52 protein-coding genes and 1 pseudogene (1 of these 53 running past the window's edge) are annotated in these 57,671 nt (G+C 70.6%); 27 read left to right on the top strand and 26 right to left on the bottom strand.

The window, feature by feature from the left end:
* Positions 1-228, top strand: partial view of a response regulator transcription factor gene (locus LX12_RS05060; protein WP_253653434.1) — the final stretch only. The gene continues 387 nt to the left of window position 1, outside the view; only the last 228 of its 615 coding nucleotides appear in the window; the start codon falls outside the window, past its left edge; its stop codon occupies positions 226-228.
* Positions 229-238: 10 nt separating this feature from the next.
* On the opposite strand, the pseudogene LX12_RS05055 reads toward LX12_RS05060, so the two are convergent.
* Together LX12_RS05055 and LX12_RS05050 are read right to left on the bottom strand one after the other, a co-directional pair.
* Positions 239-1,593, bottom strand: a pseudogene (locus LX12_RS05055) (HNH endonuclease signature motif containing protein).
* A 319-nt stretch (positions 1,594-1,912) separates the two neighbouring features.
* Positions 1,913-2,842 (bottom strand): esterase/lipase family protein, encoded by a 930-nt coding sequence (locus LX12_RS05050; protein WP_301284190.1) that lies wholly within the window; start codon positions 2,840-2,842, stop codon positions 1,913-1,915.
* A 473-nt stretch (positions 2,843-3,315) separates the two neighbouring features.
* Between LX12_RS05050 and gltB the strand changes: the two genes are divergently transcribed.
* Positions 3,316-7,923 carry a glutamate synthase large subunit gene (gltB, locus tag LX12_RS05045; RefSeq protein ID WP_253653433.1) on the top strand — a complete coding sequence of 1,536 codons (4,608 nt, stop codon included), beginning with the start codon at positions 3,316-3,318 and terminating at the stop codon, positions 7,921-7,923.
* The gene (locus tag LX12_RS05040; RefSeq protein ID WP_253653432.1) at positions 7,916-9,382 is read left to right on the top strand and encodes a glutamate synthase subunit beta; all 1,467 of its coding nucleotides are present in this window, start codon (positions 7,916-7,918) and stop codon (positions 9,380-9,382) included. Before gltB ends, LX12_RS05040 begins: the two co-directional genes overlap by 8 nt.
* A 7-nt stretch (positions 9,383-9,389) precedes the next feature.
* On the opposite strand, the gene LX12_RS05035 is transcribed toward LX12_RS05040, so the two are convergent.
* Complete coding sequence (locus LX12_RS05035; protein ID WP_253653431.1) at positions 9,390-10,262, bottom strand: SMP-30/gluconolactonase/LRE family protein; 873 nt, start codon at positions 10,260-10,262, stop codon at positions 9,390-9,392.
* Positions 10,259-10,951, bottom strand: coding sequence for a TetR/AcrR family transcriptional regulator (locus LX12_RS05030; protein WP_253653430.1), 693 nt, complete (start codon positions 10,949-10,951; stop codon positions 10,259-10,261). Before LX12_RS05030 ends, LX12_RS05035 begins: the two co-directional genes overlap by 4 nt.
* Before the next feature lie 77 nt (positions 10,952-11,028).
* Between LX12_RS05030 and LX12_RS05025 the strand changes: the two genes are divergently transcribed.
* Positions 11,029-13,425 carry an acetyl-CoA acetyltransferase gene (locus tag LX12_RS05025; protein WP_253653429.1) on the top strand — a complete coding sequence of 799 codons (2,397 nt, stop codon included), beginning with the start codon at positions 11,029-11,031 and terminating at the stop codon, positions 13,423-13,425.
* Position 13,426: 1 nt separating this feature from the next.
* On the opposite strand, the gene LX12_RS05020 is transcribed toward LX12_RS05025, so the two are convergent.
* From LX12_RS05020 to lysX, 3 genes are all read right to left on the bottom strand, one after another.
* Positions 13,427-13,927, bottom strand: a complete 501-nt coding sequence (locus tag LX12_RS05020; protein WP_253653428.1) for an enoyl-CoA hydratase — start codon at positions 13,925-13,927, stop codon at positions 13,427-13,429.
* A 299-nt stretch (positions 13,928-14,226) separates the two neighbouring features.
* Positions 14,227-15,138: an alpha/beta fold hydrolase gene (locus LX12_RS05015; RefSeq protein ID WP_253653427.1), complete on the bottom strand. Its 912-nt coding sequence runs from the start codon at positions 15,136-15,138 to the stop codon at positions 14,227-14,229.
* On the bottom strand, positions 15,135-18,428 hold the full coding sequence (lysX, locus tag LX12_RS05010; protein ID WP_253653426.1) for a bifunctional lysylphosphatidylglycerol synthetase/lysine--tRNA ligase LysX: 3,294 nt from the start codon (positions 18,426-18,428) through the stop codon (positions 15,135-15,137). Before lysX ends, LX12_RS05015 begins: the two co-directional genes overlap by 4 nt.
* 95 nt (positions 18,429-18,523) lie before the next feature.
* Between lysX and LX12_RS05005 the strand changes: the two genes are divergently transcribed.
* The 4 genes from LX12_RS05005 (at position 18,524) to LX12_RS04990 (ending at position 21,668) form a co-directional block, all read left to right on the top strand.
* Entirely contained in the window at positions 18,524-18,751 is a 228-nt protein-coding gene (locus tag LX12_RS05005; protein ID WP_253653425.1) for an RNA-binding S4 domain-containing protein, read from the top strand.
* Between the two features lie 10 nt (positions 18,752-18,761).
* On the top strand, positions 18,762-19,247 hold the full coding sequence (rraA, locus tag LX12_RS05000) for a ribonuclease E activity regulator RraA (protein WP_253653424.1): 486 nt from the start codon (positions 18,762-18,764) through the stop codon (positions 19,245-19,247).
* A 96-nt stretch (positions 19,248-19,343) separates the two neighbouring features.
* Complete coding sequence (locus tag LX12_RS04995) at positions 19,344-20,897, top strand: succinic semialdehyde dehydrogenase (protein WP_253653423.1); 1,554 nt, start codon at positions 19,344-19,346, stop codon at positions 20,895-20,897.
* Between the two features lie 195 nt (positions 20,898-21,092).
* Entirely contained in the window at positions 21,093-21,668 is a 576-nt protein-coding gene (locus LX12_RS04990; protein ID WP_253653422.1) for a hypothetical protein, read from the top strand.
* Positions 21,669-21,749: 81 nt separating this feature from the next.
* Here the strand turns inward: LX12_RS04990 and LX12_RS04985 are convergent, their stop codons facing one another.
* From LX12_RS04985 to LX12_RS04970, 4 genes are all read right to left on the bottom strand, one after another.
* A complete protein-coding gene (locus LX12_RS04985) occupies positions 21,750-22,277 on the bottom strand; it encodes a copper resistance CopC family protein (protein WP_253653421.1) in 528 nt (175 codons plus the stop codon).
* Positions 22,274-22,903: a YcnI family copper-binding membrane protein gene (locus tag LX12_RS04980; protein ID WP_253653420.1), complete on the bottom strand. Its 630-nt coding sequence runs from the start codon at positions 22,901-22,903 to the stop codon at positions 22,274-22,276. Before LX12_RS04980 ends, LX12_RS04985 begins: the two co-directional genes overlap by 4 nt.
* Positions 22,904-22,971: 68 nt before the next feature.
* Positions 22,972-23,568 carry a hypothetical protein gene (locus tag LX12_RS04975; RefSeq protein ID WP_253653419.1) on the bottom strand — a complete coding sequence of 199 codons (597 nt, stop codon included), beginning with the start codon at positions 23,566-23,568 and terminating at the stop codon, positions 22,972-22,974.
* Between the two features lie 53 nt (positions 23,569-23,621).
* Positions 23,622-24,317: a DUF6474 family protein gene (locus LX12_RS04970; RefSeq protein ID WP_253653418.1), complete on the bottom strand. Its 696-nt coding sequence runs from the start codon at positions 24,315-24,317 to the stop codon at positions 23,622-23,624.
* 198 nt (positions 24,318-24,515) lie between these two features.
* Between LX12_RS04970 and LX12_RS04965 the strand changes: the two genes are divergently transcribed.
* The gene (locus LX12_RS04965; RefSeq protein WP_253653870.1) at positions 24,516-26,216 is read left to right on the top strand and encodes a TM0106 family RecB-like putative nuclease; all 1,701 of its coding nucleotides are present in this window, start codon (positions 24,516-24,518) and stop codon (positions 26,214-26,216) included.
* A 197-nt stretch (positions 26,217-26,413) separates the two neighbouring features.
* Complete coding sequence (locus LX12_RS04960; RefSeq protein ID WP_253653417.1) at positions 26,414-26,947, top strand: XRE family transcriptional regulator; 534 nt, start codon at positions 26,414-26,416, stop codon at positions 26,945-26,947.
* Here the strand turns inward: LX12_RS04960 and LX12_RS04955 are convergent.
* The 4 genes from LX12_RS04955 to LX12_RS04940 all read right to left on the bottom strand — a co-directional run bounded on the left by LX12_RS04955 (position 26,893) and on the right by LX12_RS04940 (position 29,431).
* Positions 26,893-27,639, bottom strand: coding sequence for a TMEM165/GDT1 family protein (locus LX12_RS04955; RefSeq protein WP_253653416.1), 747 nt, complete (start codon positions 27,637-27,639; stop codon positions 26,893-26,895). The two genes, LX12_RS04960 and LX12_RS04955, sit on opposite strands and share 55 nt — an antisense overlap.
* Before the next feature lie 115 nt (positions 27,640-27,754).
* On the bottom strand, positions 27,755-28,291 hold the full coding sequence (locus tag LX12_RS04950; RefSeq protein WP_253653415.1) for a peptidase: 537 nt from the start codon (positions 28,289-28,291) through the stop codon (positions 27,755-27,757).
* A 176-nt stretch (positions 28,292-28,467) separates the two neighbouring features.
* Positions 28,468-29,097, bottom strand: coding sequence for a superoxide dismutase (locus LX12_RS04945; RefSeq protein ID WP_253646729.1), 630 nt, complete (start codon positions 29,095-29,097; stop codon positions 28,468-28,470).
* Between the two features lie 175 nt (positions 29,098-29,272).
* Positions 29,273-29,431, bottom strand: a complete 159-nt coding sequence (locus LX12_RS04940; RefSeq protein ID WP_253653414.1) for a hypothetical protein — start codon at positions 29,429-29,431, stop codon at positions 29,273-29,275.
* A 198-nt stretch (positions 29,432-29,629) separates the two neighbouring features.
* Here LX12_RS04940 and msrA point away from each other — a divergent pair, with 198 nt between their 5' ends.
* The 5 genes from msrA to LX12_RS04915 all read left to right on the top strand — a co-directional run bounded on the left by msrA (position 29,630) and on the right by LX12_RS04915 (position 37,174).
* Positions 29,630-30,304 (top strand): peptide-methionine (S)-S-oxide reductase MsrA, encoded by a 675-nt coding sequence (gene msrA, locus LX12_RS04935; protein ID WP_253653413.1) that lies wholly within the window; start codon positions 29,630-29,632, stop codon positions 30,302-30,304.
* 97 nt (positions 30,305-30,401) lie between these two features.
* On the top strand, positions 30,402-31,919 hold the full coding sequence (locus LX12_RS04930) for a DUF3375 family protein (RefSeq protein WP_253653412.1): 1,518 nt from the start codon (positions 30,402-30,404) through the stop codon (positions 31,917-31,919).
* Positions 31,916-32,695, top strand: a complete 780-nt coding sequence (locus tag LX12_RS04925) for a DUF4194 domain-containing protein (protein ID WP_253653411.1) — start codon at positions 31,916-31,918, stop codon at positions 32,693-32,695. The genes LX12_RS04930 and LX12_RS04925 overlap by 4 nt, the downstream gene beginning before the upstream one ends.
* On the top strand, positions 32,692-36,102 hold the full coding sequence (locus tag LX12_RS04920) for an ATP-binding protein (protein ID WP_253653410.1): 3,411 nt from the start codon (positions 32,692-32,694) through the stop codon (positions 36,100-36,102). Before LX12_RS04925 ends, LX12_RS04920 begins: the two co-directional genes overlap by 4 nt.
* Positions 36,103-36,106: 4 nt before the next feature.
* Positions 36,107-37,174, top strand: a complete 1,068-nt coding sequence (locus LX12_RS04915; protein WP_253653409.1) for a winged helix DNA-binding domain-containing protein — start codon at positions 36,107-36,109, stop codon at positions 37,172-37,174.
* A 19-nt stretch (positions 37,175-37,193) separates the two neighbouring features.
* On the opposite strand, the gene LX12_RS04910 is transcribed toward LX12_RS04915, so the two are convergent.
* The 4 genes from LX12_RS04910 to LX12_RS04895 form a co-directional block, all read right to left on the bottom strand.
* Positions 37,194-38,711, bottom strand: a complete 1,518-nt coding sequence (locus LX12_RS04910) for an HNH endonuclease signature motif containing protein (RefSeq protein ID WP_253653408.1) — start codon at positions 38,709-38,711, stop codon at positions 37,194-37,196.
* 81 nt (positions 38,712-38,792) lie between these two features.
* Positions 38,793-39,542: a VOC family protein gene (locus tag LX12_RS04905; RefSeq protein WP_253653869.1), complete on the bottom strand. Its 750-nt coding sequence runs from the start codon at positions 39,540-39,542 to the stop codon at positions 38,793-38,795.
* Positions 39,543-39,553: 11 nt separating this feature from the next.
* Complete coding sequence (locus LX12_RS04900) at positions 39,554-40,369, bottom strand: maleylpyruvate isomerase family mycothiol-dependent enzyme (protein WP_253653407.1); 816 nt, start codon at positions 40,367-40,369, stop codon at positions 39,554-39,556.
* 5 nt (positions 40,370-40,374) lie between these two features.
* Positions 40,375-41,316 carry a TIGR03560 family F420-dependent LLM class oxidoreductase gene (locus tag LX12_RS04895; RefSeq protein ID WP_253653406.1) on the bottom strand — a complete coding sequence of 314 codons (942 nt, stop codon included), beginning with the start codon at positions 41,314-41,316 and terminating at the stop codon, positions 40,375-40,377.
* A 29-nt stretch (positions 41,317-41,345) separates the two neighbouring features.
* Here LX12_RS04895 and LX12_RS04890 point away from each other — a divergent pair, with 29 nt between their 5' ends.
* The 4 genes from LX12_RS04890 (at position 41,346) to LX12_RS04875 (ending at position 45,252) form a co-directional block, all read left to right on the top strand.
* Complete coding sequence (locus tag LX12_RS04890; RefSeq protein ID WP_372504929.1) at positions 41,346-42,212, top strand: S49 family peptidase; 867 nt, start codon at positions 41,346-41,348, stop codon at positions 42,210-42,212.
* A gap of 285 nt (positions 42,213-42,497) precedes the next feature.
* Positions 42,498-43,466 (top strand): DUF4328 domain-containing protein, encoded by a 969-nt coding sequence (locus tag LX12_RS22175; protein WP_253653405.1) that lies wholly within the window; start codon positions 42,498-42,500, stop codon positions 43,464-43,466.
* Positions 43,463-44,272: a glycerophosphodiester phosphodiesterase gene (locus LX12_RS04880; protein WP_253653404.1), complete on the top strand. Its 810-nt coding sequence runs from the start codon at positions 43,463-43,465 to the stop codon at positions 44,270-44,272. The genes LX12_RS22175 and LX12_RS04880 overlap by 4 nt, the downstream gene beginning before the upstream one ends.
* A gap of 56 nt (positions 44,273-44,328) precedes the next feature.
* Positions 44,329-45,252: a DUF5926 family protein gene (locus LX12_RS04875; protein ID WP_253653403.1), complete on the top strand. Its 924-nt coding sequence runs from the start codon at positions 44,329-44,331 to the stop codon at positions 45,250-45,252.
* A gap of 15 nt (positions 45,253-45,267) precedes the next feature.
* Here LX12_RS04875 and LX12_RS22170 read toward each other — a convergent pair whose 3' ends face one another.
* From LX12_RS22170 to LX12_RS04860, 3 genes are read right to left on the bottom strand one after another with little or no spacing between them, the layout of a single operon-like run.
* Entirely contained in the window at positions 45,268-46,596 is a 1,329-nt protein-coding gene (locus tag LX12_RS22170) for an LCP family protein (protein ID WP_253653402.1), read from the bottom strand.
* 52 nt (positions 46,597-46,648) lie between these two features.
* Entirely contained in the window at positions 46,649-47,461 is an 813-nt protein-coding gene (locus LX12_RS04865) for a CPBP family intramembrane glutamic endopeptidase (protein ID WP_253653867.1), read from the bottom strand.
* A gap of 33 nt (positions 47,462-47,494) precedes the next feature.
* Positions 47,495-48,241 carry a DUF2470 domain-containing protein gene (locus tag LX12_RS04860; protein ID WP_253653401.1) on the bottom strand — a complete coding sequence of 249 codons (747 nt, stop codon included), beginning with the start codon at positions 48,239-48,241 and terminating at the stop codon, positions 47,495-47,497.
* Positions 48,242-48,351: 110 nt separating this feature from the next.
* On the opposite strand from LX12_RS04860, the gene pheA reads away from it, so the two are divergent.
* Positions 48,352-49,278 carry a prephenate dehydratase gene (gene pheA / locus LX12_RS04855; protein ID WP_253653400.1) on the top strand — a complete coding sequence of 309 codons (927 nt, stop codon included), beginning with the start codon at positions 48,352-48,354 and terminating at the stop codon, positions 49,276-49,278.
* Positions 49,278-49,934 (top strand): histidine phosphatase family protein, encoded by a 657-nt coding sequence (locus LX12_RS04850; RefSeq protein ID WP_253653399.1) that lies wholly within the window; start codon positions 49,278-49,280, stop codon positions 49,932-49,934. Before pheA ends, LX12_RS04850 begins: the two co-directional genes overlap by 1 nt.
* A gap of 18 nt (positions 49,935-49,952) precedes the next feature.
* On the opposite strand, the gene LX12_RS04845 is transcribed toward LX12_RS04850, so the two are convergent.
* Both LX12_RS04845 and LX12_RS04840 read right to left on the bottom strand, forming a co-directional pair.
* Positions 49,953-50,303 carry a metallopeptidase family protein gene (locus tag LX12_RS04845; RefSeq protein WP_253653398.1) on the bottom strand — a complete coding sequence of 117 codons (351 nt, stop codon included), beginning with the start codon at positions 50,301-50,303 and terminating at the stop codon, positions 49,953-49,955.
* A gap of 13 nt (positions 50,304-50,316) precedes the next feature.
* Positions 50,317-51,723 (bottom strand): septum formation family protein, encoded by a 1,407-nt coding sequence (locus LX12_RS04840; RefSeq protein ID WP_253653397.1) that lies wholly within the window; start codon positions 51,721-51,723, stop codon positions 50,317-50,319.
* Positions 51,724-51,864: 141 nt separating this feature from the next.
* Between LX12_RS04840 and LX12_RS04835 the strand changes: the two genes are divergently transcribed.
* The 5 genes from LX12_RS04835 to LX12_RS04815 all read left to right on the top strand — a co-directional run bounded on the left by LX12_RS04835 (position 51,865) and on the right by LX12_RS04815 (position 55,520).
* A complete protein-coding gene (locus LX12_RS04835; RefSeq protein ID WP_253653396.1) occupies positions 51,865-52,068 on the top strand; it encodes a CsbD family protein in 204 nt (67 codons plus the stop codon).
* An 87-nt stretch (positions 52,069-52,155) separates the two neighbouring features.
* Entirely contained in the window at positions 52,156-52,440 is a 285-nt protein-coding gene (locus LX12_RS04830; RefSeq protein ID WP_253653395.1) for a DUF1049 domain-containing protein, read from the top strand.
* A gap of 13 nt (positions 52,441-52,453) precedes the next feature.
* Complete coding sequence (locus LX12_RS04825; RefSeq protein ID WP_253653394.1) at positions 52,454-53,254, top strand: hypothetical protein; 801 nt, start codon at positions 52,454-52,456, stop codon at positions 53,252-53,254.
* Positions 53,255-53,305: 51 nt separating this feature from the next.
* Positions 53,306-54,562, top strand: coding sequence for a serine--tRNA ligase (gene serS / locus LX12_RS04820; protein WP_253653393.1), 1,257 nt, complete (start codon positions 53,306-53,308; stop codon positions 54,560-54,562).
* A gap of 49 nt (positions 54,563-54,611) precedes the next feature.
* A complete protein-coding gene (locus LX12_RS04815; protein ID WP_253653866.1) occupies positions 54,612-55,520 on the top strand; it encodes a hypothetical protein in 909 nt (302 codons plus the stop codon).
* 18 nt (positions 55,521-55,538) lie between these two features.
* Here LX12_RS04815 and LX12_RS04810 read toward each other — a convergent pair whose 3' ends face one another.
* Complete coding sequence (locus LX12_RS04810; RefSeq protein WP_253653392.1) at positions 55,539-56,360, bottom strand: AraC family transcriptional regulator; 822 nt, start codon at positions 56,358-56,360, stop codon at positions 55,539-55,541.
* 63 nt (positions 56,361-56,423) lie between these two features.
* Between LX12_RS04810 and LX12_RS04805 the strand changes: the two genes are divergently transcribed.
* Positions 56,424-56,921, top strand: a complete 498-nt coding sequence (locus LX12_RS04805; RefSeq protein ID WP_253653391.1) for a VOC family protein — start codon at positions 56,424-56,426, stop codon at positions 56,919-56,921.
* Positions 56,922-56,923: 2 nt separating this feature from the next.
* On the opposite strand, the gene LX12_RS04800 is transcribed toward LX12_RS04805, so the two are convergent.
* A complete protein-coding gene (locus LX12_RS04800) occupies positions 56,924-57,589 on the bottom strand; it encodes a maleylpyruvate isomerase family mycothiol-dependent enzyme (RefSeq protein WP_253653390.1) in 666 nt (221 codons plus the stop codon).
* Between the last annotated feature and the right edge of the window lie 82 nt (positions 57,590-57,671).

The following is a 57,671-nucleotide window of genomic DNA, read 5'->3' as shown; positions in this document are numbered from 1 at the left end:
CCGACGCTCGCCACGGAGAGCCTCACCGACGGCACCAGCCCGTTGACCGACCGCGAGCGCGACGTGTTGCGTGCCGCCCTCGACGGCGCCACCGTCGCGACCATCGCCGGTCGCCTGCACCTGTCGCAGGGCACCGTTCGGAACTACCTGTCGAGTGCGATCGGCAAGACCGGCACATCCACCCGGGCCGAGGCCGCCGCGACCGCCGAGCGTCGCGGCTGGTTGTGAGCGCGGGCGCTCAGAAGGGCGGCGGGTCGGCGGCCTCGGCGCGTTCGACGGCGCGGAGGTGTGCGGCGCGTTTCTGTGCTCGTCGGGCGGCGAGTGTGGTTCTGGCGGGGTGGTTCTCGGGTTTCTCGGGTGGTCCGAGGGCGGGGAAGATGTCGTGGGCGTTGTAGGCGTTGCCGAGGAACATGTGGCCGGTCGGGGAGTGGAAGAACGCCTCACCGAGGGGTGATTGGTAGTCGCGCCATCGTTTGTCGAAGGTCTTGATGCGGTGGTGGAACCGGCACAGCGGTTTCAGGTTCGCCCTGGTGGTCTGTCCGCCGTGGTCGGGGTCGCGGTGGTCGAACGGGTCGGTGTGGTCGAGGTCGACTGACCAGGCGGGTGCGGAGCAGCCGGGGAAGGTGCAGCACAGTTCACCGGCGCGCACCAGGGCCTGCAGCTTCTTCGACGGGGTGTAGATGCTCGCCGCGCGGGCGGCGGTGGCGGGGTCGTCGCGGCGGAGGAATTCGCGCTCGGCGTCGGCGAGGAGGGCGCGCATGGTGTCGGCGTCGATGATCCCGCGGCCGTCGAGGTAGCCGGGTTGGTCGTCGAGGCCGAGCAGCGTCGACAGGTTGACCACGATGTGGAACACCGGCCGCGCCGGACCCACCGGCGGAGCGATCGGCTGCGGTGCAGGCTGCTCGACGGCGGGCGCAGGGTCGACCGTCGCGTCGACGTCGACATGCGTGTCGGTGTCGGGCTCGAGTTCGACAGGCTGGGTGCAGGTGTCGCAGCCGCAGGTGAGGTGATCGGTCCCGGCAGCGAGCGCGATGAGGGCGTCGGCGCGGCGCTGCGCCCTCGTGCGGGGATCCGCGGTGTGGACGGAGGCGGCCATGGCGGTGAGGCGGGCGTCGATGGCGGCGGCGTCGGTGATCGGTAGGGAGCCGACACCCGGGAGGCGCCGGGCTGGAACCGATCGGGGCGGATGGTGACGTCCCGGTCGGCGGCAGCACGCTCTTTCCGGCGCAGCAGGGCATCGGGGTCGACCATCGCCACGATCGCATCGACCATCGCGACCAGCCGGGCCCGTGACAGGGGTGGTCGGTCGAACAGGGCTTGGGCGATGTGGGTGTCGAGGATCTTCACCAGTTCCGGGTCGACGACCAGCTTGGTGCGGGTGCAGATGAGCAGGAACCCGGCCAGGTCGATGCGACCCACAGCCAGTGCCTGTCCGGTGAACACCAGCCGGTACCGGGCGGTGTCGCCGGCGGTGATGATCTCCCGCGCGCGAGCGGCCGGCACGTTCAGGACGGCACCGACCTCGGCGGTCGCCCGCTCCAACCCGTCGGGCCCGAACTCGGCCCGCGGATCGCGGCCTGCCAAATGGTCCATCCCCGCGGCCATCAGCTCGTCGACCGAGGCGCGTTCACCGGAATCCCGCTCGGCGACCTCGACCAGATAGTCCTCGCAGCGTTCGTCGTGGATCAGGCTGGCCGCGCACAGCATCCGGTAGTCCGCCGAGGCGGTGATCGACCGGCAATGCGACAACACCTCGACAAGCTCAGCGGCAGAGTGCTTCTCGTCGGCGGCCAGCGACGCGACGACACCCGTGGTGTCGACGCCGACAGCCTGTTCGCTCATGTGTTCGATCGTACAGTGGGCCACCGACAGGAACCAGAGGTCACACCTGGGGTGTGCACAACCCGTGCGGCTACACCCCTGACGCCGGTGACGAGAAGACGCAGGGAGCGATCGGGTACGACGGATCGAGCGCGTGCAGCACATGACTGAGGGCCAGTCGGTCGTAGGTGATCGCGAGGTGGTCGGTGTAGTCCTGCGCGCACCGGTCCTGCAGCGTGATGTTCGTGACCCCAGGTCCCGACAGGAACGCCGAGGTGTACGGCGTCACGACCTCGTCGTAGCGGGTCTCGACGACGGTGTAACGGACGCCGGGGACGGTGTCGCCGCCGGCGTTCAGTCGCCGGAGGAAGTCCGACCCGACGATCTGCTGGCGGATGGCCGTGCCGAGGCCCAGCCGCAGCGCGTCGGGGACACCGGGTATCGCGGACAGGCCCAGCACGGTGGTCCCGTGGTTCGACGGCGCCAGTCCGATCAACTGGTCCACCGATGCCGCGCCGCCCAGGTACTTCAGGTAGTACCGCGGCATCATCCCGCCCTGCGAGTGCCCGACGATGTCGACCTTGTCGGCGTCGGTGGACGCCTTCACCCGCTCGACGAACGCCGCGAGCTGTGCTGCCGACTGCTCGATGGGGCCCGTGCCACCGGTCTTCCGGGCTCCCGGGAAACCGAGGTACGTCGACGACGGCTGCCGGCCGAAGTTGAACGCATAAACGCAGTAGCCCTGGTTCTTCAGCAGAGGCGACAGGGCCTGCCAGTCGATCGTCATGTTGTAGAGCGTCCCGTGGGTGAGCACCACCGGACGGGGGTGGGCCGCGGTCGGACGACAGGAGAAGTCGTTGGCGCCCGGCGGCGACGAGTCGGGGGCGGCCACCGCCGTCGCGGTCGCCGCGCCGAGGGAGTAGACGACGGGCAGGGGCCGCGCTGCGGCGGTACCGCCGAGGAGACCGGTCGCGACGGTGGCGACCGCCGCCACCACGGTCCAGCGTGCGAATCGACCCATGACATCCTCCGCATCCGCGCGGGTCGTCACCGTCGACGGCCTCGGTGGTGACGGTACGACCGACCGTTCATGTCTGTTCGCGGATCGAACGACCTCGTGCATCGGGTCGCGTCCGGGGCGCCGGTGGTGGATGCTCGACGTGTACGCCAGAACGGTTCCGTGACCTGTTCGTCACCCTGGATCACTGTTTGTTTCGTTGATTTCTGTCCGGACCGTCCGGCGTGAGAAAATGGCCCGAATGACCAGGTGACGGTGATCCCGTCGGACGAGGTCATCGCACACCGCCGCTCCCCCGGGGCGCGGTCAGCGTCGGTCAGCAATGGGGCTGGCCGCTCGCAGCCCATCGGTCGGGCCCGCATCGTCGCAGGTCAGGACCGATCTTAGGTTGGACTCATCACGACTGGACCAGCACGCCGTCGTACCCTCGGTCGAGATGAGGAGTTGTCGCGAGAGCGACGTTAGGGCGGATACGAATGAAGCACGCTCCCGGCCCGGCAGGGCACCGGTACCCGAGCCCGCAGGGCCTGTACCACCCGATGAACGAGCACGACTCGTGCGGCGTCGCCTTCGTGGTGGACATGCACGGGCGTCGCAGTCGCGACATCGTCGACAAGGCGATCACCGCGCTGGTGAACCTCGAACACCGCGGGGCGGCCGGCGCCGAACCGAACACCGGGGACGGCGCGGGCATCATGCTCAACGTCCCCGACCGCTTCTTCCGTGAGGTCGTCGACTTCGAGTTGCCCGAGGAGGGCTCCTACTCGACCGGCATCGCCTTCCTGCCGCAGGGTTTCCACGACGCCGTCCAGGCGTGCGAGGCGGTCGAGAAGTTGGCCGAGGCCGAGGGCCTCACGGTCCTCGGATGGCGTGAGGTCCCCGTGGACGACGCGTCGCTGGGTGCGCTCGCCCGCGACGCCATGCCCACCTTCCGCCAGATCTTCCTCGGCGGTGCCTCGGGCGACGATCTCGAGCGACGCAGCTTCGTCGTGCGCAAGCGTGTCGAGCACGAGCTCGGGCAGAAGGGCGCGGGCCAGGACGGTCCGGGCCGGGAGACGGTGTACTTCCCGAGCCTCTCGGGCAAGACCTTCGTCTACAAGGGCATGCTGACGACCCCGCAGCTCAAGGCCTTCTACCTGGACCTGCAGGACAACCGTGTCGAGAGCGCGCTCGGCCTGGTCCACTCGCGCTTCTCCACCAACACGTTCCCGTCGTGGCCGCTGGCGCACCCGTTCCGACGCGTCGCCCACAACGGCGAGATCAACACCGTCACCGGCAACGAGAACTGGATGCGCGCCCGCGAGGCGCTCATCGACACCTCGGTGTTCGGCGAGGGCACCGGCGAGAAGATCTTCCCGATCTGCACCGACGGCGCCTCCGACACCGCGCGGTTCGACGAGTGCCTGGAGCTGCTCCACCTCGGCGGCCGGTCGCTGCCGCACGCCGTGCTGATGATGATCCCGGAGGCGTGGGAGCGCCACGAGACCATGAAGCCCGAGCATCGGGCGTTCTACCAGTACCACTCGACGCTGATGGAGGCGTGGGACGGACCGGCGTCGGTCTGCTTCACCGACGGCACCGTCATCGGCGCCGTGCTCGACCGGAACGGCCTGCGCCCCAGCCGCATCTGGGTGACCGAGGACGGGCTCGTCGTGATGGCGTCGGAGGTCGGCGTCCTCGACATCGACCCCGCCACGGTGGTCCGTCGCCTGCGCCTGCAGCCGGGTCGCATGTTCCTCGTCGACACCGCGCAGGGCCGCATCGTCGACGACGAGGAGATCAAGGACACCCTCGCCGCCGAGCAGCCGTACCAGCAGTGGCTCGACGAGGGCTTCACCGTCCTCTCGGACCTGCCGAGCCGCCCGCACATCCACATGGCGCACGAGCGGGTCCGCCTGCGCCAGCAGGTCTTCGGGTACACCACCGAGGAGCTCAACCTCCTCGTCACCCCGATGGCGAAGACCGGCGCCGAGGCCATCGGTTCGATGGGCACCGACACCCCGATCGCCGTGCTGTCGATGCGTCCGCGGATGTTGTTCGACTACTTCCAGCAGCGCTTCGCACAGGTGACCAACCCGCCGCTCGACGCGATCCGCGAGGAGGTCGTCACCAGCATCGGTGTCACCATCGGCAAGGAGTCGGACCTCCTGAACCCCGGTCCGGAGTCCTGCCGGCAGATAGCGCTGCCGCAGCCGATCCTCGACAACGACGACCTCGCCAAGCTCGTCCGCATCGACGACGACGGCAACTGGCCGGACTTCCGGTCGGTGCAGATCCACGGTCTGTACCCCGTCGCCGAGGGCGGCGAGGGTCTGCGTCGGGCGATCGAGGACATCCGCCGCAAGGTCTCCGAGGCCGTCGCCGACGGTGCGCGCCTGATCGTCCTGTCCGACCGCGAGTCGGACGAGAAGTTGGCGCCGATCCCCTCGCTGCTGCTCACCTCGGCGGTGCACCACCACCTCGTCCGCGAGCGCACCCGCACCCAGGTCGGTCTGCTCGTCGAGGCCGGTGACGCCCGCGAGGTGCACCACATGGCGTGCCTCGTCGGGTTCGGTGCCGCGGCGATCAACCCGTACATGGCCTTCGAGTCGATCGAGGACATGATCGAGCGGGGCGTGCTGGGGGACATCGACTTCCAGACCGCCTGCAAGAACTACATCAAGGCCGCCGGCAAGGGCGTGCTGAAGGTCATGAGCAAGATGGGCATCTCGACGCTGGCGTCGTACACCGGTGCCCAGCTGTTCCAGGTCATCGGCATCGGCCAGGAGACCGTCGACGAGTACTTCTCGGGGATGCTCAGCCACCTCGACGGCATCGGTCTCGACGAGATCGCCGCCGACGTCGCCGCGCGTCACGCGCTCGCGTTCGAGGCCCGGCCGGAGGAGCGCGCCCACCGCGAGCTCGAGGTCGGTGGCGAATACCAGTGGCGCCGTGAGGGCGAGTACCACCTGTTCAACCCGGACACGGTGTTCAAGCTCCAGCACGCCACCCGCACCGGTCAGTACTCGGTGTTCAAGGAGTACACGAAGCTCGTCGACGACCAGTCGCGCAAGATCGCCTCGTTGCGCGGACTGTTCGACTTCAACTTCGGTGACCGCGACCCGATCCCGATCGACAAGGTCGAGTCGGCGCGCGACATCGTCAAGCGCTTCTCGACCGGCGCGATGAGCTACGGCTCGATCTCCGGTGAGGCGCACGAGACGCTGGCCATCGCCATGAACCGCCTCGGCGGGCGGTCCAACTCGGGTGAGGGCGGCGAGAGCGTCGACCGCTTCGAGCCGGACGAGAACGGCGACTGGCGTCGCAGTGCGATCAAGCAGGTCGCGTCGGGTCGCTTCGGCGTCACGTCGCACTACCTGACGAACTGCACCGACATCCAGATCAAGATGGCCCAGGGCGCGAAGCCCGGTGAGGGCGGTCAGCTCCCGCCGCACAAGGTGTACCCGTGGGTCGCCGAGGTGCGCGGGTCGACGCCGGGCGTCGGTCTGATCTCGCCGCCGCCGCACCACGACATCTACTCGATCGAGGACCTGGCGCAGCTGATCCACGACCTGAAGAACGCCAACCCGGCGGCTCGCATCCACGTGAAGCTGGTCTCCGAGGTCGGTGTCGGCACGGTCGCCGCGGGTGTGTCGAAGGCCCACGCCGACGTGGTGCTCATCTCCGGGCACGACGGCGGTACCGGCGCCACGCCGCTGACGTCGGAGAAGCACGCGGGCGCCCCGTGGGAGCTCGGCCTGGCCGAGACCCAGCAGACGTTGCTGCTCAACGGACTTCGCGATCGCATCGTCGTCCAGGTCGACGGCCAGCTGAAGACCGGTCGTGACGTGGTGGTCGCCGCGCTGCTCGGTGCCGAGGAGTTCGGCTTCGCCACAGCACCTCTCGTGGTCTCGGGCTGCATCATGATGCGTGTCTGCCACCTCGACACCTGCCCCGTGGGTGTCGCGACGCAGAACCCCGAGCTGCGCAAGCGGTTCACCGGCAAGCCGGAGTTCGTGGAGAACTTCTTCCTGTACATCGCCGAGGAGGTGCGGGAACTGTTGGCGCGCCTCGGGTTCCGCACGCTGCAGGAGGCGGTCGGTCACGTCGAGGCGCTCGACACCACCAAGGCGCTCGCGCACTGGCGCGGTGCCAAGGCCGGCAAGCTCGACCTGTCGCCGATCCTCGCGGTGGCCGACTCGCCGTTCATGAACCAGGACCTCTACAACTCGGGTCGGCAGGACCACGCGCTGGACAAGGCGCTGGACCAGCAGCTCATCGCGCAGAGCCGCGCGGCGATCGACGCCGGTGAACGGGTCTCCTTCACGTCGGCGATCTCGAATGTCAACCGCACGGTCGGCACGATGCTCGGCCACGAGGTGACCAAGGCCTACGGTGCCAACGGCCTGCCCGACGGGACGATCATCATCGACTTCGCCGGGTCGGCGGGCAACAGCTTCGGCGCGTTCGTGCCCAGGGGCATCACGCTGCGGCTCGAGGGCGACGCCAACGACTACGTCGGCAAGGGCCTCTCGGGCGGCCGGATCGTGATCCGTCCGCCGCGCGTGGCCCCCGAGGGCTTCGTCGCCGAGAAGAACATCATCGCGGGCAACGTGATCGGGTTCGGTGCCACCGCCGGCGAGATCCTCCTGCGCGGTGTCGTCGGCGAGCGGTTCTGCGTCCGCAACTCGGGCGTGACCGCCGTCGTCGAGGGCGTCGGTGACCACGGCTGCGAGTACATGACCGGTGGGCGTGTCGTGGTCCTCGGTGACACCGGCCGCAACTTCGCGGCGGGCATGTCCGGTGGTGTCGCCTACGTCTACGACCCGTTCGGCAAGCTGCCGGACAATTTGAACACCGAGCTGGTGGAGCCCGAGGGCCTCGACGACGAGGACCTCGAGTTCCTGCGCGGGATCGTCGAGAAGCACGGCAACGAGACCGAGTCCCCGGTCGCCGCAGCGATCCTGGACGACTGGGAGAACACACAGCGCGCGTTCATCAAGGTGATGCCGCGCGACTACAAGCGAGTCCTCATCGCGATCGCCGACGCCGAGAAGGCCGGCCGGGATGTGGACGAGGCGATCATGGAGGCCGCTCGTGGGTGATCAGCGCGGATTTCTGAAGTACACCGAGCGGGAGCTGCCGAAGCGGCGTCCGGTGGACCTGCGTCTGCAGGACTGGAAAGAGGTGTACGAGAAGCACGAGCACGAGGTGCTGCAGCGCCAGGCCAGCAGGTGCATGGACTGCGGTATCCCGTTCTGCCACAACGGGTGCCCCCTGGGGAACCTGATCCCGGACTGGAACGACCTGGTCTACAAGGACCGCTGGGCGGACGCCATCGAGCGTCTGCACGCGACGAACAACTTCCCGGAGTTCACGGGTCGTCTGTGCCCCGCCCCGTGTGAGGCGTCGTGCGTGCTCGGGATCAACCAGCCTGCGGTGACCATCAAGCAGGTCGAGGTCGAGATCATCGACAACGCCTTCGACAAGGGCTGGGTCCACCCGGTCATGCCGAGCACCAAGACCGGTAAGCACGTCGCCGTCGTCGGCTCCGGTCCCGCGGGACTCGCCGCCGCACAGCAGCTCACCCGGGCCGGGCACGACGTGACGGTCTACGAGCGCGCCGACCGCATCGGTGGTCTCCTCCGCTACGGGATCCCCGAGTTCAAGATGGAGAAGCGCCACATCGACCGGCGCATCGCGCAGATGGAGGCCGAGGGCACCGTCTTCAAGACCGGTGTCACCGTCGGACAGGACATCTCGCCCGAGGACCTGCGCGCTCAGCACGACGCCGTCGTGCTCGCCAACGGTGCGACCTCATGGCGTGACCTGCCCATCGAGGGCCGTGATCTCGAGGGCATCTACCAGGCGATGGAGTTCCTGCCCTGGGCCAACAAGGTGCAGCTCGGCGACGACGTCGCCGGTGAGGACGGCGAGCCGCCCATCACCGCGAAGGGCAAGAAGGTCGTCATCATCGGTGGTGGCGACACCGGCGCCGACTGCCTCGGCACCTCGCTGCGCCAGGGCGCCGAGATCGTCCACCAGTTCGAGATCATGCCGCGGCCGCCGGACGAGCGTGCCGAGAGCACCCCGTGGCCGACGTATCCGCTGATGTTCCGTGTCTCGTCCGCCCACGAGGAGGGCGGCGAGCGCGTGTTCTCGGTCAACACCGAGAAGTTCATCGGCGAGAACGGCAAGGTCACCAAGCTGGCCGCGCACGAGGTCGTCATGAAGGACGGCAAGTTCGAGAAGGTGGAGGGCTCGGAGTTCGAGCTCGAGGCCGACCTCGTCCTGCTCGCCATGGGCTTCGTCGGTCCCGAGCGGACCGGCCTGCTCGACGGCCTCGGCGTCGACTACAACGAGCGCGGGAACGTCAAGCGCGACGACGACTTCCAGACCAACGTCCCCGGCGTGTTCGTCGCCGGTGACGCCGGTCGCGGACAGTCGCTCATCGTGTGGGCGATCGCCGAGGGCCGCTCCGCGGCAGCGGGTGTGGACCAGTACCTGACGCAGGAGACCTACCTGCCGGCACCGATCCACCCCACGCAGGCACCGCAGCGGTAACAGTTCGTCAGCGAAGGGCCACCGACAGCAACCTGCCGTCGGTGGCCTCTTTGCGTGCGTGCTCGTCGAAGTCCGGTGCGGCGCAGACGAACAGCGTGTGGCCGTCGTCCCCGCCGAACCCGCACGCGAACACGCCGCTGTCGAAGGTGATCTGGTCGACGACACCCTCGCCCTCGACGACCTTCGCCACGCGCCCGCCGAGCGCGTCGGCGACCCACAGTGCGTCGTCGGCGTCGATCGCGCAGCCGTCGGGGGCGAGGACGATCTGCCCCATCGCCGTCGCGGTGTCGGCCATGTCCGGCAGGTCGCCGAACACCGCCCAGTCGCGGCGTTCGCCGAGTGATCCGTCGTCGTCGATGTCGAAGACACTGGCGCGGTTGGCGATGGTCTCGTCGACGACGAGGCGTCCGTCGGAGGTCAGCGCCATGCCGTTGGGGAACCACAGGTCGTCGGCGACGACGCGCGCCGAGCCGTCCGGCTCGACGAGGATCAGCGACGTCGCCGCCGGGTCGCCGCCGTTCATCAGGTCGAAGCCGAAATTGCCGACGTAGGCGCGGCCCCGGTCGTCGACGAGCATGTCGTTCAGGTGGTGCGTGACGAGCGAGGAGAGGTCGGCGTGCACGGACAGCGACCCGTCCTCCTCGCGGCGCAGGATGGTGTGGTCACGCATCGACACCACGAGCAGGCGCCCGTCGGGCAGCCAGCCGAGACCCGACGGCTGCTGCGGGATCTCCGCCTCCACCCGCACGTCGGAGCCGTCGGCGTTCGCCGAGATGACCCTGTACGAGTAGAAGTCCGAGACCCAGATCCGACCGTCGTGCCAGCGCGGGCACTCGAAGTAGGTGTAGTTCTCCAGGACGGTGGTCACCTCGGGGGTCATGAGTCCGATGCAACCACGCGGCTCGCCGTCTCGGGGACGTATCCGATGACGGGTGCGATGGTGCTGCGGGCGAAGGCGCGGACAGCGTCGGGATCGGCCAGGTCGATGGCGAGGCCGGGGGCCACGAGGTAGGCCAGGCCCAGGTGGACCAGCGCGTCGGCCTGCTGGTCGGGATCGCCGACGGTGATGGCGCCGTCGCGGTGCGCACGGCGGAGGTTGGCCGCCACCGCGTGGAACGCCAGCGACAGCGGCGACGGGTCGCCGTCGCACAGTGCGGCGAGCAGATCTGCGCGGCGGCGTCGGCTGCCCGCGAGCAGCGGATCGGCGTCGAGGGCCATGCAGATCGCGAACCCCTCGACCACCTGCTCGACGGGGTCGCGCACCACGGCGAAGCGGTCGACCATCGCGCCGATGACGCCGCCGACGACCCGGGTCAGCGCCGCCTCGAAGAGCGTGTCCTTGGACGCGAAGCGGCGGAAGACGGTCGCGCGCCCGACCCCGGCCTCCTGGGCGACCTCGTCGACGGTCGCCTCGGTGGTGCCCCGTCGCCCGAGGACGGCGACCGCGGCGTCGAGGATGCGGTCGACGGTCGGGTCTGCACCGGCGTCACCGGCAGCGGCGGTCCCACCGATGCTCTGGCGGACCGCGCGGGCGAACAGGTCACCCAGTGGGGCCCCGGGTCGTGTCACGCGGAGATGGTCTCACGACGGCCCGCACGGCTGTGAGACTATTCGTGGGGTAATCGTCTCAGACCTCAGGAGCTGCCGTGAGTGGTGTGGATGCGCTGGACCCGTCGACGCCGGTCGTCGTCGGCGTCGGGCAGGCGAGTGAGCGACTCGACGACCACGGGTATCGCGGACTGTCGGAGGCGGACCTCGCGGCCGAAGCAGTGCGAACGGCCCTGACCGACTGCGGGATCGATGGTGGCCGGGCGGCCGCCACGATCGACACCGTCGGGTCGATCCGGTCCTTCGAGCAGTCCAGTCCCCTCTCGTCCTCGCCGTTCGGTCGACCCGATGTGATGCCCGCCGCCGTCGCGCGCCGCGTCGGGATCATGGCGCGACGGCTCGTCGCCGAGGCGGTCGGTGGGCAGAGCCCACAGCACCTGCTGACCGAGCTGGCCGGCGAGATCGCTGCGGGGCGGTCGGAGGCGTTCGTGATCTCCGGCGCGGAGGTCATTTCGACCAAGCGACACATCGCCGACAGTGGGCAGGCAACACCCGACTGGTCCGAACACGACGACGCCGGCGTCGAGGACCGCGGGTTCGGGATCGCCGGGATCGTCACCGCGCAGGAGGCGCGACACGGACTGCGGGAGCCGCTGCTGCAGTACTCGGTGCTCGAGAACGCACGACGGGCGCGGGTCGGCGAGTCCCGGGACGACTACGCGCGGTCCATGGCCGAGCTGTTCGCGCCGTTCTCCGCTGTGGCCGCGAAGAATCCGCACTCCGCCTCGCCCGTCGAGCGGACGGTGGACGAGATCGCCACCGCGGACGAGTCGAATCGGCGTATCACCGACCCCTACACGCGGTTGATGATCGCGCGGGACCAGGTGAACCAGGCCGCCGCCGTCGTCGTGATGTCGGTGGCGAGGGCGCGCGACCTCGGTGTGCCGGAGGACCGCTGGGTGTTCCTGCACGGTCACGCCGACCTCGTCGAGAAGCCGCTGATGCGCCGGCCCGATCTGTCGGCCTCCCCGGCCGCCGTGGCATCGATCGCACACGCACTCGACGCCGCCGGGATCGGCCTCGACGACGTCGCCCACCTCGACCTGTACAGCTGCTTCCCGATCGCGGTGTCCGCGGTGTGCGACGCGGTCGGGTTGTCGGCCGACGACCCGCGCGGACTGACCGTCACCGGCGGGCTGCCGTACTTCGGCGGTGCGGGCAACAACTACTCGATGCACGCGATTGCCGAGATCGTCGACCGTGTCCGCGCGGCACCCGGCGCGTTCGGACTCGTCGGCGCGAACGGCGGTGTGCTGAGCAAGTACTCGACCGGCGTCTACTCGACCACTCCGGTGGGATGGCCGACCTCGACGAGTGCCGCGGTCCAGGCCGAGCTCGACGCGATCCCCGGTGTCCCCACCGTCGAGCGCGTCGACGGGCCGGCGGTGATCGACTCCTACGTCGTCGGGTACGGCAAGAGCGGTCCCCGTCAGGCGATCGTCGTCGGGCGGGTCGTCGAGCACAGCGGCACGCTCGGTGAGCGCTTCATCGCGACCGTCGACCGGGAGGACGAGGCGATGATGCGTCACCTCGTCGAGTCCGATCAGCCGATCGGGACGACGGCGGTCGCGCGATCGTTCGCAGACGGCAACCGCGTCAGCCTGGACGCCGAGACCATGGATCGGCTGCGGCCGGCGCCGGTCGTCGGGTTCCGCGACGACTACACCGGGGTGATCGTCCGTCGTGACGGCCACGTGCTCGAGGTGACGATCAACCGCCCCGACGCCCGCAACGCCCTGGACCCGACGACGAACGCCGAACTCGACGCGGTGTTCGACGCCTATCTCGCGGACCCCGACCTGTGGGTCGCGATCATCACGGGCGCGGGGGACAAGGCGTTCTCCGCGGGCAACGACCTCGCCGCCACCGCGGCGAGCGGTGGCATGGGGCCGGTGCCGCTCAACGGGTTCGGTGGGTTGACGGCGCGGTCGGATCTCGTGAAGCCGGTCATCGCCGCTGTCAACGGTCATGCGCTGGGCGGGGGCTTCGAGATCGCGTTGGCCTGCCACATGATCGTCGTCGACGAGACCGCGACCTTCTCGCTGCCCGAGGTGAAGGTCGGCCTGGCCGCGCTCGCCGGCGGGCTCGTGCGTCTTCCGCGTGCGCTCCCTCGATCCGTCGCGATGGAGATGATTCTGACCGGCCGCCGGATGCCGGCCGACGAGGCGCTCCGGCGGGGGATCGCCAGTCGCGTCGCCCCGGCGGGAACTGTCATGGACGTCGCCCGCGAGCTGGCCGCCGAGGTGGTGGCCTGCTCACCGACCTCGGTGCGTGCCTCGCTGATCGCGATCGCTGAGACCCAGGGCGTCGCCGATCCCGTTGCCGCCGCGCAACACCCGACCACCGCCCTCGACGAACTGATCGTCAGCCAGGACACCCTCGAGGGCATCACGGCCTTCGTCGAGAAGCGGCAGCCGGTGTGGAAGGGGCGCTAGGTCAGGGAACGATGAAATACAGCCCAGTTCCGTATGACTGGAGGAGTCGCACGGGCGAATTGCGGGCGTAAGACGCTACGCCGAAGCTCCGCAAGCCCGAGCCGGTAGCGATGTCACGGGTCACCTTCGCGCCTGGACGAGGCCCGAACGACGCGTTGAAGAACGTCTCACCGATCTGAAACAACCCATTGGTCGCGGTCACGCCCACGAGAAGGCCGCAGTTGGGGTTCGTCGTCCACCCACGTCCGCTGCCGGTGAAGCCGAATGACGTCAGCGTCACCCGCGCCACCCCACGCTTTGGTGAGCTGATCCGCACGTTCATGCTCCCGCGGCAGAAGTCGTGGTCGCCAAACGCGCCGAAGTTCTGACCAAAGGGTGCGAAGACAGGCAGGTCTCGCGGCGGCGGAGCAGCACCGGCCGGCGCAGCGGCGACAACCCCTCCGGTGACGGCGGCGACGGCCACGGCGGTGGCGGCAATGAGCGAGCGAACACGCGAACGCATGAGATCTCCCCGAGGATCGTTACGATGACGAACGAGAACGTACTGTACGGACGTACTCCCGGGCGAATCGGTTGTCCACAGGTCAGACCGGGCGTGTCATTGACAGGAAGCTCCCAGTCACATCTGTAACATCCGTCACACGGAATCAACCGAGTCCAGGGAAGTGATCCGTGTGAGAGCTCCTCACGTACCGTCCGTCCTCCGCCCCGCATCGACCGACGGACGGCCCACCCGGCCGCCGGGTCGCCTCCACCGCCACCGGATCGCCCGGATGTGGCCCGAGGAGGCCGAACGCCTCGTCACCGCATCGGATCTGGCGCTCCTGCAGCCCTGACCCATCCGTCGTCCGCCCGACGGACCAACCGGCGGATCGCGTCGGCGACGAGGGCCGGCCGACTGAGCACCAGCAGGTGCCCGGCCGGACTGATCTCCTCGTAGCTCGCGCCCAGCGCGGCCGCATATCGCCGGTGTCGAGACCGCCATGCCGACCTCCACCCGCCGCCGTCGCCGAGCGCGGCGAGGACGGTGACCGGCATCGACGGGCGACCCCTCTCGGCGCGTAGCGCACGCAGGTCCTCGTCGATCGCGGGGTAGGCCGCGTTCTCGACGAGCGTCGCCCGCGCCATGTCGACGCGGGTGAAGACGTGACGGATCCAGTGCCGCTGCGACTCGTCGTATCCCTCGGGCGGCCGGGGCAGCACCGATGCGTGCGCCGCGGGTCCGAGGCGACGAGGGATGTCCAGGCGCGCGACGACGTCGGCGGCCCTGTGACAGTTCGCCACCCGCCGCGCAGTCGGCACCGCACGGACGCCGATCAGCGAGAACGTGCCGTCGATCATCAGCACCGCGCGCGTCCGTCCAGGTCGGGTGAGCGCGAACCCCTCCGCGTACAACGACGACATCGAGTGCGCTGCCAGCACAACGGGTTCGGTGACACCGAGGTGGTCGAGGACGGCCTCCAGACGGTCGATCTCACCGGACAGGGTCGGCCACCGGTCGCGGGGCAGCGACGCGCTCAGTCCGTATCCGGGACGGTCGTACCGGATGACGGTGAAGGAGTCCGCGAGGCGGGCGGCGAGGGCGTCGAGGTCGAACCAGTTGCTGCCCAGCGCGGCCATCAGCACGACCGGGGGCCCGGAGCCGTCGACGACGACGTGGGTCGCGAGACCGGCGATCTCGGCGACGACGCCGGGCGGCTCGACGGGGGTCACCGAGGTCGGACCAGCGGGAACGGCAGCGTCTCGCGGATGGGACGGCCGGTGAGCAGCATGACGATCCGGTCGACGCCGAGTCCCAGCCCCCCGGTCGGGGGCATGGCGTACTCCAGCGCGGTGAGGAAGTCCTCGTCGAGCTCCATCGCCTCGGGGTCGCCACCGGCGGCCTTCTCCGACTGCTCCGTGAGGCGTGCCCGCTGCTCGACGGGATCGGTCAGTTCGCTGTAGGCGGTGCCGAGCTCCATCCCCCACGCGACGAGATCCCATCGCTGCGCGACGCCGGGTCGCTGGGGGTGCGACCGCGTCAACGGTGACACCGAGACCGGGAAGTCGAGATAGAACGTCGGGGTGGTGGTGCGTGCCTCGACGAGGTGTTCGTAGAGCTCGAGCACCACCTGGCCGGCATCCCAGTCCGGGTGGACTGCGATCTGCAGTCGGTCCGCGATCCCGGTCAGCGTCGGCAGATCCGAGCAGGGTTCGACGACGACCCGATCGCCCAACTCGGCCGAGACCGCATCGGACACCGCCTCGTGCACGTCCCGCACGGCCCAGTCGCCACCGATGTCGACGCGATCGAACCCGCCGTCGTCACGCGATCGCAGCGCGATCGGCTCTCCGTGTGCGGCCACCGCGGCCGCCTGGATCATGGTCTGCGCCAGGGTGAGCATCGTGCGGTAGTCGCCGTGCGCCTCGTAGGCCTCCAAGGAGGTGAACTCGGGGTTGTGTGTGGCGTCGGCGCCCTCGTTGCGGAAGTTCCGGCCGATCTCGAAGACACGCTCGACGCCACCGACACACAGCCGCTTCAGATAGAGCTCGGGCGCGATCCGCAGATACAGGTCGAGGTCATAGGCCTCGATGTGTGTCCGGAACGGGGTGGCGTTGGCCCCGCCGTGAACCCGTTGCAGCACAGGGGTCTCCACCTCGAGATACCCCTGGCCGGCCAGCGTCGACCGGAGCGCCCCGACGACCGCGCTGCGCGCCACCAGCATGTCCCGCGCCGCGGTGTGGACCGCGAGATCGACGTGTCGGAGGCGGACGCGGGTCTCCGGGTCCGACAGCCCGTTCCACTTGTCGGGGAGCGGGTGCAGACATTTGCCGAGCATGGTCCAGCGGTCACCGAGCACCGACAGCTCGCCGGATCGGCTGCGCCCCATCGTCCCCTGGACGCGAACCAGGTCGCCGAGGTCGACCGTGGAGGCGAACCTCTCGGTCTCGTCGCCGGCGGTCGAGCGGTCGAGCACCACCTGCACGGTGCCGGTCCAGTCGCGGACGTCGGCGAAGACCACACTGCCGAGGTCGCGGACACGTAACACCCGCCCGGCGACGGCGACGGGGGTCGACCGCGTGGCCGAGCGTGCGTCGACGATGCGATGGGTGGGGGGATCGGCGGGCGGGTACGCGTCGACACCGTCCGCTCGGAGCGCGTCGAGTTTGGCCATCCGGACCCGGACCTGTTCGGGGCGACGAGGACTCGGCGCGGCGGCGTGGGAGTCCGCCTCGATGGCGGCGACCAGCTCGTCGACGTCGAGGCTCGCCGGTACGGCCGACGACGTCCCGACATACCGGCTGGTGTCACCGCGGCGGCGCCACGGCACGGCCACGAACCCCTCGGCGAGGACGGCGGCGAGACCGGCGCGCACGATGTCGCGGGCGTCGGCTGCGCACAGGAAGCGCGGCTCCCAGGTCGGCAGATACTTCGCGTTCGACTTGTACAGCGACTCCATCTGCACGAAGCGGGAGGCGAACACCAGGAGGCCGTGCGCCCCGCGCATCACCGGCCCGGCGCCGATCGCGTCGCCCTGCTCGAACACCGCGCGGAAGGCGGCGAAGTTGAGCGAGATCCGGGCGATACCGAAAGCCGGTGCCTGCGTGGCGACCTCGGACACCATCGCCTCGACCACGCCGTTCACGGCGTCGCGGTCGCGGCGCATGAGGTCCAGCGACAACCCGGCTCGCCCCCACGGCACGAACGACAGCATCCCGACCACTCGCTCGGCCGGCGTGTCCGCGTACTGCACCGCCTCGACGAGCACGCACTGACCGTCGGCGGGATCGCCGAGGCGGCTCAGTGCCATGGCGAACCCGCGCTCCTCGGCGGTGTCGCGCCACGCGTCGGCCCGGATCTCCATCTGTGCGAGCTCGTCGGCCGAGAGATCGGCATGGCGACGGATGCGGACCGACACACCGGCCCGCACGGTCCGCGTCACGGCCTGTCGCACCCCGCGCATCTGCGGACCCGAGGTGCGGTAGTGCCGCGTCTCGATGACCGCCTCGTCACCCATCGTCAGTGCTGTCATCCCGGAGTCGATGAACGCCTGCGCACCGCGTTCGCTCGCGCCCATCGCCCCGGGCGACCACCCGTACCGCTCGCAGAGCGCGTGGAACTCGGCGATCGCGTCGGGCCAGTGCCGTGGGTCGCCGATCGGGTCGCCGGACGCGAGACACACCCCCAACTCGACGCGGTAGGTGATGACCGCGCGCCCCGACCGTGCGAAGACAGCGGCGATGTCGCGACGGGTCGAGAAGTAGGCCAGCGAGTTGTCGTCGCCGTACGCGGAGATCAACGCGCGGATGACGCGCTCGTCGTCTGGTGTCACCAGTCCCGACAACCGCTGGGAGCGGAACAGCACCACCGCCGCCGTCATCAGGGCCAGCGCGCCGAGGAGACCGAGCAGACCGTTGATGACCATGTACGAGTGCCGGCCGTCGAAGGTGCGGGTGTCGACGGAGGCGAACGCGACGACGCGGTTGAACGCGTAGGCGAGACGCTGACCGGGTTCCAGGGTGCGGGGGAACGCCTCGACCAGGCCCCACCCGATCGCCGTCGCGGCGAGCAGGCCGCCGCCGAGCACGGCCAGTGCCAACAGAACCGACCCGCGGCGGACGCGGGTGAAGAACTGTCGGTACGTGACGACGAGGAACACGAGGACGACGGCGTCGATCACCAGGCCGACGACGAGGTTGACCCGGTCGGTCATCGTGAGGTCGAGACCGTCGGCCACCGACGGCACGAAGTACAGCGCGTTGGAGCCCGCGAAGACGACGAGGTAGCCGGCGGTCACCCACCACGCGATGCGTTTGCGCGCCGAGAGCGCCACCGCGACGACGGCCAGCACGAACGCCCACGCGAAGCTGGTGTCGGGCATGGAGATGACGTAGCCGTCGACCCAGTCGCGGGGGATCGCGATGAGGTGACGGAACGTCGTCGAGACACTGCCCACCAGGGACAGTCCCGACAGGACGCCGACCACCACGCCGGCGACATGCGGCGCCCGCCGTGTGTCCATCGGGCCTCCCGCCTGGCCGCGTCGAGGAGCGGCCTCGCGTGCAATCGTGTCAGGTGACACCCACGAACCGCCCGACCACCACGAGGACGCCCACGATGACCATTCCCGAGGTCGCCATCTCCGACGGCACCATCCGCCTGGGGCAGTTCCTCAAGCTCGCGAACCTCATCGAGAGCGGTGCGGAGGCGAAGGAGGTCATCGCCGACGGTGAGGTGAGCGTCAACGGCGAGGTCGACACCCGCCGAGGGCGGCAGTTGGCGGTCGGGGACGTCGTCGAGATCGGCGGGGTCGCCGTCCGCGTCGGTGCCCAGGAGCAGTCCTAGACTCCCCGTCGTGACCGACATCTCCTTCACCGCCACCGCCGACCTCGTCGACGAGATCGGCGCCGACGTCCGCAGTTGCGACACCCAGTTCCGTCAGTACGGCGGACGCCGCCAGTTCGCCGGGCCGGTGCGCACCGTCCGCTGCCACCAGGACAACGCCCTGCTCAAGTCGGTGCTCGGGACACCCGGCGACGGCGCGGTCCTGGTGATCGACGGCGGCGGCTCGCTGCACACCGCACTCGTCGGTGACCTCATCGCCGAACTGGGCCGGTCGAACGGCTGGGCCGGGGTGATCGTGCACGGCGCGATCCGGGACTCCGCCGTCATCGGCGAGATGGACTTCGGGTGCAAGGCACTGGGGACCAATCCCCGGAAGTCGACGAAGACCGGGGCCGGCGAATCCGACGTCGACGTCGCGTTCGGCGGCGTCACCTTCCGTCCGGGCGACGTGCTCCACAGCGACGACGACGGGATCGTCGTGGTCGACCGGGCCTGACCCGACCCTTTTCGCCCCGGCGGGATTGCGCCTACACTGGTCGACTGACAACGCGCATTGTCAGATGCGCACCCCGTCTCGACGAGGAGTTCCCTGATGGGCCGACCTGATCGCGCGACGTTCGACCGCCTGCGTCAGCTGATCGCCATCGACCGCCACGACACCCGCCCGACGCGGCCCGTGCTCGAGGCGTTCACCGGCGAGGAGATGACCACCATCCCGGTCGGCACCGCCGAGGATCTCCAGCTCGCGGTGAACCGCGCCCGCGCCGCGCAGGCGCGCTGGGCCGAGCGGACGCCGGCCGACCGCGCTGCGGTGATCTCCCGGTTCGCCGATCTGGTCTTCGCCCGCCGCGTCGAGCTGATGGACATGGCACAGGCCGAGACAGGCAAGGCCCGGGCGTACGCCCAGGAGGAGGTCGTCGACGTCGCGCTGACCGCGCGCCACTACGCGGCCACCGGCCCCAAGACGCTCAAGGCACACCGTGTGAAGGGCATGATCCCTGGCGCCACGGATGTCCGCGTGCGCTACCAGCCGAAGGGCGTCATCGGCATCATCTCGCCGTGGAACTACCCGCTGACGCTCGCCGCGTCGGACGCGGTGGCCGCGCTCATCGCCGGCAACGCCGTCGTCATCAAGCCCGACAGCCAGACGCCGTACTGCGCGCTGTCCGTCGCCGAACTGCTCTACGAGGCGGGCCTGGAGCCCGAACTGTTCGCCGTCGTCCCGGGCCCGGGCACGGTCGTCGGGACCGCGCTCGTCGAGTCGGCGGACTACCTGATGTTCACCGGTTCCTCGCAGACCGGCGCGACGTTGGCCGCCCAGGCCGGTCGTCGTCTCATCGGCTTCTCCGCCGAGCTCGGTGGCAAGAACCCGATGATCGTGACGGCGAACGCCAACATCGACCGCGCGGTCGAGGGCGCGGCCCGCGCCTGCTACTCGAACTCCGGCCAGCTCTGCATCTCGATCGAGCGGCTGTACGTCGAGAAGGCGATCTCCGCCGAGTTCACCCGCAAGTTCGCCGACCACGTCGCGAACATGAAGGTCGCCCCGGTGTACGACTTCTCCGCCGACATGGGATCGCTGGCGTCGCAGGCCCAGGTCGACACCGTCGACGCGCACGTGAAGGACGCCGTGGAGAAGGGCGCCACCGTCCTCGCCGGCGGTCGGAAGCTCGACGAGGTCGGCCCGTTCTTCTACGCGCCGACGGTGCTGTCGAACGTCAACGAGCAGATGCAGTGCTTCGGGTCGGAGACGTTCGGTCCGCTCGTCTCGATCTACGAGGTCGACTCCGTCGACGAGGCCGTGAAGCTCGCCAACGACACCGAGTACGGCCTGAACGCCAGCATCTTCGCCGGCTCGACCGCCGAGGCACGGGCCATCGGCGCCCAACTGCACGTCGGCACGGTGAACATCAACGAGGGCTACGCCGCCGCGTGGGGTTCCACCGCCGCGCCGATGGGCGGCATGGGCATCTCCGGCGTCGGCCGTCGCCACGGCACCGAGGGCCTGCTCAAGTACACCGAGCCGCAGACGATCGCCGCGCAGCGCGTCATCGGGATCGACGGCATCCGCGGTGTCCCGCGGTCGCTGTTCCTGAAGCTGGTCCCCGCGACCATGAAGCTGCTCCGCTTCCTGCCGGGTCGCTGATCGGGGAGTCGCTGCTCGACTGAACGGACGACGTCTGTTCGGACCAACTTCGCCACGGCGGCGCATCACGTGCCGTGGTGGCGGGGTTGCCGATCGTGAATCCTCCATCCGGACGACGCGGGGCCACCATGCGACCTGCCTACCGTCCGCGGGGTGGGCCTGTTCCCGGGCCCCGACGAGGACGGAGCAGGATCCATGACAGACAAGCGATTCCGGGTCGGAGCGGCGGTGGCCGCGATGTCGGTGGCGGCGGGGGTGTGCGCCCTCGCAGGTGCGCCCGCGACCGCGGCGCCTGCCCCGAACCCACCGGGCAGCAGCGACATCGTCGGCGCCCTGAACTCGGGAAGCGCGCAGGCGGATCGCGCGACCGGTGGCGCGCTCGGTCAGATCGCGGGACTGCTCGACCAGATCGGTCTCGGGTCGTCGGGCCCGCTGGCCGGCCCCTCGGGCCCGCCGCAGGTCCAGCAGTGCAACGCGTCGACCCAGTCCGGCGAGGACGGCATCACCGACACGATCCACAAGCTCGGGCGCCGCGGGCCCGCGACCTTCCAGCTGTCCTACGAGACCTACGACGTCCCCGACCGGATCGTCGTGAGCTACCAGGGTCGGCAGGTCTACGACACCGGGTACGTGGGCGACGCCAACCGCGCCGGTCAGGGCACCGGATCGGTACGCGTCTCGATCCCTGCCGGCACCGCGGACTCTGTCCTGGTGCGGGTCTACGGAGGCACCGACACCCGCTGGGACTACACGGTCAGCTGCCCGAGCTGACTCGGGTCCACAACCCTCACCGGAGAAGCTCGGCGCATGCAGGGTGCACGCGTCGGCGCTGTCCGGTGAGGGTTGTGTCGTTCAGACCCCGGCGGTGCGACGGCGGAGCAGGAACGCCCCTCCGCCCAGCGCCACGACGACCACCACGCCGACGGCGTAGGGCCACCAGGTCACGCCGCCGTTGTCCGACGACGACGCGGTCGCCTCGGCGCCGGGAGTGCCCGTCCCGGCCGTGGTCAGCGTGAACCGCACCTGACCGCTCACCGGGTGGCCGTCGGCCGAGGTGACGCGGTAGTTGATGCGGTACTCACCGACCGGGCCGAGGGGACGCAGCCCGACGGTGATCCGCGGGCCCTCCACGCGTGCCTTCTCGTCGGACTGCCAGTACCGGTTGTCCGGTCCCACCACGGTCAGCGCGTCGTAGGCGTCCTGCAACGCCTCGTTGAACGTCAACGTCACGCTGCTCGGACCGGACGCGACGCTCGACCCGTTGGCGGGATCGGACGAGACCAGTGTCGAATGCGCCGACGCCGGACCCGCGAGCAGCGTCGTCAGGACGACGAGCAGTGCCGCGACGACGCCTGCGACGGACGCGCGCAGACCTGTCATGACTTCCTCCTCAGGGCGACCACCGCGGTCGCCACGCCGACGACGCCGATGGCCAGTCCGACGCCGCCGAGCCAGCGTGCGGTGGTGTCGGACGCATCCGACGACGTGTCGGTCGACGACTCCGCGGCGAGTGTGAGCTCCGGCGCGGGGTGGTCCGGCTCGGACCCGTCGGCGTTCATCGGCTGATCCCAGTCGACGACCTCACCGTCGGAGTAGGTCTGCACAGCGGGCATGCTCACGGTGTCCTTCTCCGGGAGCGGGCCGGCGCTGAGCGCGAAGCGCTGGAAGCCGCCGGCCGCGATGCCCGCCGTACCCGGCTGCACCTGCCAGGTCACGCCGGTGATCTCGTCGTCGCCGTTCTTCGCGACGGTGGCCTGCCAGCCCGGGACGGCCTCGGGCCGTGCCGACTTGAGGTTCGGCAGTGTCACCGACACCTTCGTCGTGGTCGCGCCGTCGGCGGTCTCGTTCGGCACGTTGAACGTGATGACGCCGTACCCGCCCTGGACCAGACCAGGGCCGTTCGCGGTCACGTGGGCCGACGCGACGCCGGGGGCGACGAGTCCGGCGAGACCGACGGTGGCGGCCGTCGCGGCGACCGCACCGATCGTGCGCAGAGATGTGTTCATGGTTGTTCCTCGCAGTCCAGTGTGCGCTGCGCGCACGGGTGAGACCCCGAGGAGTGCCTCGGGGCCGATCAGACGGGGGCGAGGAGTGCGGGTGGTCCGCGGACGCCGGGGCCTGCTGCACGGTCGACGCGGGGGCATCGGCCGACGACGGTGACGGCCACCGGCGGGGTGGCGACGGGCTGCGGTCGCGGTCCGGGTCCGCGCAGCGCGGCCACGACCGAGGTCGCGACACCGGTGACGGCCGCGGCGAGAGCGATGACGACCGCGGTCAGCGGGACGGCGACGAGGTGGGTCAGGAGCATGACGGCGCCGTCGGCCGACCACGGCGTCATGAGGGCGTGCAGATGGTGGGCGAGCATGCCCCCGCCCGCCGACATGCCGCCGTCACCGGTCATCCCGGTCATCGTGTGACCGTTCGTGGCGTGAGCGGTGTCCGCGTGATGATCGTGGCCCACCGACAACGCGAGGTGCGCGAGACCCTGGGCGACGGTGAGGATCCCGACCAGGGGCAACCATCCGCGACCACGCAGTCGGGAGGCGACGTCGACGACGAGGCCGGTGACCGTACCGAGGAAGAGACACAGCGCGATGCCCGTCGCCCCAGGGAACGAGCCCGACGCGACCCCGTGCGCGGCCAACCCGAGGGTGGGCACCACGAGGGTCACGGCTCCGGCACGGACCCGCCTGTCGAGCTCGACGGCTCCCCGTGCCCGCTCGGTCAGGGGCGGACCCCGAGACGGGCGAGCAGGTCGCTCTCGATTCCCGACAGCTCGCGCGAGATGGCCTGGTGGGCGGCGCGACGGCGCGACCCGGGCATGTGCTCGGCGGCGGCGACCGCGGCGCTGAGATCGCGCAGCCGATCGGTCATCGCGCCGACGAATTTCGTGGTCTCGGCGCCGGCGTCGCGGGTGCCGGCGAGCGTCGACACCGACTTCTCCGCCCCGGCGATCCGGGCCGACAGCGCGGCACCGTGACCGCTGTACTTGGCGAGTTCGTCGACGGGCACACCGGCGCGGTTGGCCTCCCACACGGTGAGCTGTTCGCGGGCCAACGTCGCACCCCGGTAGGCCAGCGGCACGATGATCGGCGAGGCGACCTTGGCGATGGACAGGTAGCGGCGCACCTTGCGCGGGGTCAGGCGCGTGCCGTTCTGCGCCAGCTCGATGCGGGACTGCGCCAGCTTCTTCGTGGCCGCGTTGGTCTCCGCGGCGATCTTCGCGGCGGTCTCGTCGGACTTGCGCTGCGCCTTGATCTGCTTGCGGACGATCTTTTTCTCGTGCCGACGTCGGGCCGCGCGTTCCCGCCGCTGGCCGCGGCTGTCGAGGCGCGCCTCCAGCTTCGCCTTGGCTTTCAGGGCCTTGGCCTGCGCACGTCGCTGGGCGCGCGTGGTACGGCTGGGGGTGAGCAGGCCCATGTCGGATGACCTCCGGGGTCGGTGGTGCACGACGCGACGCGAGACGAGATGCGCGGACGCGGTGGTGACAGCTGTCGGTCCCAGGGTAGAAGATCGCACCCGACCGGCGACGAGGCCCGGGGTCGGGCAGGACGGAGAGGGACGGACGTGGACTCCGTGGGTGACGGTGGTGGATCGGTCGCCGCCCCGCGCGTCCCGATGCTGGCCGCCCGCGACCTCGCCGGCTGCGAGCACCGCCTCGCCCTCGACGCCTGCGAGCACCGCCTCGCCCTCGACGCAGGAGTCGTCGACGACCCCGTCGTGGTGAACGGGCTCGTGGTCGACGTCGACGCCGCCGACACGGAGATCCCCGTCGAGGACCCGTCCGCGACGCGTCGCAAGGAGGCCGCGGCCCTGCACCGACGCCGCGTCGCGCAGACGATCCGCGACCTGCACGCGGCCACACCCGACGCGGTGGTCACCGTGAGCGGTGACACCGCGGCGCAGCGGGTCGCGGCGACGATCGCCGCGTGCGAACGGGGTGTGCCGTGGGTCCTCGACGCCACGCTCCCGGACGACCGCGTGGCAGGCCGTCGCGGTTCGTCGGAGGCCCTGGTGCACGTCGACGACGGATACGTCCCGGTGATCGTGGTGAACCACCGCATCACCGTCGGCGACACGGACGGCACCGCGGTCACCACCCCGCTCGACCGGTGGTCCCCGGGACGCGATCGCACCCGGTCGGTGCGACGTCACCGCCGGGACGTCCTGCGGGTCGCCCACCTGACCCGTCTGCTGCAGCACGCCGGCCTCGCGAGCAGCGCGGGTGTCGCCGGCGTCATCGGTCTCGACGCCGACTGCATCCTCGTGCACGAGCTCCGGCCAGGCGTCGTCCCCCAGGGGTCCGACGAGCCGCCCCGCGATCCCCTCGCCGACTACGACGCGACCCTCGCCCTGCGACGGGAGATCGCGACCGGGACAGTGCCCACCGCGCCGAGCCGGATCGGGGAGTGTCGCAGCTGTCGGTGGTGGGTGCGCTGCGGGCCGGAACTCGAGGCGGCGCACGACGTCAGCCTGGTCGCCACCGGGAACCAGACCGCCGTGCTGCGCGCGGCCGGGCTCACCTCCGTCGACGATCTCGCCCGCGGTGACGCCCCGCCGGAGGTGGCGGCCGAGTTCCCGGGTGGCGATCTGTCCGACGCGGTGACCGTCGCGCGTGCCTGGCTCGCCGGCGTCCCGCTGGTGCGTCGGGTGGAGCGCCCGACCGTCGCCCGCGCCGACGTCGAGGTCGACGTGGACATGGAGAGCCACGGCGAGGACGGCGCGTATCTGTGGGGCACGCTGCTCACCGACCGCACCGACCCGACCGTCCCGGTCGAGTACCGCCCGTTCGCCACCTGGGACCCGTTGCCCACGCTCGACGAGGCGCGGTCGTTCGCCGAGTTCTGGGGATGGCTGATCGCCCGTCGCGACGCGGCCGTCGCCGCGGGGAAGACCTTCGCCGCCTACTGCTATTCACAGTCGGCGGAGAACCGATGGCTCCTGGGATCGGCCCGACGGTTCGCGTCGATGCCCGGGATCCCGACCGTCGACGAGGTGACCGCGTTCATCACCTCGCCGGAGTGGGTCGACGTCTACGAGGCGGTGGGGGAGAAATTCGTCTGCCCACAGGGCAAGGGGCTCAAGCGGATCGCGCCCGTCGCCGGATTCCACTGGCGTGACCCGGAGGCCGGGGGCGAGGCCTCGATGGAGTGGTATCGGCTCGCCGTCGGGTTCGAGGGTGCCGTCCCGGACCTCGCGTCACGGGACCGGATCCTGCAGTACAACGAAGACGACGTGTGGGCGACCAAAGTCCTGCGCGAGTGGATCGACGGCCGTGCGGCGCAGGACATCCCCCACCGTGACGATCTCCACCCCTGACGCCGCCTGATTGGGACCTGTACCACATCACTGGTTCGACACCGATCCGTGATGGAGCGCATGCGTGCTCAGTCGTCTATTCTTCCGGTACGGGACTGTCCGACGCGGGGAGGTGTCGGCCCGGTCCCTGTGCGACGGGCGAGTGGTATGCGCCGTGTCCGTCGACACACAAGGCGCACATCCAGGGGGAGAAGTCCATGTCAGGGGAGTCACGATCGGCGTCTCGTATCGCCGAGTCCGAGAGTCCTGAGCCCGGCCTGTTCGCACGCCGTCTCGAGGAGCTGTTCCGTACGGTTCCCGGTCCGAACGGCCGGGCGTACAGCGCGAAGGCCATCGCGGCCCGTTCCACCGAGCGCGGGTTCCGTCTCGGCGAGTCCTACCTGAGCCAGCTGCGCTCCGGGAAGGCCAAGTCGCCGTCGTTCCGCACCGTCGAGGGCATCGCCGCGGCGTTCGGCGTCGACGTCCACTACTTCCTCGAGGACCGCGCGGCGCAGCGCACCCGTGACCAGATCGACCTGTTGCGGCTTCAGGCCGACGCCGACGTCCAGCGCACCGCGCTGATGCTGGCGGGGCTGCCGAGCGACTCGGTGACGATCGTCCGCGAACTCATCAAGGTGCTGCGGGTCCAGCAGGGACTGTCCGCGGAACCCGAGGATCTCGCAGACCTGGCGACGGCCTATGCAGGCGAGACGCGGTCGTCGCTGCGAGTACTCCCGACACCCGTCAGCTGATCCTCTGCCCGTCGTGCCGCCTCTCGCCGGCGGCGACGGGTGGTGATCACCACGCGGGTCCCGACGGCCGCGACGACCGCAGCGGCGGTCAGAGCCCCGATCGTGACCGGCGTGCTCTGCGCTGCGGTGATCCCTTCGGCCAGAAGCCATCCCGCGAACACCAGGAACAGTGCGGCCGCGCCGAGTGAGATGGTCCGTTCGGGCAGCTTCTTGCCCAGGGCCATGCCCACGACGATGGCCAGTGCGTCGGCGACGACCATGCCGACGGTCGACCCGATCCACACGCCGAGCCAGTTGTGGTCGGTCGACAGGGTGATCGTGGCGAGCATCGTCTTGTCGCCCAGTTCGGCGAGGAAGAACGACGACATGACGGCCAGCAGGACCGACGCCCCGGTCCGCGAGGCCTTGCTCTGCTCGTCCGCGTCGAGTTCGTCGCCCCGGATGGTCCAGATCGCGAACACGAGCATCGCCAGCCCGCCGACGATCGAGATGAGATCGGTCGGGATCGACAGGCCCAGGAAGTGGCCGACGACCACGGACACGGCGTGCACGGCCGTCGTCGCGATGGTGATGCCGGCGAGGACGACCCACCAGCGGTAGCGCAGCGCGTAGGTCATCGCCATCAGCTGCGACTTGTCGCCGAGCTCGGCGACGAAGACGACGCCGAAGCTGATCAGGAGAGCGGTGAGCATGTCGCCGACCGTAGGGCACCCTCACCGGACGCCGCAACAGTTCACCGAGGCGCAAAAGCCCAGTTCGGAGCCCCTTTTCGGTAGACTTAGGGCACCCCAAGAACGGGATGCGGGCTCACGCGGCGAGGACCATCGCGAGCACCGCGGTGTCCGGGTCGGCGCCGGGGTCGACCCCGATCGCGTTGCGCAGCGTCACGACCGTGCCGTCTGCCTCGGCCTCGGCCCAGCCCGCCCGGTGGTCGAGACCGAGCTCGGGCACCCCGGGCAGCAGGACGCAGCCGGACGCGACGTCGGAGCACTCCGGCAGCGACGGACGCGTGAGCGACGGTGGATGGAGCATGACCAGGGCCGGCGGGGTGCCGAGGCCCTTGCCGCGCTCGATGAAGTCGGTGCCGGACACGGTGCCGATCGACAGCATCATGCCGACGGTGTCCTCGTCGCAGGACTCCGGGCGGTCCTCGATGACACCGAAGACGGTCGTCGTGCGCAGCAGGCCCGGCCGGCAGGCGATCCGGACCGACGCGACGAGGGTCTGGGACCACTCGAGGGTGGTGTCGGGCCACCGCCCGGAGATGAGCATGCCGCGGAGTTCGCCGTCGGAGTGGAACGGGACGAGACCGATGGGAACCGAGTGACGCGCGGTGTTGTCCATGGCTCACCTTGCCGTGCGACGGCGCTGGCAGACAAGAGCTGTCGAGTGCTAAACGACCGTGTCACGGACCCGTGACGGCGCGGTGAACGACGAGAACCGTGAACGAGGGGACCCCGTGAACGACGAGACCCCCGACGGCGGGCGGCCGTCGGGGGTCTCGTGTGGTGCGGGGTGCGTCAGGCGGGGACGATCAGGCCCTTGCCCTGGCTCGAGGCCTTGGCGAAGCGCTCGGCGGCGTCCGCCCAGTTGACGACATTCCACCAGGCCTTGACGTAGTCCGGCTTCACGTTCTGGTAGTCGAGGTAGAAGGCGTGCTCCCACATGTCGAGCATGACGATGGGGACGAGGCCGACCGAGGTGTTGCCGTGCTGATCGGTCAGCTGCTGGATGACCAGCTTGCCCTCGATGGTGTCGTAGCCGAGGATCGCCCAGCCGCTGCCCTGCAGGGTGGTCGCGGCGGCGGTGAAGTGCGCCTGGAACTTGTCGAAGCCACCGAACTGGTCGTCGATGGCGGCGGCGAGCTCGCCCTCCGGCTTGTCGCCACCGTTGGGCGACAGGTTCTTCCAGAAGATCGAGTGGTTCGTGTGGCCACCCAGGTGAAACGCCAGGTTGGCCGAGAGCTGGAACACCTTGTCGGCGATGGTGCCGTCCTCGCGTGCCGCGGCGGCCTTCTCGAGGGCGGTGTTGGCGCCCTTCACGTAGGTCGCGTGGTGCTTGCTGTGGTGCAGCTCCATGATCCGGCCGGAGATGTGCGGCTCGAGTGCCGCGTAGTCGTAATCGAGATCCGGCAAGGTGTATTCACCCACGGTGGTACCTCTCCTCTGATGGCGCGAGTCTGTGCTGACGAGTTCCACACTTCCGCAGCGTGACGGGGATTGCAACGCCCTCTCGCGACGTCGGCAGACCTCGACCACGGTGGAGGTTCAGAGCGCGCGTTACGGCGCGCCGCGGGGTCCTCCGGGGCGGTGTCGCGCGGGGTGATCAGAGGGCGACGAGGCTCACCAGGACGACGGCCAGCAGGGCGATGCTGATGCCGATCGAGACGCAGCGGCCGCGGATGTCGAGGTTCTCGTCGAGGTGGAGGGCCCGAGCGCCGCGTCCCATGCCTGCGGCATGGTCGGTGTGGGTGTGCGTCGCCACTGATGCACTCCTGTCGTCGTCGACTCTCGCGCCCCGGATCGCCGAGGCGATCGCGGACTCCCTCGCGGCGGACCGTGTTCCCGGCATGTCAGTGAGAACTGTCACATTTGTCCGCCGGGCGCCACTATAGGCACGCCCTCGAACCATCACAAATCGAGCCGGGTCGAGGGCGGTCCCGCGGTGCGTACCGTGGCGGACATGTCCTGGTCGAGCTGGATCCTCCGCCTCCTCGCGGGCGGTCGTCGAGAGATGGTCACACCGGCCGACGCGCTGCCGGGCCGCGCGACGCCGATGCGTGTGGCGCCGCGGAACATCGTGACGGGCGCACCCATGACCGGCCCCTTCGGCGACGAACTCCGAGAGGTGGTGCTCGCCGGCGGGTGCTTCTGGGGCATCGAGGAGATCTTCTGGCAGGTGCCCGGAGTGGTGACGACCGCCGTGGGCTACGCGGGCGGCTACACGCCCAACCCGACCTACGAGGAGGTGTGCAGCGGCCGCACCGGCCACACCGAGTCGGTGCTGGTCGTGTTCGACCCTGCTGTCGTCGACCTCGAGGGGGTCCTGCGGGTGTTCTGGGAGGTGCACGACCCCACGCAGGGGATGCGGCAGGGCAACGACCTGGGCACGCAGTACCGGTCGGCGATCTACACGACGGACGAGGGGGACGCGCGGGTGGCGAGGGCGTCGGCGGAGACGTTCGCGACGGCGCTCGCCGCCGCGGGACTGGGCTCGGTGACCACCGAGATCGCGGTGCTGTCGCAGGCCGGTGCCGGCCGGTTCTTCCACGCCGAGGACCACCATCAGCAGTACCTGGAGAAGCACCCGAACGGGTACCGCTGCCACGCGGCGACGGGCCTCACCTACCCCGCCTGACGTCGCCTCGGCCCCACCGTTCACGCGCGTCACAGGTTGTCCCCAGCTCGCGGCCCGTCGCCGGATGCCACCCGGCGCAGCCACTAGTGTCGCGCGGGTGGATTCCCCGGGGGCGCGGTCGGCTGAGCTGTACGCCGCGTTCTCCGAGAACGCCGACGCCGACGTCACGCTGAAGCTGCTGCGGTCCCGCTCGGCGATGGTGACGCTCGCCTTGATGGCCGCCCGGCTCGCCGACGGACAGGTCGACGGCGACCACCTCGTCGAGGGCCTGCGCGCCGACATCGCCGACCTCGCCACGCACTGGACCGACCGCGACCAGTCGGTGCCGAGCCCGGAGGAGCTGCTCGACCGGTGGGTGCGCGACGGCTACGTCGCCCGCACCCTCGATCCCGACCGCGACGTGGAGCGGTACCACCTCACGCGGGGCGCGACGACGGCGTTGGCCCAGGTGCAGGCGGTCCGGCACGACCGGTCGGTGGCGACCGAGACCACGATGCAGATGGTGATCGGGCGACTCGGAGACATCGCGGTGGCCATCAACCCCGACCCGTCGGAGCACCTGCGCGACATCGACGCCAAGATCGCAGAGCTCACCGCCCGACGTGCGGAGCTCGCGGCCGGCGCTGTCCCCGCGGTCGACGCGCGCGGCATCCGCGACGACATCCGGATGGTCACCTCGCTGGCCGAGCGCATGCCCGCCGACATCATCGGATACGGCGAGAAGCTGCGCGAGAACTCGCGGACCCTGCTCACCAGCGGCCTCGACGAGCGGACCGGCGCGTACGCCGACGCGCTGAACCGGATGTTCGACGGTCACGACGAACTCGCCCGGTCGCCGGAGGGCAGCGCGTTCGACGCGTTCTACACACTCGTCTCCGACCACCGCCTCCGCGAGTCCCTCGAGAGTCACATCGACGCGATCCTGGCGGGGCTCCCGGACCTCCCGCGGGACCAGGCCCAGACCCTCGCGCGGTTCATCGACCGGATGTGGGACGAGGTGCAGCGCGTCGACGAGATCCGCGGGCAGGTGTACCGCCGCATCAACACCTTCGTGAAGGGTGGCGACTTTCTCGACCACCGAGCCCTGCGCGAGCAGATCGCCGAGGCCCAGCGTGCCGCTGCCGCCGCCTTCGAGAACGTCTCCGCGGGCAAGGATCTCGGTGTCGCACTGCCGATCGCCGTCGTCGACGCGAACTCCGTCGGGGCGCTGTCGCTGCACGACGGCGTCGTTGAACTCCCGGACGACGTCGAGGCCACGGTGGGGGAGATCGACATCGACCCGGCCGACCTCGTCGGCAGCGAGACCATCGACTGGCAGCATCTGACGGCCGCGGTGAACCGCGCTGTGGACGCCGGCGTCGCCGACCTGCACGACGTCCTCGCCCAGCTCGACACCCCGCGCGTCGGTGACGTCGTGGGGGTCTGGTCGCTCGCACAGAGGCACGGCACCGTCGACACCGACGCCGGCCGGGTCGTCGTCGGTGCGCACACCGCTCGAGGACTGCGCTCGATCGCCCTGCCCGCCATGACCTTTCGCGAGGTGATCGTGGCACCGACGCCCTCGGCGCGCGCTGCGACCCATCTCCTCGACGACCCATCCCAGGGAGACGCATGACCGACGACACCGACACGCTCGACGACGCACCCGACACGGGTGCGCCCCTCGACGACGCCGACGACCTCTTCGTCGACGCGCCCGAGGCGGACGCCACGCCGTCGGTCGACCTGTCCCACTTCAGCTTCGACGGCAGCGACCCCATCGGTGAGGACACCTCGGGACCGGTGACGCCGCGGTTCGAGGGCGACACGTCGGAACTGCCTGCACCCGTGTGCTACGCACTGCAGGAACTGATCTCGGCCGCCCACGTCAGCGGTCGGTCGCGGAACTGGCGCGCGATCGAGGCCAACGAGGCCGTCATCCGGTCGCGGTTGTCGGAGCTGAACCTCGTCCTCGAACTCGACGTGGAGCGCCGCTACGCCTTCACCCGGCAGGTCGCCGACGCCGACCCGCGCCAGCGGACGATCCTGCGGTCGTCGACCCTGACCCTCGCCGCATCGGTGCTCGTGCTGTTCCTGCGACAGAAGTACCTGACGAGCGTGGACGAGTCGACGACGGTCGACCGGGCCGAGATGGTCGACCATCTCATGACCTACAAGCCCGCCCGCGACACCGACGAGGCCGGTTTCGCCCGTCGCATCGACGCCGCCATCAACGTGCTGGAGAACCGCAAGGTCATCCGCGCCATCCCCGGGACGGATCGGTACCTGGTGCACGGGGTGATCGCGGCGCTGCTGACGCCGGAGACCATCGAGTCCTACACGCAGGCCTACCGGCGTCTCGCCGGCGACGGCCCCGACATCACCGAACTCGATCCGGAGGGAGAGGCGTGACCGACACTCTCGACGCGCCGACACAGGTCGAGGCCGCGCGCACCGGGCGACGCACGGTGGCCCTCGGCCAGTTCCGGTTGACCCGCATCCAGCTCGTCAACTGGGGCACGTTCCACGGCTACAAGGACTTCCCGATCGACGAGCGCGGCGTGCTGCTCACGGGCCCGTCGGGATCGGGCAAATCGTCGCTCATGGACGGCCATTCGGTCGTGCTGCTGCCCACCTACGACCAGGGTTTCAACGCGTCGGCGGACCTGACGGCCAAGGGCGCGAAGCGTGCCGCGCGGTCCATGGCCGACTACGTGCGCGGTGCGTGGGCGGAGAACGACGACGAGTACAACCAGTCGCAGGTGCAGTACCTGCGCGGGTCGGGCGCGACGTGGTCGGCCATCGCCGCCACCTACGACAACGGCGCCGGGTCGGTGACGACGGCGGTCGCGATCAAGTGGTTCCCGGGGTCGGGCAACGACGGCGCGAGCCTGCGGTCCTGGTATCAGCTGCACACCGGCGAGATGGACCTCATCGAGCTGAACGACTGGGCGGCGGGCGGATTCGACATCCGCGCCTACCGCGCGTCGCATCCCGACGTCGCCTGCTTCGACGTGCAGAGCGCTTACTCCGAGGCGCTGCGTCGTCGGGTCGGCATCGGCGCGTCCTCGGCGGCACTGTCGCTGATGGGCAAGGCCAAGGCGATGAAGAACGTCGGTGACCTCAACCTCTTCATCCGCACCTACATGCTCGACCGACCCGACACGTACGCCAAGGCGCAGCGGCTGATCGAGAACTTCACCCAGCTCGACGAGGCCTACCAGGCGGCCGCGCGGGCGCACGCCCAGGAGAAGGTGCTGCGACCCATCCCCGAGGCGTGGGAGGCCTACCAGGGAGCGGAGCAATCGACGACCCGCGCGGGTGAGCTGCTCGGTCCGCCGATGCGGGCGTTCATGCGCGAGCACCGCGCGGTGTTGTTGCGCGCCAAGCTCGACGCGATCGAGGACCAGCGGACCGCCCTCGACAACGAGGTCGCGTCGTGGGAGAACGTCGCCGACGACCGCGAGGCGCGGCACACGTCGCTGCGGGACCAGCTGACCGTCGACAAGGGTGAGCTGACGACGCTCGAGTCCGAGCTGAAGGCGTTCGAGCAGCAGATCACCGCGCGCAACCGGGCCTACGAGCGGTACGCGGCGGTCGTCGGGCGTCTGGGGGAGGAGACCCCGACCACCGCGGAGGAGTTCGCTGCGCTGCGCGATCGGGCTCCGGCGCTGGGACGGGCCGCCACGGAGGCCGCGCAGTCGTTGTCGGCGCGGGCGCACGCCGTCTTCACCGCCGAGTCCGACGCGCGCCGTGAGCACGACGCCGTCGTCGACGAACTCACCACGCTCACCGCCCGACGGTCGCTGCTGCCGGCCGGTGCGCTCGCGCAGCGGGACGCCATCGCGGCCGGGACCGGGCTGTCACCGCACGATCTTCCCTACGCCGCGGAGTTGATGGAGGTCGCGGACGAGCACCGTGACCGATGGGCCGGTGCCGCCGAACGCGTCCTCCGCGGACTCGGCCTCACGCTCCTCGTGCCGCATGAGCACCGCGCCCAGGTGACGGCCTTCGTCGACCGCACCGACCTCGGCGGTGTGTTGGAGTACCGGACGTACCGGACCGACGTCGACCCGACGGTGCCCACACCCGGGACGCTGGCGGCCTTGGTCGTCGTCGACCGTTCGCATCCCGCGGCGGACTGGCTGACCGGCGTCATCGCGCGCACCGCCGACCACGTCTGCGTCGACTCGCCGGTGGACCTCGACGACCACGACATCGCCGTCACCCCCGCCGGCCTGGTGAAGGCGGGCCGAGACCGGTTCCGCAAGGACGACCGCCGTCGCGTCGACGACCGGACACACTGGATCCTCGGCACGAACACCGACGGCAAGCGCGCCGCCCTGCAGCAGGCGCTGGTCGGTCTCGCGGCCCGTCTGGAGGAGGCACGCCAGGCGTCGTCCGACGTGCGAGAGCTGTTGGACGAGAACCGTGATCGGGCGAAGGCGGCGGAGACACTCGCCGGGTATTCGTCGTGGGCCGAGCTCAACTGGTGGTCGGCCCAGCGCGATGCCGACGAGCTGAGCCGTCGGATCGACGCCGTCCGCGAGAACCGCGTCGACCTCGCCGAGTTGGAGGAGCAGGTGGAGGTGGCCCGCGCCGACTGGCGCGAGGCCGTGGCACGCGTCGGCGCGATCAACGACCAGCTCCGCCACATCGGCACCGACTGGGACCGGTGGCTGGCCGAACTGGAGAGCAGCGACGACAACGACGCCCTCACCGACGACGATCGCGAGTACCTGACGTCCGTCCTCGACCGCACACTGGAGCAGACCGGCAAGACGCTGTCGCTCGACACGTACGGGGAGGTGCGCTCAGATCTCCGCAACGCGTTGGAGTCGGTGCAGGCCGAGGCCGACGCCGAGCGGGACAACGCCGAACACCGCATCGTGCGCGCCGCCGAGGCCTTCCTGCGCGAGTGGCCCTCGGCCGGAACCGATCTGACCGCCGACATCGCGGGCGCACCGGATCTGGTCGCGATGCACGCCGGGTTGGTGGAACACGGGCTCGCCTCGACCCGGGAACGCTTCCGACGGCTGATCACCACCGACATCTCGCACTCGGTGTCGAACCTGTACAAGGAGATCAACGACACCGTCAAGCACATCCGCCGCGGCATCGCGGAGGTCAACGCGGGTCTACAGCGGGTCGACTTCAACACCGGCACCTACCTGCAGATCGCGGTGCACCACACTCCGACCGACGAGGCGGCCGAGTTCGGCCGGATCGTCGACGCGATGATCGCCGACGCCCCGGCCGCGCGCGGTGGCGACTCGGCGGTGCTCGCACGGCAGTTCTACCGGATCAAGAATCTGGTGACGCGGTTGACGGCGACCGACGCCGAGGGTCGTCGGTGGTGTGACAACGTGCTCGACGTCCGCGCGAGCTTCTTCTTCTACGGCAAGGAGATGGCGCGGGACGACGGGCCGGACGCGCCGCCGGTGCACACCTACCGCAACACCGCCACCAACTCCGGTGGTGAGCAGGAGAAGCTCGTCGCCTTCTGTCTCGCCGCGGCGCTGAGCTTCTCGCTGGGCACACCGGAGGACCATCGGCCGGGCTTCGCGCCGCTCATGCTCGACGAGGCGTTCTCCAAGTCCGACGAGACGTTCAGCTCGCAGTCGCTGCGGGCGTTCGAGCAGTTCGGGTTCCAACTCGTCATCGCCGCGCCGATCCGCATGGCCGGCATCGTCGAACCGTTCATCGGGCAGGTGATCCTCGTCGACAAGCGGACGGGACCCGACGGTGCGGCCCGATCGGATGCCCGGTCGGCGACGTTCGGCGAGATCGCCGAGGCCCGAACGGCCGCGGGCGGCTGAGCCCGTGCCGGCCGCACTGTCCGAGCGCGCGTGGACGGCAACGCTCCTCGAACGCCAACACCTCGCGTCCCGGGTCGACGAGGACGTCATCGAGGTGCTCGACCGGTGTGTCGGGTTGCAGTCGCAGGACCCGCAGGCGGCGTTCTTCGGGCTGGCGTCGCGGGTGGAGGGTTTCGACCCCGCGGAGTTGAACGGGCTCCTGCTCGATCGCACCGTCGTCCGGATGGCGTCGTTGCGCAGCACCGTGTTCCTCATGGACGCCGACGATGCGCGGTGGGTTCGGGAGCTGGCCCAGCCGGCCATCGCGGCGGAGCTGCGCATCCATGCCCGGCGTCTGGTGAACGCGGCGCCGGAGGCGGTCACGGCGGCCGCGCACGAGCTGCTCGCCGGCCGCAGTGTCGGCGTGAGGGAGCTGGGAGCCGAACTGGTGCAGCGCTTTCCGAACGAGACGGCGTCGACGGTGACTGCCGTCGCCCGGGCGACGCTGCCGCTGGTGCAGGTGCCGCCGCGCGGTCTCTGGCGATCCTCGGGCGCGGTGACGTATGCACTCCTCGACGACTGGGTGGGCGCGAGGGAGCCGGCGGTCACCGGGGACGAGGCCCGCAAGGACCTGATCCGGCTGTACCTCCGGGGATTCGGGCCTGCCAGCGTGGCGGCGATCCAGACGTGGTCGGGGCTGACCCGACTGCGGCCGCTGCTCGACGCGATGGACCGCGACTGGGAGGTCGAACGCGTCCCCGGGCCGGACGGGACGGAGCTGTTCGACCTCGACGGACTGAGCCGTGACGGCGACGGCGACCTCCCCGTGCGGCTCCTCGCGCCCTACGACCACGTCGTGACCGCGAACGCCGACCGGCGCCGTGTCATCGACGACGACGTGTTCGCCGCCCTGCAGACCCCGAACGGTCGAGTCCCGGGCACGGTGCTCGTCGACGGGCGGGTCGTCGGGACGTGGTCTGTCACCGACGGTGATCAGGTGACGACCCAGCTTATGCGCCCCGTCTCCCGTTCTCGCCAGCGCGAATTGGCGACGGAGATCGAGAGAACGCGCGAGCTCCTCGCGGAGGAGTGATCGATCGACACGTGTTCGCTCACCCCGAGATCGGTGCGCGGTAGTCGATGACGCGGATGATCACCGGGTCGGGTGGTTCGGGTGCCGAGGTGTGTTCGGCGAGGATCAGTTCCAGTGCGTGCTCGATCTCCGACCATTCCGGCTGCGGTGGGGCAGTGTCGTCGAGGATCCGGTCGGGGCGATGCAGGTGGTTGGTTCTGGGTGGGTCGGTGGTGCCGTTGGCGATCCAGCCGTACTTCCCGCGGTCGGGTCCGTCGGGGATCTTCTCGGTTCGCCAGCCGCCGGGTCCGTCGTGCACGGCCCGGTTGTGGGGTCCGCAGGCGGGTGCGAGGTCGGTGATGTCAGTCTTGCCGCCGTCGGCCCAGTCTTGTTCGGCGTGGTGGGCTTCGGTGTGGGAGAACGGGCGCGGGCAGCCGGGTTTGGAGCAGCCGCCGTACTCGGCGAATTTCACGAACCGCTGCGACTGCGACGCGAGCCGCTTGGCGCGCCCGAAGTAGAGCGGTTCGCCGGTGTGGTCGTCGAACACCGCCAGATACATCTGCGCCCGCGCCGCGAGCTTTACGATCTCCGACATCGGCAGGTCGGTGCCGGTGGTGGTGTGGCCGATCCCGGCGCGCTCGCGGAGTTGGGCTTCGGTGATGGAGACGATGATGTGCGGCGGTAGTCCGCGGTGTGAGGCGCCGTAGAGTCCGCCGTCGGCTGCCGCGCAGAGCAGCGCGTGGAACGCGTCGTGATTGCGTTGGGCCTGCGTGCGGCAGTCACGGTCTGCGGCCGCTTTCACCTGTTCGGCGTCGATGCCCTCATCGTCGGCGCCACCTTCGGGTGACTGGTCGTCGTCGGGATTGTTCATCCCTGGTTTCGCCCAGGCCGCGAGCAGCACCTCGAACAACGCTCGGGTGGTGGGGTCGAGGGTGCTCATCAGTTTCGACATGCCGAGGGTGTCCTGCGCGCCCAAGGACAGGCTGCGGTTGCGGGCGCGGTCCCGCTCGTCGGGAAGGTCCCCGTCGGGGTCGAGGTGCGACACGATCCGGGCGCCGGCGCGGGTGATCTCGCGCGGCGAGTGGTGCCCGGCGATTTCCGCGAGCTGTTCCTCAGCCAGGTCCCGCATCTCCGGTGGTGTCGCCGACGGCACCATGGCCATCACGTCCAGCACCGCGTCGACGTGCTCGTGCGTGAGGTCGCCGTCGGCCATCGCATCCGCGGTCTCCGGGCAGTGCGGCGGCAGCTTCTCCCCGGTCATCGCGTGCATCTCGGTCAACTGCGTCACCTGCCGCAGCCGTTTGCGCGGATTGGTGATCCGCAAGCGTTGCCCGACGAACTCGTCGAGCTTCACGCACTGCACCGCCCGATACGCCTCACGATCGGAGACGTCCAGAATGCGCTGCAGCCCAATCGAACCCATCTTTCGCACCGCGTGCTCATGGATGATCGCCAACTCCGCGACCTCAAGCTCCGAGCACGCGTCCGAGGTGCGCTCTACGATCCGATCCAGCACCGCGTGCAACTCGGCGTAGTCCTCGATCAGACTGTCGCTCACGATGCACCTCCCCCGAGCCGCAACTGTACACACATACTAGAACATGTGTTCGACTATCGCTGTAGTCCAAACAGGTGAATGTCAGCCCGCGTCGGGGAGGCGACCGGTCCGCGGGTTGCGCGCGGTGATGCAGTACGGGCGACCGGTCGGATCGGCCATCACCGTCCAGGTGCCGTGCTGGGAGACCACCTCGGCGCCCCAGTCCTCGTGCCGCGACACCTCGTCGGCGGGATGCGTGCTGGCCAGGTCGACGTGCGCACCCACCGAACCGGAGGTCATGCGCTGCAACAGAATACGGATCGGCATCGACTCGGGGTGGTGCAGGGCGCGGAACTCCGGTCGTGATGCGCTCTCGAGTTCCCACCCGGTGAGGCGGGTGAAGAAGGTGCACTCCTCGTCGAACCGTCGGCTGGGGACGTCGACACAGATCTGGTCGATGATGCTGATGGTGTCGCCGGGCCACCGGATGGGCCGCGACCGCTCGTGCTCGCCGTTCCACGGCACCATGCTGAAAGTGAACCCGGCCGGCGACTGCATCTCGACGCCGTCGGGCGTCTGGCCGGTCCGCCGGGCGCCCAACGATTCCGCGACCGTGGCGGCGTCGTCGACATCGTCGACGTGGATGTCGAGATGCACACCGCCGACACCGGTCTCGACCCGTTGCACCCGCAGGTGGGGGTCACCGGTGAACGGCTCCAGCGAGGCGAACTGTCGGCGATCGCCCCGTGGCGGCGACACGGTGCTCCCCGCGATGGCACGCCAGAACGTGACCTCGTCGCCGAAGTCGTCGGCGGGGAAGTCGAAGACCGCACTCAGCCAGCGGATCTCGATCGGCGCGGCACTCACATGCGCACCCGGTGCCGCGAACGCCAGCGGTGCAGCAGGTCGGGATCACCGTCGACCGTGATCTCCTCGCCGCGGTTCCACAGCCCGAGGTAGAGCTGCGCGGCGGTGCCCGTCCAGCGGGCGTCGACGTCGACGTCGGCATGCCCGGGCGTGACCGTCAGTGCGTCCTCGGCCACGGAAAGCGTCCACGACGCGTCGGTGTCGTCGGCGACCACCGCGATGGTCAGGGGCGCCCCGTCCCACAGTTTGGAGCGTCCCCGGGGAGCGAACCGGACGAGCAGCTCGTCGAGACCGTCGAGCGCGAGGCCCGGGGTCAGGACGTCCCCGAGTGCGGCGGTCACCTCGGCGGCGGTCGGGACCGAGCCCCGGGCGACGGCCATGGCGTCGACGGCGTGGACCACGGTCTCGTGTGCCTGACGCCGGTGCCAGAACTCCAGGGGTGTCCGACCGGTCTCCATGAACACCCAAGCCGCGACGTCCTCCGGTGCGTCCCGCAACGTCGAGACGAGCGCGTCGGCGCCGTCGAGCAGCCAGACCGGCAGATCGGGGACGCGCACCCGGGCGAGCACCGCGGCGTCGTCGGCGAAGGGCGGCTCGACACCGAGGATCTGCGCCCGCGCCCAGCGGTGGACCATCCCGGTGTGGGCGGTCAGGTGCCGGACGGACCAGCCGGGACACGTGGGTACCGCGGCCCCGGACTCGGCGACCAGCACCGCGGTGAACATCGCACGCGTGGCGACCTCGATCACCGTCCGGAACTCGTCGGGCGAGACCGCCGGTGGGGCCGAGGGTGCAGACGTGAGGTCGGACACGGCGATCAGTCTGGCACGGGACCGTCGAGCTGCGGGAGCACCTCGGCGGCGACGAGCTCGAGGTGGTCGAGGTCGGCCAGGTCGAGGGTCTGGAAGTACACCCGCGAGACCCCGAGATCGGCGAAACGTCCGATGGTGTCGACGATCTGCGCGGGCGTGCCGGCGAACCCGGTCGCGCGCACCTCGTCGACGTCGCGGCCGATCGCCTCGGCGCGACGGGCGACCTCCGCGTCGTCGCGGCCGCATACCAGGACGTGTGCGGCCGACAACCGCAGCGGCGACGAGCGGTCGGCGGCGCCGGCGGCCTCGACCACGGTGCGGAGCACCGGGGCGGCGTCGTCGGGGGTGAGGAACGGGGTGTTGAACTCGGCGGCGTACCGCGCGGCCAGAGCAGGGGTCCGCTTCTTCCCGCCGCCGCCGATGATGATCGGCGGTCCGGGGTGCTGCGCGGGCTTCGGCAGCGCGGGGGAGTCGGAGACCTGGAAGTGCGCGCCGTCGAACGCGAACCGGTCACCCGCCGGCGTCGACCACAGCCCGGTGACGACGGCGAGGTACTCCTCGAGCTTGTCGAAACGCTCACCGAGCGAGGGGAAGGGGATGGCGTAGGCGGCATGCTCGGCCTCGAACCATCCCGCGCCGATGCCGAACTCGACACGGCCACCGGACATCGCGTCGACACCGGCGACGGCGATCGCCGTGGGACCGGGCAGCCGGAACGTCGCCGAGGTGACCAGCGTGCCCAGGCGCACCCGCGAGGTGTCGCGGGCGAGTCCGGCCAGCGTGATCCACGCGTCGGACGGGCCGGGCCCACCGTCGCCGCTCATCGCCAGGTAGTGGTCGGAGCGGAAGAAGCCGGTGAAGCCCCCGTCCTCGGTGGCGCGGGCGACGCGCAGCAGGTCGTCGTAGGTGGCGCCCTGCTGCGGCTCGGTGAAAATGCACGTCTCCATGGCCCCAGCATCCCCCTACAGTGGGCGCGGTGACCACATCACGTCCGCGTGGGCCGCTGCACCGCGCCATCGCCCGACTCACCGGCACCGGGCCCGATCGCGTCGCGGTGGTGCGCCTCGAGGGCCACATCGGGACGATCGGCCTCGGCCGCGGCGGCCTGACCGCCGACGGCGTGGAGAAAACCCTCGAGCGCGCCTTCACCGGCGATCGGCTCAAGGCCGTGGTGCTGGTGATCAACTCGCCGGGCGGCTCGCCCGCGCAGTCGGAGTACATCGCCGAGCGGATCCGTCAGCTCGCCTCGGAGAACGGCGTGCGGGTCCTCGCCTTCTGTGAGGACGTCGCCGCGTCGGGCGGGTACTGGATCGCGTGCGCGGCCGACGAGATCTTCGCGGCGCGCACCTCGGTCGTCGGATCCATCGGCGTCGTCACCTCCGGCTTCGGTGCTGTGGAGTTGCTCGAGCGCGTCGGCCTGGAACGCCGCATCCACACCGCGGGGAGCAACAAGGCCCGGCTCGACACGTTCCGGCCCGAGGACGCCGACGACGTCGCCTGGCTCGAGGGTCTGCAGGGCGATCTGCACGAGGCGTTCATCGGATGGGTCCGTCAACGACGCGGCGCCAAGCTCCAGGGCGAGGACACCGAGCTCTTCTCGGGGGACGTCTGGGTGGGCCGTCGGGCTGTCGACGTCGGCCTCGCCGACGCGGTCGGCGTGATGCGGTCGGTGATCGCCGAGCGCTACCCCGACGCCGACATCGACGTCATCACGCCGCCCAAGCCTCTGCTCGCCCGAATCACGGGTGGGGGTGTCGAGATGTCGGGTGCGGTGGACGCGGCGGTCACCGGGACGCTCGACGCGGTCGCCCGTCGAGCGCGCTGGATGTCCTTCGGGAGCTGATGCACGGGTGTGAACAACCCCGGGCGGCATAGTGAACGATCCACAGGCGATGCCGGAATTGCTGGCACGAGGCTCGCCGATCCACCCTCGACCTGTGGATGAGGCTGTGGAAACTGTGGACAACAGGGCCCTTTGACGGTGCGTTCGTGACCCAAGCCACAGCCAAGATCACGAATCGGTAACGGGACCGTCCGTGGTCGGAGCCCGCACCATCCCCGGTCGCCGTGACACGATGGACGACGTGGGCAGCACGACGGGGAACGCCGGCCGGATCGGCGGACGCGCGTGATCGACTTCTGCCCGCGCTGCCGGATCCAGGCCCCGCACGACGCGCGACGGACCGGGTGCCCGCGCTGCGGCGGGCCGCTGTCCGTCCTGCCGAGCGCCGCGCACATCCCGACGCGTACAGGTGTCCCGGCCCCGCAGAGCCGCCCCTCGCCGCCGCCGGCGCCCCGACGTCCCGCGCAGCGTCGGTTCCGGTGGGTGGCGCGGCGCCCACCGGAGGCGCTGCCCGGCCCGCCGGTCCGTCGGCGGCCACCGCGGGGTCCGACGCCGCGCTACACCCACAACCCCGGCTGGGGTCTCGTCGACGTCGTCACCCCACCCGAGACGCCCGCCCGGACCCGGGCGGAGCGGGCCGCCGACTCCATGCAGCCCGCGGTGCTGACGCTGGGCACCACGCTTTTCGTGGCCGCGATCTCGCAGGCGTGGATCTACGGGTTGCTGGTGGTCAACCGCGATCGGCCGATCGGGCGGGCGACGGCCACGTGGGCCTACGCGATCGCGCAGGCCGTCGGCTGGGTGTCGGTCGCCGGGTTCGTCGTCTGCCTCGTCACCTTCTGGACGTGGATGGTCGCCCACCGCGCCCGCGCCTACCGGTCCATCGATCGCGTCGACCCGCGTCCGCGATGGCAGATCGCCGTCGGCTGCCTGGTGCCACTGGTGAACGTGGTCGGTGCGCCGGTCCTCCTGCACGAGCTGGTGCGGTGTGGGCACCACCTGCCGGCCGACCGGGTCACCCCGATCCTGCGCGGGTGGTGGGCGGCGTGGGCCGGGCTCAACCTCCTGGCCGTCGTCACCCTTGCGATCCGTCTGGGTGCCGACTCCATCCAGTGGTCGGCGAACGCCGTCCTGCTGACGCTCCTCACCGATCTGGCCGGGTCCGCGTTCGCGATCGGCACGGCGTGGCTGCTGTACCGCACGTTCGACCCGAGCACCGATCGCGCGCCGACGACCCGCTGGCTCGCGGCATGACCGCCGACCCGCCGCCGATCCGTCGGCCGCAACGGCCGTCCGTCGTCGCCCACCGCGGCGCGTCGGCCGAACGACCCGAGCACACGATCGCGGCCTACGAACTGGCCATCGCCCAGGGTGCCGAGGGCCTCGAGTGCGACGTCCGGCTCACCAGTGACCACCACCTCGTCTGTGTGCACGACCGCACCGTCGACCGCACGTCGTCGGGAACCGGTGTCGTGAGCGAGATGTCGCTGGCGGAGCTCCGCGACCTCGACTTCGGCAGCTGGCACGCCTGGGGCCGGCCACAGTCGGTGCTGACGCTCTCCGAACTGCTGACCCTCGCACTCGACCACGACACCCCGGTACGCCTGTTCATCGAGACGAAGCACCCCGTGCGCTACGGCGGTCTCGTCGAGCAGTTGCTGCTGGCAGAACTGCACCGTTTCGGCATCGCGTCACCGCCGTCGGCGGATCACAGTCGAGCGGCGGTGATCTCGTTCTCCGCGGGGGCCGTGTGGCGTGTCCGTCGCAACGCGCCGATGCTCCCGACGATCCTGCTCGGAGACACCGCACGCATCCTCGGCGGCAGCGCCGCGACGGCGGTCGGGGCCACGGGCATCGGCCCGTCGATCATGACGCTGCGCGACCACCCCGAGGCGGTCGACCGCGCCGCCGCGTCGGGCCGGGCGACCTACTGCTGGACCGTCGACGAGTACGCCGACGTCACCCACTGCGCACGCATCGGTGTCGACTTCCTCGCCACGAACCACCCGGGGCGGATCCGGCAGTGGCTCGAACCGACCCGACGCGGTCGCGGCACGTAGGGCCCGACCTTCGGCCGGGCGTCGGTCGCCCGGCCGGGTCCACTAGCGTTCGTCGGATGGCGAAGAAGAGCAAGCGGGGCAGCGGCCCGCGGCCGGGCAGCAATCGGGCGGAGCGCGTCGCGGCGCGCAAGGCACGGCAGGCCGCCGCGGCCTCGGGTCCGGCGCGGCCGTTCGTCGGCCTGGCCGCCGAGTGTGACCTGGTGGCGCTGCGCGCGTTCGTCGCGTCGGCGACCATCGCGGTGAGCCCGCAGGGCGCAGGCGTGGGCACCAACGCGGTGTCCCTCGCGACGATCCTCCCCGGCGCCGTGCAGGCGCTGACGCGGGAGGCCGAGGGCGGAGGCGTCGAGGGACTCGTCGGTCTGCAGACCGAGTTCGACCCCGCCGACGTGACCGCCGAACTCGCGGGCGCGCTGCTGTGGGCCTCGGCCGCCGAGGCCGGCGCGCCCTACGAACCGGTCGCCGACGAGGACGCACCGAGCCTCGTCGACGTCCTCGGCGCGGACACGACACTCGACGTGACGCTGCACGAGGACTTCGGATGGTGGTTCTCCGACCAGCAGGACGTCTCGCCGGACATCGCCGCGATGGTGGAGCAGGCGTCCGAGTCCATCCTGCCGACGGCACGGATCAGCGGTGACCTCGTCGGAGCCCCGTGGTGGGTCGACGCCGGCGAGCGTGCGCACGTCCGGTGGGTGCGTCCCGAGTCCGAGGACGACCTGATGACCGCCCTGGCCCGGCTGCACGCGGCCGAGAAGCTCACCCTCGGTGAGGGATCCCGATTCGCGGGATCGTTCCGCACACACGGCCTGCTGGTCCCGGTCTTCGACCTCGACAACGAGATGCATCCCGACGAGTGGATCGCGCCCTGCGCCCGGTTCGAGGCGGACCTGTCCGAGGCGCTCGCCGACACGGGCGAACTGACCGCGGCACAACGTCGTTCGCGCGACGGCATCCGTGGTCGACAGGTCACCCTGCGCTGACCCCCGTCACGCGCGTCAGCCGATGACGCTGCCGGTGTCCTGGAGGAGGTCGGTGGGGATCGGCTGATCGCGGGCGAGCAGGTCGAAGAACTGTGTGGTGTTGTCGCCCACCGCGAGTGCGTCGCCGTCGTCGGTGTTCTCCGGACCGCCGGTGGGGACGGTCGTCGTGATGGGGCCGCCGCGCAAGGCCCAGCCGAGGCGGGCGATGTCCCAGATGTGGGTGCCCTGGTCGACGGTCAGCGTGCTGACCGCCCCGTTCGCGAAGGGGAAGAGCCGGAACGGGTTCAGGATCGTCGACGGCGACGCGGCCTTGGACATCAACGCGCTGAGGAACTTCCGCTGGTTCACCACGCGCTGCAGGTCGGCGTTGGGGAATGCACGCGTCCGCACGAGCCCGAGGGCTTGCTGACCGTCGAGATCCTGGCACCCGGCGCGCAGGTTCAGTCCTGCCTTCGGGTCGCGGAGCGGCATGTCGAGGCAGATGTTCACACCGCCGACCGAGTCGACCAGGGAGTCGAAACCGCCGAACCCGATCTCGGCGTAATGGTCGATGCGGACGCGGCTGACCGACTCGACGGTCTGGATCAACAGCGGCGCCTGCCCGAAGCTGAAGGCCGCGTTGATCTTGTGGTCGCCGTACCCGGCGATCGGGACGTACAGGTCGCGCGGGATGCTGATGAGCATCGCCTTCCCGTTGTTCGGGATGTGGACCAGCATGATGGTGTCGGTGCGGGCGCCGTCGCTGTCGCCGGTGGCGAGCTGCTCCTTCTGTTCGGACGACAACCCCGCTCGCGAGTCCGAGCCGACCAGGATCCAGTTGGTGCCGGGGGTGTCCGCGGGACGGCCCGCGTAGGACGGCATCGCGTCGACGCGGTTCAGCTTCGAGTCGTAGTAGAACGTCAGCCCGACCGCCGCGACGACGATCACGAGCAGCAGGACGAGGATGCTCCGGACGATCGGGATGCGGCGGCGACGGCGTCGTGCCGGTGAGGGCGGTGCGTCGCGTGTCTCCCGCCCCGGGCGGCGGGGCGGCGGGGGCGGTGGGGCGCCGCCCGACCGGGACCGCCGGAGGTCGTCGAGTCGGGGATCGCGACGGAACCCGCCGGGTGCCGCCGATGCCGGCCGACCGGGCGGTGGTGGGGCGGGACGTGATGGACGCGGGTCGGAGCGGTAGGGCTGCGGTGTCTGTGGCGGGGCGTAGCCGGGGACACCGGGGCGGTCGGACGGTGCGCGACCACCCTGCCCGCCCCGGCCCCGACCGTCCGGGACTCCCGGGCCGTCCGGCCGGCCGCGACCCCGGGGGTCTCGGGGGCGCCGGATGAAGGGCCCGTCCTGCTCGCTCACGGATCAGACTGTACGGAGAGTTGCTGATGGTCCGGCCACGAACTCCGCGTGTTCAGCCCAGCCAGGCCAGGTGGTCGCGGAGCAGCGCGTACCCCACGAACGCGACCGTGTCGATCAGGGCGTGCCCGATCACCAGCGGCCACGTCCGCGACGTCAGCTGGTGGAAGCGGCCATAGACCAGGCCCATCGCGACGTTCCCGACGCCACCGCCGAAGCCCTGGTAGAGGTGATACGACCCGCGCAGCAGCGCCGACGCCAGCAGCGATCGCCCCTCACCCCACCCGAGCTGACGGAGCCGGGTGACGAGGTAGGCGACGACGAGGAACTCCTCGGCCGCGGCGTTCCCGACCGCCGAGACGACGAGCACCGGCAGTCGCCACCAGGTCTCCGTCAGGTCGCTGGGCAGCACCTGCGCGTTGAGGCCGAGTTCGCGCGCCACCACGTACAGGCCGAGTCCGGGGATGCCGATCACCGCGGCGAGCGCCACGCCCCACGCGGCGTCACGCCTGCTCGGTGTGCGGGTGACGCCGACTCGCGAGAGGCGGACCCCGCTGCGGTACAGGAGGTAGATCGCCAGGCCGGCGATGGCGAACAATCGTGCCGCGGAGAGCAACTGGGCCGCGAGGTCGATCCAGGTCGACGACGACTGCGATGCGTTGAGGGCCACCGTGGTCCGGCTGATCCCGCCGGACCGCAGCTCCGCCTCGATCAGCGACAGGATCGACGACGTCGCCGACAGGCCGAACGTGAGCACCAGGACGATCGTGATCTCGATGCCGATCGCACGACGCTGCGCGCGGTCGGTGACGACGGCGATGTCCGCCGGTCGGGCCGGCGCGAGAACCGCACGCAGGCCGGGTCGCATCACCCGGCCAGGGTAGACGCGGTTCTATGGGCCTCAGCCGTGCGGGAACGGGCAGCCCGCGAGAGCCCGCAGCGCGCGCGACAGCTCCATCACATCCCCGACCGGCCGCGGGAACGACAGGCGCGTGTCGACGTCGCCCTCACTGCGTTCGACGCGGAACCGGATCCCGTAGCGGTCGATGCCCAGGGGACGGACACGGCCCGTCCGCAGGTCGGCGGGCAGTCGTCGGGTGAGGGCGACGACGACGTCGGAGTGCTCGGAGTCGAGGTGGGCGATCCAGTCGGGCTCGTGCTCCCAGAACGGGTCGGGGGTCGCCCGCGCCAGTTCGGTCGCGTCGACCGCGGCCGCGCCGGCCGACGTCGCGATCACCGCGCCGCCGACGACGAGGCGCGCCAGGGAGAACCCGTGTCCGAGGTCGAGCAGGTCGTCGGCGGGGTGCTCGGCGGCGATCTCGAGCGCCAGCTCCCGCTCGAGGTCACCGGGTACCGGGTGCAACACCCCGTTGAGCCAGATCAGGGCCCGCACCGGCTCGCGGACCTCGATGGGTGCGCAGTCGGTCACCTCGATCATCGCGGTGACCCCGTCGGGATCCTCGGCCAGTGCGTCGGCCGCGGCGCTCGCCGACGGGATCAGGACGAACGCCTGCTCGTCGAACAGGTGGACCATCGACACCGGGGTCGGCTCGCCGCCCTCGACCGCGACGACGGCGGTCTGCACCCGCATGCAGGCGGTCCGGATGGACTCGGCGTCGGTCGGCTTGTCCGTGAGGGCCTGGGTCATCGGTGTCTCCGTCTCGGTCGACCGGTGCGGTCGGGCGTCGGTGGGCTTTCAGGTAAGGCTAACCTAAGCGATACCGGATCGGCGGACAACCGGTGAACTACGCTGAACCCGTGCCCGCAGTCGCCTACTTCGGTCCCGCCGGGACGTTCACCGAGATGGCACTTGATCGCCTCCTGGCCGACGTCGTGCCGGGGGTCGACGGGCTCGACGTTCCCGCCGACGCCGAGCGCCTCCCGCAGACGAGTCCCCGCGCGGTGATCGAGGCGGTCCGCTCCGGCGCGGCCGACTTCGGGTGCGTCCCGATGGAGAGTTCCGTGGAGGGCGCCGTGCCGGCGACCATGGACGCGCTCGCGACGGGTGCGCCCGTGCAGATCGTCGCCGAGGTCGTCATCGACATCGCCTTCACCGTCGCCGCCCGCGCGACGCTCGAGCCCGACACGGTGACGACCATCGCGGCCTACCCGGTCGCGGCCGGCCAGACGCGCGAGAGCATCGAGCGGCTCTTCCCGGCGGCCACGGTGGTGCCCGCGTCGTCGAACGCCGCGGCCGCATCCGACGTCGCCACCGGTGGTGCCGACGCCGCGCTCACCACCCCGATCGCCGCACGGACACACGGACTGGTCCCGCTGGCCGAGAACGTCGCCGACGCCGCGGACGCGACGACGCGGTTCGTCCTGTTGTCGCGTCCGGTGCCCGTGCCGACGCGGACCGGTGACGACCGGACGTCGGTGATCATCGACCTCCCGAACGTCCCCGGGTCGCTCATGCGGGCGATGCGGGAGTTCGCCGACCGCGAGATCGACCTGACCCGCATCGAGTCCCGACCGCGTAGGACCGCCCGGGGCTACTTCTTCTTCCTCGACGCCGTCGGACACATCGACGACGCGCCGATGGCCCAGGCACTCGCCGGTCTGCACGCCCACGCCGGGGTGTCGTTCCTGGGGTCGTGGCCGGCCGATCGGGGCAACGGCGAACCGCCGCCGGACACCCGGGGGTCGCTCGCCTGGGTCGAGGGTCTGCGCGAGGGGAAGCGCTGATGGGCAGCCTGCACCTCATCCGCCACGGCCAGACGACCTCGAACGTGATGGCGCGCCTCGACACGCGCCCACCCGGCGCCGGACTCACCGACTTCGGCGCGCGACAGGCCGTCCGGTTCGGGCTGCTCAACCCCGATGTGCGGCCGGCGGCGCTCTACAGCTCGGTCGCCCGACGTGCCCGGGAGACCGCGCAGCTCATCGGGAGCGTCTGGGGCGTCGAAGCGCAGACGGTCGAGGGCATCCACGAGGTCCAGGTCGGGTCGATGGAGGATCGCAACGACGACCGCTCGGTGCGCGCGTTCCGCGACCTCATCGCCGACTGGTTCGACGGCTACACCGACCGCCGTGTCGGCGACAGCGAGTCCCTCGACGACGTCTTCGCCCGCTACCTGCCCGTGATCGAGGACCTCGCGGTCCGTCACCTCGACGACTCCGACGACAGCGGCGACGTCTACGTCGTCAGCCACGGCGCCGCGATCCGACTCGTGGCGGCGCATCTCGGCGACGTCGACCGCGGTTTCGCGCACGACAACGGACTGCCGAACACCGCCTCGGTGGAGCTCGCACGGGTCAACGGCGGCTGGCGCTGCGTGCACTGGGGCGGTGTCGACCCGGTCCGCCCCACGGCGGCCGCATCCGTCGACCCGATGGGCTGAGCGCCGCGGATCCCTGTCTCAGCCCCACCCGTGGGCGTGCAGCCAGTCGTCGCTGATCCCGAAGTGGTGGGCCACCTCGTGGACGACCGTGATCGCCACCTCGTCGACGACCTCGTCGCGGCTCGCGCACATGGCGAGCAGCGGCTCGCGGTAGATCGTGATGGTGTCCGGTACGGCGAAACCGTAGGAACTGTCACGCTCGGTGAGCGCGATGCCCTCGTACAGACCGAGCAGACCCGGTTCGTCGGGGTGGTGTGGCTCGACGAGGATCACGACGTTGCTCATCGCGTCCGTCAGCTCCGGCGGGATGGAGTCGAGGGCATCGCCGACGAGACCCTCGAACTCCTCCTCGCCCATCGTCACCGGCATCGCGACACCCCCGTCACCCGATGGGTGCCGGGACCTCGGTCGGGTTCGGCGAGATGCCCTGCGGCAGCGGCACGGGCGTCGGGTTCAACCGGCCCGGCGGCTCCGACGGCGGGGGTGTCGGGACTCGACCATTGATCAGCAGGTTGCCTTTCGCGCTGCCGACCAGGGTCGCGAACCCGCCCTGGTCGGGCAGGCCGACGTAACAGACCACCGTTCGGCTGCCCGCGTTCCAACTCGCCTCGGTCAGCGTCGACCACTGCACGTTGAGGGTGGTGTCGGTGAACTTCTGCCGACCACCGAGATAGGTGTCGGTGAGCTGCGGGCACGTCCCCTCGAGGAACTGGTTCTGCGTGGCGGTGTCCGGCCAGGGACGGCCGCTGCCCGCGGCGCCGAACCGTTGCCCGAGGCCGACCACCGCGGTGACCTCGAACGCGTGCTGCTCGGCGCAGGACACGGGATCGGTGGGCTGCCGGGTGCGCAGGTCGATGCCGATGCACGTGCCCGCCGGCCACTGCAACGACTGGTCCTGGTCGGCGACGCGACCGAGGAACCCGACCAGCGCGCCGGTCGAGTCGGTGAGCTGCAGACCGCAGCGCAGCGTCCGCTCACCGGCGTCCCACTGCCGTTTCGACGGGAAGAGCATGCCGACCGAGAAGCGGCCGTCGGGATCGAACCTGCCCTGCAGGTAGGCGTTCACCTGGCCGGGACAGAACTCGGCGCGCAGCGCGCCGAACTGCGCGGACGTCGGCCAGGGTGCGTCGTCACCGAACGCCGGTGACGTCGGTGCGACCGACGACGACGGCCCTGCCGACGAGGGCGTCGTCGAGGTGGGACGCACGGCCGATGACGCAACGGACGACGGAGCCGTCGCCGACGGCGCCGCCGAGGACTGTGTGGCGGAGGACTGGGCAGCGGTCGACTGCGCCGCGGCGAACTGGGCGACGGTGATGGTGGACGCGTCGACGACCCCGGCGACCTCGAAGTAGTGCTCGCCGCCGCAGCCGATGGCCGTGGGACGGCCGGGGTCGTCCCGCGGCCAGGTCAGGCACGTGCCCGGCGTCGACCGGTTGAAGGCGTTCGACTCCGGCCCTCGTTCCTGGTCCCCGATCTGCGACGTCGCGATCGTCCCGCCGTCGGAGAAGCCGCCGACCGCCGCCACGATCGCCGCCGCGGCCAGGGCGCCGAGCACCACCGCGCCCAGCACCGTGCGCAGCGGATGCGAGCGGAGCCAGCCCAGCCCGCGCGGGGTGGCGGCGGGAGTCGCGGGGGCGACGTCGTCCGGGACCTGCCCCTGCGTGTGGTCGTCGTTGGCGTCCGTCTCGTCGGCGTCGTCGACGGTCGGCTCGTCGGGGGTCTGGTCGCCGGCCTCCCCGTCGTGGGGGATCGGGCGGGTCTCGTCGTCGTCGTTCTCGGTGGACATCGCGCACCATCATGCCTTCTGCGCCGGGTGACGCAGATCACGCATGTCGCACGTGCAATCTCCGCATGCGTGCCCGACTACACCTGCGCAACCGATCCGGTCCACAAGGGGGCCGGACGACACCGAATGAAGGAGCGAGCAATGAGCTTCGTCGACAAGGCCAAGGAAGCCGCCTCGGACGCACTGGACAAGGCCCAGAACGCCGCCACCGACGCCGTCGGCAAGGCCAAGGAGGTCGTCGGTGACGCGACCGACAACAAGGACCTCAAGGCCGAGGGCAAGAAGGACCAGGGCGAGGCCGGCATCAAGAAGGCCGGTCAGAACATCAAGGACGCCCTGAGCTGACGCTCAGGTGACACGGCCGGGCGCGACCCTCACCGGCACCGCTGCCCGGCCGTGCCACCACCCACACCACCCGAAAGGACATCAGTCATGACCGACACCATCACCCCCCGCCACGCAGCCACCGACACCACGCCGGCCACCCGTCGCCGGAAGGGTAGCGTCACCGCCAAGGCCGCCGCGCTCGTCCTCGTGGTCGTCATCGCCGCGGTCGTGACGTTCGTCCTGCAGAACACCGAGCGGCTGCGCCTGTCGTTCATCGCATGGGACTTCAGCATCAACACCGGCTACGCGCTCCTCGGAGGCGTCGCGGTGGGCATCGTGTTCACCCTCCTGGTGACGGCCGCGCTGAAGATCCGCTCTGCGGTGAAGTGACGCGCTGACCCTCATGACGACGCTCTCCGACACCGAACTCCTCGGAATTCTGCACCGGGCCACCGGTCTCATCGCGCCCGTGCTGGATGTCCTCGCCGACAGTGATCCGTTCGACGGATCGGGCGATAAAAACGGGGACTCGGGTCGGGGGGCGTCGTCGTCTGCGGAGGCATCCTTCCCCGAGAAGGCCGTGAACGCCGCCGCGAACTCCCTGGCGTGGGCCACCAATGCCGCCGCCGCGCCGGGGACCCCGAAGTGGACGGCCATGTCCGTCGCCGAGCGCGACGACTGGTGGGTCACCCGCGTCGGGGCCATCACCAACATCCTCGTCGCCTATCCGGGTGTTCTCGGTGCGGTCGCCGACCGGCTGCCCATCCAGGACGTCCTCGGCTTCACCCAGCAGTCGTTCGTGCTCTGCGCGATCGCTCGCGTCCACGGCGTGGACGACCGGCGTGAACAGGCCCGCATGATCGCCGAGGTCCTGTGCGGCCGGACCATCGATCCGTCCGCCGCCCACGCCGACGAGACGACCCTCGAGAACGCAGTCCCCGACGACATCCCCGACGCCGAGCGCGACGTGGCGGCCGGTCGGCCGTGGTCGGCCCGCGACGTCGTGAAGCGGGTGTGGGCCACCGCGAAACTGCTGCGCGCCGTCGTCGGGGAGATCAGACACCGCCCTGCCCCGAAACGGATCTGGCGGACGCTGTCCAAGGTGCCGGTCGTCGGAGCTGCCGCCGACTACGTCGGCGAGCGGTCCGCACTCCGCGAGGCCGCAGACTCGGCCTCCCGGTGGCTCGACGCCAACGCCGCCTGAGCCGCTGCCACGACGCAGGTCACAGGCACACCGGTCAGTAAGGTGTGCGGCGTGATCGACCTGAAACTCCTCCGGGACGACCCCGATCTTGTCCGGACCTCGCAGCGCAAGCGCGGTGAGGACCCGTCACTGGTCGACACTCTCCTGTCTGCCGACGAGACCCGCCGCACCGCGATCGTCGAAGCCGACTCCCTGCGCTCGGAGCAGAAGGCTCTCGGGAAGCGCGTCGGCAAGGCCGCGCCCGACGAGAAGCAGGTCCTGCTCGACGAGGGCAAGCAGCTCGCCGAGCGGGTGAAAGCGGCGGTCGCCGCACAGTCCGAAGCCGAGGCAGCCGTCGCCGCCGCCCACCGGGCGATCGGCAACGTCGTCGCACCCGAGGCGCCCGCGGGCGGCGAGGACGACTACGTGGTCCTCGAGCACGTGGGCACGCCGACGGAGATCGAGAACCCGCGCGACCACCTCGAGATCGGCGAGCGGCTCGGCCTGCTCGACATGGAACGCGGCGCGAAGGTCTCGGGGTCGAGGTTCTACTTCCTCACCGGCGACGGGGCCCTGCTGCAGTTGGCGCTGCTGCAGCTCGCCACCCGACTGGCCGTCGCCAACGGGTTCACGATGATGATCCCGCCGGTCCTGGTGCGCCCGGACGTCATGGAGGGCACCGGCTTCCTCGGTGCGCACGCCGACGAGATCTACCACCTCGACGACGACGACCTGTACCTCGTCGGCACCTCCGAGGTGCCCATGGCCGGCTACCACATGAACGAGATCATCGACCTCGCCGACGGGCCTAAGCGCTACGCGGGCTGGTCGAGCTGTTTCCGACGCGAGGCAGGTAGCTACGGCAAGGACACCCGCGGCATCATCCGTGTCCACCAGTTCGACAAGGTCGAGGGCTTCGTCTACTGCCGACCCGAGGACGCCGAGGCCGAACACCAGCGTCTGCTCGGCTGGCAGAAGGAGATGCTCGCCGCCATCGACGTGCCCTACCGCGTGATCGACACCGCGGCCGGGGATCTCGGGTCGTCGGCCGCGCGCAAGTTCGACTGCGAGGCATGGGTCCCCACCCAGGGCACCTACCGTGAGCTGACGTCGACGTCGAACTGCACCACGTTTCAGGCCCGACGACTCTCGGTGCGGTACCGCGACGACAGCGGCAAGCCGCAGGTCGCCGCGACGCTGAACGGGACGCTGGCCACGACGCGGTGGATCGTCGCGATCCTGGAGAACCACCAGCAGCCCGACGGCAGCGTGCGCCTCCCGCAGGCTCTCGCCGAGCTGGTCGGGACCGAGGTGCTCACCCCACGCTGAGCGCGTTCTCCACCGGCGTGGACGCGGCGTTTGCGATGATCGCCCGATGATGATCGCCGGCATCCTCGCGGCCCTGTTCGCCAGCGTCGCGTACGGGGTGTCGTCGGTGCTGCAGGCCCTCGCCGCCCGGCGGTCGCACGACGAGGCCCTGGCCCGCGGCGACACCGGGTTGGCCACCGCCACGGGCGGGCCCACGCTGCGCTCGACGATCGCGGCGATGCTCTCGGTGCTGTTCATCGTCGGCACGATGCTCGACGTGCTGGGTTTCGTCGGGGGAGCGGTGTCGGCGCGGCTCACGCCACTGTTCTTGTCGCAGACGATCATCAGCGCGAACCTGGTCATCACCGCGATCCTCGGGATCATCGTGCTGAACATCCGCCTACACATGCGGGATTGGATCGCGATCGCGACCGTCATCGCCGCGTTGTGCGCCCTGGGCGTCTCCGCGAAGGAGAACCCCCGCGAGACCGAGTCGCTGCTGTTCCACTGGGTGGTGCTCGCCGCGACCCTGGCCCTCGTCGTGGTGTCGGTGGCGATCGTGCGGGCGCTCGGGTCGCGGGCGGCCATCGCGGCGGGTCTCGCGGCGGGCGCCCTCTTCGGTGCGGTCGCGATCGCGGTACGCATCCTCGACGGGCTCGACCCGTTCTCGCTGTCGGCGCTGTTCAGCGACCCGGCGCTGTACGCGTTGGCGATCGCGGGCGGTGGGGGGTTCTACCTGCACACCGTCGCGCTGCAACTCGGGTCGGTGAACGGTGCCACCGCTGCGCTGGTCGTCGGCGAGACGGTGGTGCCCGGCGTGATCGGCGTGCTCTTCCTCGGCGACGAGACCGTGCGCGGCCTCGCCTGGCTCGCGGTCGTCGGGTTCATCGCCGCGGTCGTCGGTGCGGTCACCGTCGCCTGGTCGGGCGCGGTGGAGGCGTCGGCGCAGGCGGAGCAGTCGGAACCCGCGCCGGCCTGAGTCACGCGTCGGTCTGAGTCACACGCCGGGCCGTGCGCGCCCCGCCGCACGGGTCGCACTCGGTGTCTCCCCGATCGCCGCGCGGTATCGACGCGTGAGATGGGCGTGGTCGGCGAAACCGAGTTCCGCGGCGAGACCGGCGAGGTCGGTGTCGGGCTCGAGGTACAGCCGCGTCGCGGCGGTCTGCATCCGCCGGCACTCGATGAGCTGCTTGGGCGTGAACCCCGTGTGCCGCCGCACGATCCGCTCGACCGTCCGTGTCGACGCATGCACCGCGTCGGCCAGTGCCGACGCCTCCAGGATGTCGGGCCGGGTCTCGGCGAGGTCGGATGCGCGGTTGGCGAGACGGCCGGCGTCGTCCACACGGTCGGCGAGAGGCCTCAGCCAGCCGAGGAGCAGTGCGGCGACTGCGTCCCGCGCGCCGGCGGCGTGCATCTCCTCGGCGATCGCCGCGGCAGGGCTCCCGGCGTGGGGGACGTCGGCGCCCAACAGTGCGCCCTCGGTGAGGTCGGTGAGATGTGGTGTGGCCGCAGGCCGGAACAGCACTCCCACAGCCCATCCGACGCCGTGCAGGGTGCGGGTGCTCACGCGCGGCGTCGGCCCGTAGAGGCCGGTGTGATGCGGACCGTCGACCTGGGGCCCGCCCTCGGTCACGACGTTCACCGCCGGATGGTTCAGCACTCGTTGCACGAGCGGGCGCGGCACGTCCCACCGGACCACCCAGACGTTCCGCACGAGGTCGGGGAGACCCAGCTCGAACCGGTCGAACGCCACATGGGGTGATCCGGGGTTCAGGTGGCCGCGTGAAGCGACGGCGCGGCGGATCTCGGACGGGCCCATCGTCGGATCAGTCTGTCGCAGATGTTCAAGACCTTCCAGGGTGTCGGCGACGACCATCGGTGCATGACCACGACAACAGCTCCCGCCACCGGAACCCACACCACCGACGGTCGACCGCACGTCTACTCGTCGCTCACACCGTTCATCGTCGTCACGCCCGCCCGCGAGGCCATCGACTTCTACCGGGACGTGTTCGGTGCGGAGGTCGCCGGCGTGACGGAGATGGGCGGGACCGTCGCCCACGCGGAACTCCAGTTCGCCGACGGCCGACTGCAACTCGGCGAGCCCAGCGACGCCTACGACCTCGCTGCCCCGTCGGCGGAGGGTCCCGTCGTCTACTCGCTGGCGGTGTACGTGACCGACGTCGACGCGACCGTCGACCGCGCGGTGTCCCGCGGTGCACGCGTCCGCGAACAGCCGACGACGTTCGTCTCCGGCGACCGCTTCGCCTCGATCCTGGACCCGTTCGGGGTCCGGTGGTCGGTGATGACGCGGGTCGAGGACCTCTCGCCCGAGGAGAGCGATCGCCGCGTCGCCGACTGGGCCGCGCAGCAGGGGTAGGCCTACTCCGACAGATCCGTCTCCGGCAGCGGGCCCAGGATCGCGAAGGCGTCGAGGTAGGGGCCGATCTCGCCGCTGATCGTCCACGCGCGCAGCTGCGCGGCCGACCTGCGGGAGACGAGCGCCCGGGCCAGGTCGGCATCGGAGGCGGCCACGACGACCGCGGCCTCGCCGTCGGCGGAGCGCCAGTCCCAGTCGTTCCCGCGCAGTTCGAGGCAGGGCAGGTCACCGAGGCGGTCGCCCAGACGGCCGGCGAAACGGTCGCGCACGTGGTGCGCGGCGGGGGTGTCCGTCGCGCCGTGGATGCGCAGCGCGCCGCGCAGATCCTGCTCGTGAATGACGATGTCGTTGATCGGACGGTCGCCCGCGGTCCGCAGGTGCTCGACCATCGCCTCGGTCAGACCCCGCCACTCGGCGATGAGATCGGTGACGTCGGCGTCGCGGCGCGCCTCCACCTGCGCGGCCGTCCAGTCGGCGTTGTGGTCGTCGGGCTCGTGGCCCGCCACAACGTCGGCACCGATGCCGACCATGTGCGACAGCAGGTCTCGCACGGTCCAGTCCGGACACGCGGGCACCCGGGATCCGACGGCGGCCGTGGTCGCCGCCCCGACGAGTCCGATCACGCGCTGCTGCGCCGCGGTCCACTCGGTCACCGCGTCGAACGTCATGGCGCCTCCCGGGGAGTCGGCGACGGAATACCCGCCGGTCACACCCGGTTGCCCCGGGCATCGTCGCCGAGCGTAGAACGCG

This window comes from Williamsia serinedens (assembly GCF_024171725.1).
GTDB lineage: Bacteria > Actinomycetota > Actinomycetes > Mycobacteriales > Mycobacteriaceae > Williamsia_A > Williamsia_A serinedens.
The sequence above is the reverse complement of the archived record's forward strand: the minus strand, read 5'-3'. Positions and strand labels throughout refer to the sequence as shown.

Excerpts from the sequence above, each read along its gene's own strand:
- LX12_RS05050 (WP_301284190.1), bottom strand. The coding sequence starts at position 2,842 with ATGGGTCGATTCGCACGCTGGACCGTGGTGGCGGCGGTCGCCACCGTC.
- gltB (WP_253653433.1), top strand. The coding sequence starts at position 3,316 with ATGAAGCACGCTCCCGGCCCGGCAGGGCACCGGTACCCGAGCCCGCAG.
- LX12_RS05035 (WP_253653431.1), bottom strand. The coding sequence starts at position 10,262 with ATGACCCCCGAGGTGACCACCGTCCTGGAGAACTACACCTACTTCGAG.
- LX12_RS05020 (WP_253653428.1), bottom strand. The coding sequence starts at position 13,927 with ATGCGTTCGCGTGTTCGCTCGCTCATTGCCGCCACCGCCGTGGCCGTC.
- lysX (WP_253653426.1), bottom strand. The coding sequence starts at position 18,428 with ATGGACACACGGCGGGCGCCGCATGTCGCCGGCGTGGTGGTCGGCGTC.
- LX12_RS05005 (WP_253653425.1), top strand. The coding sequence starts at position 18,524 with ATGACCATTCCCGAGGTCGCCATCTCCGACGGCACCATCCGCCTGGGG.
- LX12_RS04995 (WP_253653423.1), top strand. The coding sequence starts at position 19,344 with ATGGGCCGACCTGATCGCGCGACGTTCGACCGCCTGCGTCAGCTGATC.
- LX12_RS04990 (WP_253653422.1), top strand. The coding sequence starts at position 21,093 with ATGACAGACAAGCGATTCCGGGTCGGAGCGGCGGTGGCCGCGATGTCG.
- LX12_RS04985 (WP_253653421.1), bottom strand. The coding sequence starts at position 22,277 with ATGACAGGTCTGCGCGCGTCCGTCGCAGGCGTCGTCGCGGCACTGCTC.
- LX12_RS04980 (WP_253653420.1), bottom strand. The coding sequence starts at position 22,903 with ATGAACACATCTCTGCGCACGATCGGTGCGGTCGCCGCGACGGCCGCC.
- LX12_RS04970 (WP_253653418.1), bottom strand. The coding sequence starts at position 24,317 with ATGGGCCTGCTCACCCCCAGCCGTACCACGCGCGCCCAGCGACGTGCG.
- LX12_RS04965 (WP_253653870.1), top strand. The coding sequence starts at position 24,516 with ATGCTGGCCGCCCGCGACCTCGCCGGCTGCGAGCACCGCCTCGCCCTC.
- LX12_RS04960 (WP_253653417.1), top strand. The coding sequence starts at position 26,414 with ATGTCAGGGGAGTCACGATCGGCGTCTCGTATCGCCGAGTCCGAGAGT.
- LX12_RS04955 (WP_253653416.1), bottom strand. The coding sequence starts at position 27,639 with ATGCTCACCGCTCTCCTGATCAGCTTCGGCGTCGTCTTCGTCGCCGAG.
- LX12_RS04950 (WP_253653415.1), bottom strand. The coding sequence starts at position 28,291 with ATGGACAACACCGCGCGTCACTCGGTTCCCATCGGTCTCGTCCCGTTC.
- msrA (WP_253653413.1), top strand. The coding sequence starts at position 29,630 with ATGTCCTGGTCGAGCTGGATCCTCCGCCTCCTCGCGGGCGGTCGTCGA.
- LX12_RS04925 (WP_253653411.1), top strand. The coding sequence starts at position 31,916 with ATGACCGACGACACCGACACGCTCGACGACGCACCCGACACGGGTGCG.
- LX12_RS04895 (WP_253653406.1), bottom strand. The coding sequence starts at position 41,316 with ATGGAGACGTGCATTTTCACCGAGCCGCAGCAGGGCGCCACCTACGAC.
- LX12_RS04880 (WP_253653404.1), top strand. The coding sequence starts at position 43,463 with ATGACCGCCGACCCGCCGCCGATCCGTCGGCCGCAACGGCCGTCCGTC.
- LX12_RS04875 (WP_253653403.1), top strand. The coding sequence starts at position 44,329 with ATGGCGAAGAAGAGCAAGCGGGGCAGCGGCCCGCGGCCGGGCAGCAAT.
- LX12_RS04865 (WP_253653867.1), bottom strand. The coding sequence starts at position 47,461 with ATGCGACCCGGCCTGCGTGCGGTTCTCGCGCCGGCCCGACCGGCGGAC.
- LX12_RS04860 (WP_253653401.1), bottom strand. The coding sequence starts at position 48,241 with ATGACCCAGGCCCTCACGGACAAGCCGACCGACGCCGAGTCCATCCGG.
- LX12_RS04850 (WP_253653399.1), top strand. The coding sequence starts at position 49,278 with ATGGGCAGCCTGCACCTCATCCGCCACGGCCAGACGACCTCGAACGTG.
- LX12_RS04845 (WP_253653398.1), bottom strand. The coding sequence starts at position 50,303 with ATGCCGGTGACGATGGGCGAGGAGGAGTTCGAGGGTCTCGTCGGCGAT.
- LX12_RS04840 (WP_253653397.1), bottom strand. The coding sequence starts at position 51,723 with ATGTCCACCGAGAACGACGACGACGAGACCCGCCCGATCCCCCACGAC.
- LX12_RS04835 (WP_253653396.1), top strand. The coding sequence starts at position 51,865 with ATGAGCTTCGTCGACAAGGCCAAGGAAGCCGCCTCGGACGCACTGGAC.
- LX12_RS04830 (WP_253653395.1), top strand. The coding sequence starts at position 52,156 with ATGACCGACACCATCACCCCCCGCCACGCAGCCACCGACACCACGCCG.
- LX12_RS04825 (WP_253653394.1), top strand. The coding sequence starts at position 52,454 with ATGACGACGCTCTCCGACACCGAACTCCTCGGAATTCTGCACCGGGCC.
- LX12_RS04815 (WP_253653866.1), top strand. The coding sequence starts at position 54,612 with ATGATCGCCGGCATCCTCGCGGCCCTGTTCGCCAGCGTCGCGTACGGG.
- LX12_RS04810 (WP_253653392.1), bottom strand. The coding sequence starts at position 56,360 with ATGGGCCCGTCCGAGATCCGCCGCGCCGTCGCTTCACGCGGCCACCTG.
- LX12_RS04805 (WP_253653391.1), top strand. The coding sequence starts at position 56,424 with ATGACCACGACAACAGCTCCCGCCACCGGAACCCACACCACCGACGGT.
- LX12_RS04800 (WP_253653390.1), bottom strand. The coding sequence starts at position 57,589 with ATGACGTTCGACGCGGTGACCGAGTGGACCGCGGCGCAGCAGCGCGTG.